This window comes from Duganella sp. 1224 (genome assembly GCF_013408245.1).
Classification (GTDB): domain Bacteria; phylum Pseudomonadota; class Gammaproteobacteria; order Burkholderiales; family Burkholderiaceae_D; genus Rugamonas.
On record NZ_JACBYS010000002.1, the window covers coordinates 682,376 to 738,311 of the forward strand.

Genomic DNA, 55,936 nt, shown 5'->3' on the forward strand with positions numbered 1-55,936 from the left:
TTTGCGTTTAGGAGTGCTCATTGCTGGCCTTCGCGGTTAAAGTAATTGGTTTCCACCCACTTGGCGTAGCTGCCCGACTGCACGTCCTGGACCCAATCCTGGTTGTCCAGATACCACTGCACGGTCTTGGCGATGCCGGTCTGGAAGGTTTCAGCCGGCTTCCAGCCCAGTTCGCGCTCCAGCTTGCGCGCGTCGATGGCGTAGCGGCGATCGTGGCCCGGACGGTCCTTGACGAAGGTAATCTGGTCGCGGTAGCTGCCCTCCGCTTTCGGCTTCAGCTGGTCCAGCATGTCGCACAGCGTGTGGACCACGTCCAGGTTGGCCATCTCGTTCCAGCCGCCGACGTTGTAGGTCTCGCCCAGCCGGCCCGCGGCCAGCACGCGGCGGATGGCGGCGCAGTGGTCGCTGACGAACAGCCAGTCGCGGATCTGCTGGCCGTCGCCGTAGATCGGCAGCGGCTTGCCGGCCTGGGCGTTGGCGATGATCAGCGGAATCAGCTTTTCCGGGAAGTGGTAAGGGCCGTAGTTGTTGGAGCAGTTGGTGGTCAGCACCGGCAGGCCGTAGGTGTGGAAGTAGGAGCGCACCAGGTGGTCGGACGCGGCCTTGGAGGCCGAGTACGGGCTGTTCGGCGCGAACGGCGTGGTTTCGCTGAACGGCGCGTCATCCGGGCCCAGCGTGCCGTACACCTCGTCGGTGGACACGTGCAGGAAGCGGAACGCCGCCTTCTCGTCCTCGGGCAGGCCGGACCAGTAGGCGCGCGCCGCTTCCAGCAGGCTGAAGGTGCCGTTGATGTTGGTGTTGATGAATTCGCCCGGACCGAGGATGGAGCGGTCGACGTGGCTTTCGGCGGCGAAGTGCACCACCGCGCGCGGCTTGTGCTGCTGGAACAGGGCCAGCACCTGGGCCTGGTCGCAGATGTCGCCGCGCACGAAGATATGGCGCGCGTCCTGTTTCAGCGACGCCAGGTTGTTCAGATTGCCGGCATAAGTCAGCTTGTCGTAGTTGATGACAGGCTCATCCGACTGAGCCAGCCAGTCCAGGACGAAATTCGAGCCTATAAAACCAGCACCACCCGTTACAAAAATCATTTAGTATCCCGCAGCAAGCATCAGTTAGTCGTATGCATGATTTTATGTGAAGTGCCCCGTGCCGGGGCAAAAATTCAGGGTATTTCAATCCCCAAAGCAACGAACCTATGAGCATCGATATGAAAACCTATGTAATCGGGGATTTACAGGGCTGCCATGAACAGGCGCTGGCCATCCTCGACCGCATACGCGCCCACGCGGCGGCCGCCGGCGTGGCCGAGCCCGCCATATTGTTCGCGGGCGACCTGATCAATCGCGGACCGGACTCGCTGGCCACGCTGCGGCTGGTGCGCCAGTTGTCGCTGTCCAGCGGCGGCCTGGTCGACAGCGTGCTGGGCAACCATGACCTGCATTTGCTGGCGGTGGCCTACGGCATCCGGCCGGAACACAAGTCGGACACGCTGGCCGAGATCCTGCACGCGCCCGATCGTGACGAGCTGATCGATTGGGTGCGGCGGCGGCCGCTGGCGATCCGCTCCGGCGAGCACATCCTGGTGCATGCGGGCCTGCTGCCGCAGTGGAGCGGCGAACAGGCGATGGCGCTGGCCGGCGAGGTGCAGGACATGCTGCGCGGCGACGGCATCGCCGAGTTTCTGGCCGAGATGTACGGCAACGAGCCGGCGCGGTGGTCGGATGATCTGCAAGGGGCGGACCGGCTGCGCTGCATCATCAACGCCATGACGCGCCTGCGTTTCTGCACGGCCGATGGGGAGATGGATTTCAAGATGAAGGAAAGCGGCACGGCCGATCCGTCGACCGGGCTGATGCCGTGGTTTGACGTGCCCGGCCGCCGCAGCGCGCGGCAGACGGTGGTGTTTGGGCACTGGTCGGCGCTGGGGCTGAAGCTCGAGGCCAACGTGGTGGGACTCGACAGTGGCTGCGTGTGGGGCGGGCAGTTGTCCGCGCTCTGCCTGGAGGATCGCAGCTTGTTGCAAGTGCAGTGCCCGCAGTTCAAGGCGCCCGGCAAAGCTTGACCCGCACCGCGGCCACCAGGGACTTCATGCCGTCAAGTTGGCGCTTGATTCGTCATTCCGGCGCAGGCCGGAATCCATCCACGGCATGCTAACGTTCTATAGGTTCCGGCCTCCGCCGGAACGACGGTGTGGGGACGGCGTCCCGGTTACGGGGTGGCGGGCTGCACGCCGAGCGATGCGGCAATGGCCTGGTGCGACGCCTCCGCCAGCTCGCGGCGGTGCGCGCCCTGGGTGTCCAGCGGCGGCAGAATCGCCAGCCGCGCCTTCACCGGTGGCCCGTTCAGAATCAGCACGATGCTCTCGGCAAAGCTGGTCTCGCCGATAAAATCCACCGACGGATGCGCACCGCCCCCGACATCCTCATACATCAGCGCAAACGGCTGCACCGGCACCCGCGCATCGATCGCCGCCTCGAACAGGTTGGCGTGGAACGGCAGCAAATTCCCTTGCGCCGCCGTGGTCCCCTCCGGGAAAAACGCCACCCGCTCGCCCTTCTCCAGGCTGCTCACCAGCCCCTTGAAAATATGCCGCAGATCACGCCGGTTGCCGCGGGCGATGAACACCGTGCCAGCCTTCTCCGCCAGCCATCCCGCCAGCGGCCACGAGCGGATCTCGGCCTTGGCCACGAAGTGGCTCGGGTACAGGCTGTGCACCACAAAAATATCCAGCCACGACACGTGGTTGGCCACCACCATGGAACACGGCAGCACCGCCGCGCTGCCCGGCGCCAGCGATACCGTCACATTGCACAGCGCCAGCAGCCGCGTGGACCAGCGGCGGATATGCGCGTTCCGCTGGTCCCAGCCGATCCACGGAAACACCGTGGCACAGATCGCCATGCCCTTGAACACGTGCAGCAGCACCCGCGCCAGGCGGAATATCGTCGACAGTTTCATGCGGGCAGATCAGCGTTGATAGGCAACGTGGCCGGCCACGATGGTTGTCTGTACCTGGCCCGCCAGGTTGTAGCCGAGGAACGGCGTGTGCTTGCCCTGGCTGGCCAGCGCCGACGCTTCCACCGTCCAGTGCGCGCCGGCGTCGAACAGCACCACGTCCGCCACCGCGCCCACCGACAGCGTGCCGGCGTCGATGCCGGCCACGCGCGCCGCTTCCGAGGTGATGCGCGCCAGCGCGCGCGACAGCGGACGCTGCTTGCCGGTGTCCTGCGTGGCGGCGTAATCGTCGGCCCACTTCAGCGTCAGCGACAGCAGCAGCTCCAGGCCGGTCGCGCCCGGCGAGGCTTCGCCGAACGGCAGCAGCTTCTCGTCGTCGTCGACCGGCGTGTGGTCCGAGCACAGCGCGTCGATGGTGCCGTCCAGCAGGCCGTGGCGGATGGCGTCGCGGTCGCGCTGGCTGCGGAACGGCGGCGTGACGCGCGCGTTGGAGTCGAAGAAGCCGATGTCGGCGTCGGTCAGGTGAATGTGGTGGGCGCCGACGTCGCAGGTGACCGGCAGGCCTTCGGCCTTGGCCTTGCGGATCAAATCCAGGCTGGCGGCGGCCGAGATGCGGCACAGGTGCACGCGCGCGCCGGTGGCGCGCATCAGCTCGAAGATGGTGTGCAGCGCGATGGTTTCCGACATCACCGGCACGCCGGACAGGCCGAGGCGCGAGGCCAGCGGGCCGGACGCGGCCACGCCGCCGCGGCCGATGTGCGCGTCCTGCGGACGCAGCCACACGGTGTAGCCGAAGGTCTTGGCGTACTGCATGGCGCGCAGCAGCACGTTGGTGTCCTTGATCGCCTCTTCGGCCTGCGCGAAGCCGATGCAGCCCGATTCGGTCAGCTCGGCCATCTCGGTCAGCTGCTCGCCCTTCAGGCCCATGGTCAGCGCGCCCAGCGGGTGCACGTGCGCCTGGTTCAGCTTGTGCGCGCGGTGCTTCAGCATTTCCACCAGGCCGGGTTCGTCCAGCACCGGATCGGTGTCCGGCGGGCACACCAGCGAGGTGACGCCGCCCTGCACCGCCGCCTGCATTTCCGATTCCAGCGTGGCCTTGTATTCAAAGCCCGGCTCGCGCAGGCGCGCCGACAGGTCGACGAAGCCGGGCGAGACGATCAGGCCGGTGGCGTCAATGGTCTGGTCGGCCGTGAAGCCGGCCGGCGCGGCGCCCACCGCCAGCACTTTGCCGTCGGCCAGGTAAAGGTCGTTGATGCCGTCGATGCCGTTGGCCGGATCGATCAGGTGGCCGTTTTTGATGTGGATGTTCTTCATGCTTGCGTTCCTGCTACGATACTCATCACCGCCATGCGCACGGCGATACCAAACGTCACCTGCGGCAGGATCACCGCCTGCGCGCCATCCGCCACGGCGGAATCGATTTCCACGCCGCGGTTCATCGGCCCCGGGTGCATGACGATGGCGTCCGGCTTGGCCAGCGCCAGGCGCTCCGGCGTCAGGCCGTAGCTCTTGAAGTATTCGCCGGCCGACGGCAGCAGCGCGCCGCTCATGCGCTCGTTCTGCAGGCGCAGCATGATGATCACGTCGACGTCCTTCAAGCCCTCGTCCATGTTGGTGAAGGTGCGCACGCCCATCTGCTCCAGGCCGCCCGGCAGCAGCGTGTGCGGGCCGATGGCGCGCACTTCCGGCACGCCCAGCGTGGTCAGCGCGTGGATGTCCGAGCGCGCCACGCGGCTGTGCAGGATGTCGCCGACGATGGCCACGCGCAGGTTGGTGAAGTCCTGCTTGTAGTGGCGGATGGTGTACATGTCCAGCAGGCCCTGGGTCGGGTGCGCATGGCGACCGTCGCCGGCGTTGACCACGTGCACATGGTTCTGCTTCGTCTCCATCAGGTGCTTGGCGATCAGGTAGGGCGCGCCCGACTGCGCGTGGCGCACCACGAACATGTCGGCGTGCATGGCCGCCAGGTTGTCGATGGTGTCCAGCAGCGATTCGCCCTTGCTGGTGGACGAGGCCTGGATGTTCAGGTTGATGACGTCGGCCGACAGGCGCTTGGCGGCGATCTCGAACGTCGTGCGCGTGCGGGTCGAGTTCTCGAAGAACAGGTTGAACACCGATTTGCCGCGCATCAGCGGCACTTTTTTGACGTCGCGGTCGGAGATGCCGACGAAGGACGAGGCGGTGTCCAAAATGTGATTGAGGATGCTCTTGGGCAGGCCCTCGATCGACAGCAAGTGCTGCAGCTCGCCGTGTTTGTTCAGTTGCGGATTAAGCATGGTCTTACTCGATGGTTAGCGTGAAAGTGTCGTCGTCTGCGCGCTTGAGCACCAGCGCCTGCCCGGCTGGCACGCTCACCTTGGCGGCGACGAAATCGGCGGCCACCGGCAGCTGGCGTTCGCCGCGGTCGACCAGCGCCGCCAGCATGATGCGCGCCGGGCGGCCGTAGTCGAACAGCTCGTTGATGGCGGCGCGCGTGGTGCGGCCGGTGTACAGCACGTCGTCCACCAGCAGGATGTTGGCGGCCGCCACGTCAAAGCCGATATTGGTTGGTTTCACTTCCGCCGGCAGGCCCTTCTTGGCGTAATCGTCGCGGTAGAAGGACACGTCCAGCACGCCGCAGCGCGCGGACAGGCCGAGGTCGGCGGCCAGGCGCTCGGCGATCCAGGCGCCGCCGGAGTGGATGCCGACGATGGCGACATCCGGCACGCCGGCCAGGCCGGCTTTCACATCGGCCAGCAGCGTCGCGTACAGCGCCTCGGCGTCGAGTTGGTGGGGATTCAGGTTCATAGGGAGTCGAAGTATTGTTGCAGAATGATGGCGGCGGCGCGGTCATCGATCACTTCGCCGCGCCTGGCGGAGATGACCGCCGAGGAATAGCGCTCGTCGACCAGCTCCACCGGCAGGTTGAAGCGGCCATTGAGCTGATTGGCAAAACGGCGCGCCCGCGCCGTCATCTCGTGCTCGTTGCCGTCCGGGTGCATGGGCAGCCCGACGATGAGCCGGGCCGGCTTCCACTCCTCCAGCAGCTTCTGGATGTCGGCGAAGCGGGTGGCGTTGTCTTCCGCCTTGATGACCTTGAGCGGCTCGGCCTGGCGCAGCATGGTGTTGCCCATTGCCACGCCGATTCTTTTCACGCCGAAATCAAAAGCAAGCAGGGTGTCGATACCGCTCATTTACGCGTGGCCCGCCTCGGAGGTCAGCATCAGCGGATCGATGCCCAGCAGGCGCATGGCGGCCGTGTAGCGGTCCTCGATCGGCATGTTGAACAGGATTTCCGGATCGGCGCCGACGGTCAGCCAGCCGTTGCGGCCGATTTCCTCTTCCAGCTGGCCCGGGCTCCAGCCCGAATAGCCGATCGACACCAGCATGCGCGGCGGGCCCTCGCCGGCCGCCACCGCCTCCAGCACGTCGATCGAAGTGGTGAAGGCCACGTCCTTGGTCACCGTCAGCGACGACGAATAGCGGTGGCCGGGCGTGTGCAGCACGAAGCCGCGGTCGTCCTGCACCGGGCCGCCAAACATGATGGGTTCGTCGTCATGGCCTTCCAGGCCGGCCTCGACCTTGAGGTCGATGCGCTCGAACAGCGTGTGCATGGTCATGTCGGTGGGCTTGTTGATGACCACGCCCAGCACGCCGTTCTCATTGTGTTCACACACATACACCACGGTGCCGCCGAACACCGGATCTTGCATGGACGGCATTGCAATAAGGAAATGATTGGCCAGGTTCAGCGTGCTGGCGGCAGCGCCGACGGGCTCCAGGGGATCGCCGGCCTCGTGGATCATGCCGGGTACAGGTAGAGTTTTGCCTATTTTGCTCTTCTTCATACAAGTTGCTCTCTCTGCTGGGGTGCGTGTTCTTTCTGTGCTGCTGACAATTACTGTAGTATTCGCGCGGCTAGCAACTCTGTTTACCCCGTAGTTTACACTGAATTACGGGGACGGCCATGATTGCGTCCATCACAAGATTGATACAGACCGAATGAAACTGACTTCTTCCCTCGTATGGCTGCGCCGCGATTTGCGGGTTTTTGACCACGTTGCCCTGCACCAGGCGCTGCAGGCCAGCAGCAAAGTGTATTGCGTTTTTGTCTACGATACGACCATCCTCGACCACCTGCCCCGGCGCGACCGCCGCGTCGACTTCATCCATGCCAGCATCGCCGAGGTGGCGGCCGAGCTCCAGCAGCTGGGCGGCCACCTGATCGTGCGCCACGGCGACCCGGTCGCGGAAATTCCGGCGCTTGCGGCCGAGCTTGGCGTGCAGGCGGTGTTCTGCAATCACGATTATGAACCGCAAGCGATGGAACGTGACGCCACGGTGGAGGCGGCGTTGCAAGCGGCCGGCCGCCAGTTCTACAGTTACAAGGACCAGGTGATCTTCGAGCGCAGCGAGGTGCTGTCGCAGACCGGCGGCGTGTTCTCGGTGTTCACGCCGTACAAGAATGCCTGGCTGAAAAAGCTGGCGGCCGATCCGTCGGTGCTGGCGCCGTACAACATCGAACCGCATGCGGCCCGGCTGGCGCCGCCGCCCTCGCCGGCGCCGGCGCTGCCGACCCTGGCCGAGCTGGGCTTCGAGCCGAGCAACCTGGCCGAGCTGAAGATTCCGACCGGCATGTCCGGCGCGGCCAGGCTGTTTGACGAGTTCCTGACCCGCATCGCCGACTACAACGTGGCGCGCGACTTCCCGGCAGTCAAAGGGCCGTCCTACCTGTCGATCCATTTCCGCTTCGGCACGCTGTCGGTGCGCCACCTGGTGCGCACGGTGCTGGACCTGCAGGAACGCGGCGCCGGCGGCGAAGGCGCGGCGGTATGGCTGTCGGAACTGATCTGGCGCGAGTTTTACGCGATGATCCTGTACCACCATCCGCACGTGGTGCACAGCGCCTTCAAGCCGGCCTACGACGCGATTGCATGGGAAACCGGCCCGGAAGCGGACGAACTATTCGCCGCCTGGTGCGAAGGCCGCACCGGCTATCCGCTGGTGGACGCCGCCATGCTGCAGCTGAACCAGACCGGCTACATGCACAACCGGCTGCGCATGGTGACGGCGTGCTTCCTGATCAAGGACCTGGGCATCGACTGGCGACGTGGCGAAGCCTATTTCGCGCTGCACCTGAACGATTTTGACCTGGCGTCGAATAATGGCGGGTGGCAGTGGGCGTCATCGTCCGGTTGCGATGCCCAGCCCTACTTCCGCATCTTCAATCCGGTGACGCAGTCGCAGAAGTTCGACGCGCAGGGGAAATTCATCCGCCGCTACCTGCCGCAGTTGAAGGGCTTGAGCGACAAGGAGATCCACGCGCCGTGGGACGCGCCGCGCATGCTGGCGCCGGACTACTGGCCGCCGGTGGTGATGCACGACGAAGCCAGGAAAAAAACGCTCGAACGCTACGAAATCGTCAAGAAACCCTGAAACGAAGGGGTCAGACCCCGGCCGCAGCGGTGTGCGGGTTTCCGGGGTGCCGTCCGCCGCTACCGCGCGATCAAGCCGCTGATCGCCTCCAGCAGCACGGCTTCTTGATAGGGTTTGCCGAAATAAGCGTTCACCCCAAGCTCCAGCGCCAGATTGCGATGCTTGTCCGCGCTGCGCGAAGTGATCATGATGATGGGTATGCCCCTGGTCCGCTCATCCCCGCGCACATTGCGCGTCAGGTCGAAACCATCCATGCGCGGCATCTCGATATCCACCAGCATCAAATCCGGCGGCGCCTCGCGCAACTGCTCCAGCGCATCCACGCCATCCTTGGCCAGCAGCACCCGATACCCCTCACGCTCCAGCAGCCGCTGGGTCACGCGCCGCACCGTCAGCGAATCATCCACCACCATGATGGTGCGGCCCGGCGCCGGCTGCGCCGCCGGGCTGTCCGCGGCCGCCTGCGCATACTGCGGCCGCGACTCCGGATGATGCGCCAGATGCTGCGCCAGCGCCACCGGATTCAATATCAGCACGATATCCCCGGTCCCCAGCACCGTCGCGCCGGCGATGCCCACCATGCGCGACAGCTGCGGACCAATATTCTTGATCACCACCTCGCGGTTGCCCAGCACCTCATCCACCTGCAAGGCCAGGCGCTCATTGCCGTTCTTGAGCATCATCACCGGCGAGGAACGCTGCGCCGGCGGCTGCGCGGGATCGCCCAGCAGCGTGGGCAGGTACTGCATGCCGTTGTCGCGCGCCTCGGCCAGCGCCGCGTCCTTCATCTGCAGCACCTGCTCGACCAGGATGGCCGGCAGCGCATAGGTCTTGCCGCCGGCGGCCAGCAACACCACCTGCGTCACCGCCAGCGTGAGCGGCAGGCGGATGGTGAAGCGCGTGCCCTTGCCCGGCTCGGAGAACAGGTCCACGCGGCCGCCCAGTGCCTGCGCCTCCGACTGCACCACGTCCATGCCGACGCCGCGTCCCGACAGTTCGGTCAGCGTGTCGGCGGTGGAGAAGCCGGGTTCGAAAATCAGGTCGGCGATCTGCGCATCCGAGGCGGCATCTTCCTCGGCCAGCAGGCCGATGGCGATGGCCTTGGCCTTGATGCGCGCCAGATCGAGGCCGCCGCCGTCGTCGCTGAAGGCGATGACAATTTCGTTGCCCTCCTGCGCCACCTGCACCAGCAGTTCGCCGGTCTCGTTCTTGCCGGCGGCGGCACGGCCTGCGCGCGATTCCACGCCGTGGGCGATGGCGTTGCGCAGCAGGTGTTCAAACGGCGCGGCCATGCGTTCCAGCACGCTGCGGTCCAGTTCCACGCCGCCGCCGCGAATGTCGAGGTTGACGCGCTTGTCGACGTCCTTGGCGCTCTGGCGGGCGACGCGGAACAGGCGCTCGGAGATGCTGGCGAAGGGCACCATGCGCACGCGCATCAGGTCGCGCTGCAGGTCGCGTGTCAGGCGGGCTTGTTGCGTCAGGTCGCCGTGGGCGTTGTCGACGCTGCGGGTCAGGCTTTCGTGGAAGCTGGCGACGTCGTTGACGCTTTCGGCCATCATGCGCGTGAGTTCCTGCAGGCGCGTGAAGCGGTCGAATTCGAGCGGGTCGAATTCGCGGTCGCTGGAAATGGCCATGCGCGAGGCGATTTGCGATTCGGCTTGCATTTCGACTTCGCGCAGCTGGCGGCGCAGGCGGGCCAGGTTGTCGGAGAAGTCGGCCAGCGAGGCGCGCAGGGTGTCGACTTCGTTTTCCAGCCGCGAGCGCGAGATCGAGACTTCGCCGGCCTGGTTGACCAGGCGGTCGAGGATGTCGGCGCGCACGCGGACCAGGGGCGATTTGACGCCGACTTGGGTCTCGTCCGGCAGCGGCGCGGCTGGCGTGTCGGCGGCGCCGGCCGGCTGTTCGACGGTGCGGTTGGCTGGCGCGTCGTCCGCCAGCTTGGCGACGTTGTCGGCCAGGCCGGCTTGCAGCGCTTGCGGGTGCTGGAGCTGTTCGAACAGCAGCAGCGCATGGTCGTAGTGGGCCAGCAGTTCGTCGAAGGCTTGCGGCGTGGCGGAGCCGGCGTGCACCATGTTTTCGATGTGCGTCTCGATGTCGTGGCAGTGCTGGCCGAGGCGCATGGCGCCGGCCATGCGCGCGCTGCCTTTGACGGTGTGCAGGAGGCGCAGCAGGCTTTGGGCTTGCGCGGTGTCGGCGGGATGGTGCTGCCAGGTGCGCAGCGCCTCGCCCACTTGCGGCAGCAGGTCAGCACCTTCTTCGAGGAAGACTGGCAGCAAATCGGCGTCCAGGTCGTCGTGGAAGATAGGCGGCGTGGCGGCCAGGATGCCTGGTTCGGCGGGCGGCAGCGCGATGATCTCCGCGTCAGGCGCGGGCAGCGCCGGCTCTTCGGCGACATCTGGCGCCAGCGTGGGCGCTCGCGCTGGCTCGGCCTCCGGCTCGGGCTCGGGAGGCGCCTCGGCGGCGGGAGGTGTGGCGTCTGACGCGGGCGGCGGTGGTGGTGGTACTGGCGCCACTGGCTCCGCGATCTTCAGCGGTGGCTCGGCGAAGGCGTCGTCGAAGGCGGCGTTGAACAGGTCGTCGATGCCGTCGTCGACATGCACCTCCGGTTTCTTTTTCTTCGGCGGCGCAACCGGCGCTTCCGACTCCGGCACGGTGCCGCTGATGGCGTTGTACGTCTCACGGAACAGCTTATCCAGCGCCGACTCCTGCGGCGCCGGCGGCGTGTTGATGCCGTCCATGGTCTCCGCCACCAGATCGTCCAGCCGCGCTTCGATCTCCTTGCTGGCCGCCGGCGGCGTCGCCGCCAACTGCTCGCGCAAGCCTTGCAGCGCGCCGATCAGCTCCGGTTGCGCCGCCGGCAGCTCGCCCGCCGCAAAACTCTGCAGCATCTGGCGTATCCGCTCCATCGTGAAGTCCAGCAGATCATGCTGTACCTGATCCAGATGCGGCGCCGGCGGCAGCAGCGTCTCCAGCGTGCCCTCCAGCGCCAGCGCCAACTCGCGCAAGGCCTTGAAGCCGACCGTGCCCGACGTGCCGGCCAACGTGTGCGCCGCCTGCAGCGCCTCCGGGCTCACCGGCCGGCGCGGCTCGTGGCGCCACTCGCCAAAGTCCTGCACCAGCTTGCGCACCAGGTCATCCGATTCGTGCAGATAGATGTTGTACAGCGGCAGAGGAATCGCCAGGTCGCCAATGTGCTTGACGTTGTCGTCGCGCGGTGCCGGCGGCGGGGTGATGGTCGGGAATTCGATGACATTGCCATGGCTGACAAGCGGCGGCGTCACCGGCGCGGCGATCTCCGGCTCGTCCGGCGCGCCGATGGGCTCGATGTCCTCCGGCGCTTCGTCAGCGGCCGGCAGCGCATCGGCGAGCAAAGGCTCGTCGGCGACGGGCGGCGCATCGGCGGCGGGCGGCTCGACAGCCGCCGCCTCTGCAAACGAGGCATCCGCCGACGGCTCCAGCGCAGCCTCCGCCCCCTGCTGCACGCGCGCGGCGGCGGCGATCAGCGTATCGGCGTTGCGCGCCGAAACGCCCTTGGCCGCCAGCTCCGCCACCCACGCCTCCAGTTCGCGTGCCGCCCCGTCCAGCAACTCGTACAGCGCATCGGTGGCCGGACGCTGCTCCGCCAGCCACACATTCATCACCTTTTCGATGGCATACGCCGCATCGGCAAACTGGTTCAGCCCCACCATGCGCCCGCTGCCCTTCAAGGTATGGAAGGACCGCCGCAGCATGGTCAGATGCTCCTCCGTGCGCGGCCGCGGCAAGGTCTCGCCGACAAACTCCAGCACCTCGCGCGCCTCGGAGATGAAGATCTCCAGCAGCTCCGCCTCCACCGCCGCATCGCTGGCGGCGGGCACCGGCGCCTCCGCCGGCATCGCCAGCGGCGCCGGTGCCGGCACCTGTTCATCCAGCACCGGGATCGGCGCCGTCGCCGCCATCTTCTTGAACGGCACCGAGCGGAAGCTGCCCTGCTCCGTGTCAAACGCAAAGCGCTCGCGCGCGCCAGCCGCGTTCTGCGCCAGCATGTCCACAAAGAAGCCCAACGCGCCGACGTTCTGCGCGATATCGTCCAGCACCTTCGGCTCGGCCGACGGTTCGGTGTCGCCATGCGCCAGCGCATGCACGACCGACTTCACCTGCAGCACCGCGCGCGTGGCATCCTCCTGATCCAGCACCGACAACGCCCCCTGCAACTGATGCAGCACCGGCTCCAGCGCCAGCAACGACGGCCGCTTCGACGGATCGGCGTAATACTCGTCCAGCACCTTCTCCACCTGGCGCAGGCCGGACTTCATCTCGGTCGCCAGCGCCACCACGGTGTCATCCTGCTGCATCTGGTGCGTCAGGCCCTGCTGCCACTGCGCCGGCTCCGGCGGCGTCTGGCCGGACACCAGCGCCAGCAGACGCGCGCCTATGGTATCGGCATGCGCGGCAAAATCATCCGGCAGATGACGGATATGCTGCAAGCCATGTTCGGCGAACAGCAACGCCGTCGCCATTTCCAGCGCCAGCTCCACGCTGCGGCCAGCCGATGCCGCGGTGCGGGCCACCTCCGCCAGCTGGCGCAACAAGGCGCCCAGCGCCGGCAGGTGAAGTGTTTCGCACTGCGCCGCCACATCGGCCAGCGCGGCCTCGAAGGCATCATCTAGCGCGGGATCGATCTCGGCGTCAGCCATACGGTCCCACTGCGCCTTGGCCTGCGCGATGCCGGCCTTGGCGCGCTCCAGCGCCCCGGCGTCGATCTGGCCATAGCGGCGCGTTTCATAATCCGCCGGCGCCAGGCCGTCCAGCGCATAGGCCGCGCGCAACTGGCGCACCAGCGCCGCCGGCGAGTGCTCCCCAGCGGTGGCGATGAAGAACAGCGCGTCCCGCAGCATCGTTTCCGGCTGCGCCGCCGTGCCCTGGCTCAGACGGCGGATCTGCAGATTGATCAGGCCAAACAGCTGCTTGACGTACAGGTTGGCCGTCAACTGGCCGCCAGCCACCAGCTCCGCGAAGCCCTGCATCGCCAGCCAGAAGGCGCGCGCCTGGCCGTCACGCTGCGCATCGGCCACCTGCCGGATCGCCTCCAGTAGCGCGGCAGCATGCTCCTGCTGCTGCGCCGGATCGCCGCTCTTCAGATACGGCAGCAGCGCGCGCTCGAAACGCTGGCGGCAGGCCGCGTAGTCCGGCGCATCGTCGGCATCCCCGGCGCCTTCGGCCAGCGGCAGGCTGACCGGCTGCGACAGATCAGGGAAGAACAGATCGGCCGGATGGATGCGCTCCACGCCGAGCATCTCCTGCACGGCGCGATAGTAAGGGAACAAGCGGGCTGGCTGCGACGGCGCGCCATCCAGCAGCGCCTCCAGATACTCCACCAGCGCCTGGTACAACTGCGCCACCGCCTGCGCGTGGTCGGCGCTGCATTTCAGCGTGCCCGCCTTGAAGCGGTCCAGCGCCGCCTCGGCCACCTCGGTCACCAGGCTGACGCCGTCCAGATCCACCATCTGCAACGCGCCATGCGCCTGGTGCAGGTGCGACTTGGCGTGCTGCAGCTGCGTGGCCTGATCTTCCGGCTCCCGGCCGCCCGCTTCAAACAGCGCGGTGCGCGAACGGGCCAGCGACTCGCGGATTTCCACCATTACCCATGACAGCGGGCCGGTGTCCAGTTGCGGTTGCTGCGAGGTCGAAAGATCAGTGTTGGTCATGCTTGCTCTCAGTCTTAAGCGATGCGGAAGCGCGCCACGGAGTTCTTCAGCTCCTGCGCCAGTACCGATAACTTGTGAATGGATTGTGCGGTCTGCTGGGTGCCGTCCTGGGTCTGCTCCGTCACCGCCAGAATGTGCTGGATGTTGTGCGCCACGCCGGAGGCCGACGTGGCCTGCTGGCCGGTGGCCTGCGAAATGCCGGAGATCAGCTCCGCCAGGCGGTTGGACACCTGCGAAATGTCATGCAGCGCCGCGCCGGCGGCGTCGGACAGGCGCGCGCCCTCCACCACGCCCTGCGTGGATTTTTCCATGGCCGCCACGGCGTCGTGGGTATCGGTCTGGATCGCGCGCACCAGCGCGCCGATCTGCTTGGCCGCTTCGGCCGAGCGTTCGGCCAGCCGCTGCACCTCCTCCGCCACCACCGAGAAGCCGCGCCCCGCCTCGCCGGCCGACGCGGCCTGGATGGCGGCGTTCAGCGCCAGCACGTTGGTCTGCTCGGTGATGTCGGAAATCAGCTCGGTGATCTCGCCGATCTCCTGCGACGATTCGCCCAGCCGCTTGATGCGCTTGGACGTATCCTGAATCTGCTCGCGGATCTCGTGCATGCCCTTGATGGCGTTTTCCACCGCCGTCGACCCCTGGCGCGCCGCCGCCACCGACTGCCGCGCGACGTCGGCCGACTCGCTGGCGGAACGCGACACGTCGGTGATTTCGTTGGCCATCTTGACCACCGTGGCCGAGGCGTCCTGGATCTCGCGCGACTGCTGCTGCGACGCCTGCAGCAGGTTGGCCGAGATGCTCTGCGCCTGGGTCGATGCCCGCGTCACCTGCTCGGCGGTCGCCGTCACCCGGCCCACCAGGCCACGCAGCTCTTCCACCGTGTAGTTGACCGAGTCGGCGATGGCGCCGGTGATGTCCTCGGATACCGTGGCCTGCACCGTCAGGTCGCCATCCGCCACTTCCTGCAGCTCGTTCATCAGGCGCAGGATGGCCGCCTGATTCTGGTCGTTCATGGCCTTGGCCTCTTCCTCCTTGCGTTGCGACTGCTGGCGCATGGCCTCCGCCTCCTGGCGGCGGCGCTCGGCGCCGCGTGTGCGGTTGTGCGAATCCATCAGCAGCACGCGGCCGATGGCGGCCGCGCAGATCAGCGTCAGCATGCCGCCGGCCACCATCAGCCAGAAGGTCAGGCCCAGCGAGTCCTGGCTTTCGCGGTACACCTGCTGCACCACGCTCAGGCGCTGGCGCAGCGCCTCGTTGTCGTTGAAGATCAGCTGTTCGGCGGCGCGCGCGGCGCTGAATTTATCCAGCTTGCCCAGCACCGCCGCCACCAGCTTCTGGTACTCCTCGAAGTCGGTCATCAGGCCGGTGAACTTGTCGCGCAGGTCCGGCTCGCGCACGGCGGCCAGTCCCAGCGGCGCGCTGCCCTTGAGGAAGCCGTCGATGGTGGTGCGGAACACCGTGGTGTCGCGCCCCAGCTGGAAGGCGGTTTCCGAACTGATGCCGCCGGCGGTGAGGAATTCGCTGGCGCTGCGGCTCATGCGCTGGGTCAGCATGGTCAGCTTGCCCAGCGCGGCGATCTCGCGCGCCGAGCCGCCGCGCTGCAGCTTGAGGGCGATGATGTCCTCGGTGCGCACCAGCAGGTCGGGCGACATGTCGTTGAGCTTTTGCAGCGTCTTGTCCATGCCGCTCAGGTCCGCCTTCAGCATCAGGATGGTGCCGGCGGCGAGGTCGGTGGCGGTCCACTGCTTGCGCGCGGCCGCCACCACCACGGCGATGTCGGCCGGCGGATCGCTGATGGTGCGGCCCTGGTATTTGCCGCCGCGCGTCATCAGGTTGATGTCGCGCGTCAGTTCCTGGCGGCTTTCCTCCAGCTGGCGGAAGCCTTCGGCGCTGCCCTGCACCGCGTTGGGCGCGGCCTTGCCGATGCGCTGCGAGTGCATCAGCGCGTCGCTGGCCACCTGCGTCTGCGCCGAGCGGTTGGCGTTGTGGATGGTGTTGAGCGCCACGAACACCGCGCTCATGGCCAGGCAGACCGCCAGCGCGGTCGACAGCAGACTGAGTTGGCGCTGCGCCGGCAGGTGGCCGATCAGCGGCAGCTTGCCGGGGCCGGCGTCCAGCGCCGGCGCGCCAACGCGGCGCCGGCCCAGCGCATCGCGCAGGCGCAGCGGCGCGTCGCCCTCCTCGGCGCCGGCCTGCGGCGCGGGTGGCGCGGATGGCGCGGGGGTGGCGGCCGTGTGCAGGAACTGCGAGTCGCCGAACGCTGAATTTGCTGCCGCATCCTGGGCGGCACTCCGGCTGCCGCGCGAGAAAAAGCCCAACTTGAAAGCCATACACCTCTCCGGATTCGTGTTTGCCTGCTAGATCAGTCCTACCTGCGAAAAACGGGGTTCCAGCACCAGCTGCGCCAGGTCGATGCGGGTCCACGGCTGGCCGTCGGCGTCGACGAACTCCAGCGGCGCGTCCTGCCGCGGCGTCATCTCCGCCAGCTTGCGCAGGCCCAGCACGCGCTCCACCAGCAGCGCGCAGTTGAAGCCCAGCGACGGCGCAAAAGTGATCAGGCGGCGCTCGGACGGCGCGCTGTCGCCGGCGGCTTGGCCGTGGTAGCGCGCCAGATCGATGACGCCGGTCAGGTGGCCGCGGATATTCACCAGCCCCAGATACCACTCCTGCGTCAGCGGCACCGGCGTGATGGGCTGCAGCGGCACGATCTCGCTGATCTGCGTCAGGTCCAGCAGGCACAGACGCCCGCCCAGCCGCACGCCCAGTTCGCGCCCGCCCTCGGCCGCGCCGCTCCTGGCGGCCTGCATGCGCTCCAGCAGCTGCACCTGGTACTGGCGCAGGCGGCTGCGGCGTTCGGTCGGGGCCTGGCGGTCCATCGTCAGTTGAGCGCCGCGATCTTGGTCAGCAGCTCGGCCGGATCGACCGGCTTGACCAGGTAATCGCGCGCGCCCTGGCGCATGGCCCAGATGCGGTCCGTCTCCTGGCTCTTGCTGGAGCAGATAATCACCGGCACATCCTTCAGTTCCGGATCGCGGTTGATCGAGCGCGTGACCTGGAAGCCGTTCGCGCCCGGCATCACCACGTCCATCAAGATCAGTTCCGGCTTGCTGGACTTGATCTTTTCCAACGCCTCCTCGCCGCTTTCGGCCACGGTGACGGTGTAGCCGTTCTTCGACAGCAGATCGCTCAGGTAGTAGCGCTCCGTGGGCGAGTCGTCGACGATCAGAATTCTTTGTATGGCCATATTTCCCCCTGCGGCGTTCTTATTCTGGTGTGGCGACAGCGCCGCCGGTGTGCTCGCGCACCGCCGCCAGCAGGCTGTCCTTGGTAAAAGGTTTGGTCAGGTAGGCCACCGCGCCGACCATGGCGCCGCGCGCGCGGTCGAACAGGCCGTCCTTGGAGGACAGCATCAGCACCGGCGTGGCGTGGAATTTTGCACTTTTTTTAATCAGCGCGCAGGTCTGGTAGCCGTCCAGGCGCGGCATCAGGATGTCGCAGAACACCAGCGCCGGGTGGTGGTCGTTGATCTTGGCCAGCGCGTCGAAGCCGTCTTCGGCCAGCACCACCTGGTAGCCGGCCTGGCTCAGGAAGATCTCGGCGGAGCGACGGATCGTGCTGCTATCGTCGATCACCATGATTTTCAGGGGCGTGGAGGTCATAATGGTTCCGCTAGATGAGACTACACCATAGCATAGGCGCGCCCCTCGCTGGCGCGGCGGTGATGGCGGCGGCGCCCCTGCTGGCCACCGTCAGATGGCTACCATCTCGAAATCGTCCTTGCGGGCGCCGCATTCCGGGCAGCTCCAGTTCATCGGCACGTCGGCCCAGCGGGTGCCGGGGGCGATGCCCTCGTCCGGCAGGCCGGCCGCCTCGTCGTAGATCCAGCCGCAGATCAGGCACATCCAGGTCTTGAATTCCTGCGTTGTTTCGTTGCTACTCACGTTTTGCCACCCTCAAGTAAAATGCTGAATTAGGTATCTTAATCTACCCGCCGTGCAAAACCAAACTTCTCCCCTCATTCTCAGCTTTGGCGCCGCCGACCCGGCCGGCGCCACCGGTGTCCAGGCCGACCTGGCAGCCTTTTCCGCCCTCTCCTGCACCGGACTGGCGGTGACCACCGCGTTGCTGATCGGCGACAGCGCCCGCGTCGAAGACCTGCAGGACATCGACCCGGACTGGGTGGCCGACCAGGCCCGCGTGGTGCTGGAGGACATGACCATGGCCGCCTTCAAGGTCGGCGGCATCACCAACGTTGAACAGGTGGCGGCGGTGGCCGAGATCCTGTCCGATTATCCCGACGCGCCGCTGATCCTCGACCCCTTCAGCTCGCGCCTGCCGTCGCTGTCCGACGATGACGCCGAGGAGCTGCTGACCGCGATCCGCCAGCTGCTGGTGCCGCAGGCCACGCTGCTGATGCTGTCGCAGGTGGAGCTGGGCCGGCTGGCCGAAACCTGGCGCGAGCCGGGCGACGGCGGCGAGAACGAGGACACGCTGGAATCGGACGTCGAGCACCTGCTGGCCCTGGGCTGCGAGTTCGTGCTGGTGACCGGCACCCCGGCCGGCAGCCCGCACGGCGAGAACGCCGCGCCCAACACGTTGGCCAACACCCTGTTCGGCGCCGATGGCGTCATCAGCCACGACGCCTGGCAGCACCTGGCCGGGCCGTTCATCGGCGCCGGCGGCACGCTGTCGGCGGCGCTGACGGCCTTCATGGCGCGCGGCGCCGACGTGCCGGAAGCGGTGGCGGCGGCGCAGGAGTACACTGTCGGCGCGCTGGCGCATGCGCAGCGCTACGGCATGGGCAAGTTCGTGCCCAACCGTTTTTTCCATTTACAGTCCGCAGCGGACATGCAGTAGCCTAGAAAGATGCCACTATGACCACGATTTCCAAGAACGACCAGCTGTTCGAACGCGCCCAGAAAACCACTCCCGGCGGCGTCAACTCGCCGGTGCGCGCCTTCCGTTCGGTGGGCGGCACGCCGCGCTTCATCACCCGCGCCGAGGGCCCGTACTTCTGGGACGCGGACGGCAAGCGCTATATCGACTACATCGGCTCGTGGGGCCCGGCGATTGTCGGCCACGCGCATCCGCAGGTGGTGAAGGCGGTGCAGGAGGCGGCCGCGCGCGGCCTGTCGTTCGGCGCGCCGACCGAGGGCGAGATCGAGATGGCCGAGGAAATCGTGCGCCTGGTACCATCGCTGGAGCAGGTGCGGCTGGTGTCGTCCGGCACCGAGGCCACCATGAGCGCGCTGCGCCTGGCGCGCGGCGCCACCGGCCGCGACAAGATCGTCAAGTTCGAGGGCTGCTACCACGGCCACGCCGACTCGCTGCTGGTGAAGGCGGGCAGCGGCCTGCTCACCTTTGGCAATCCGACGTCGGCCGGCGTGCCGGAGGACTTCGTCAAGCACACGCTGGTGCTGGACTATAACAATGTGCAGCAGATCGAGGAGGCGTTCGCCAACTTCGGCGACGAAATCGCCTGCGTGATCGTCGAGCCGGTGGCCGGCAATATGAACCTGATCAAGGCCACCGAGGCCTTCCTGCAAACGCTGCGCGCGCTGTGCAGCCAGCATGGCGCGCTGCTGATCTTCGATGAGGTGATGTGCGGCTTCCGCGTGGCGCTGGGCGGCGCGCAGGAGCTGTATGGCATCCAGCCGGACCTGACGGCGCTGGGCAAGGTAATTGGCGGCGGCCTGCCGGTGGCGGCGTTTGGCGGCAGCACCGAGTTGATGAGCAAGATGTCGCCGGTGGGCGCGGTGTACCAGGCCGGCACGCTGTCGGGCAATCCGGTGGCGGTGGCGGCGGGCATGACCACGCTCAAGCTGATCCAGCAGCCGGGCTTCTACGACAAATTGAGCGCCACCGCCAGGCGTCTGGCCGACGGTCTGACGGCGGCCGCCAAGGACGCCGGCATTCCGTTCTGCGCCGACGCGGTGGGCGGCATGTTCGGCCTGTATTTCAGCGAGACGCCACCGAACAACTACGCCGAGATGATGGCCGGTAACCGCGAGCGCTTCAACGTCTTCTTCCATCACATGCTGGATGAAGGCGTGTACTTCGCGCCGGCGGCGTTCGAGGCCGGCTTCGTGTCGGCGCAGCACAGCGACGCGGTGATCGACGACACCATCGCCGCCGCCCGCCGCGTGTTCGCCAAGCTGTAATCTGGCTTTTCCGCGCCTCCCGTCGCCGGCGGGAAGCGCATCCTCCGCGCCTTGCACTAGCTCAAAGGCGCGCTGGCAGCCTCGCCGTAGACTGCCGGAATGCCCTCCCCCGCCCGTTACGACCTGCCGTGGAAAGCCGCGCTGACGCATGCGTTCAGGGCGTTCATGGACTTTTTCTTTAGCGATCTCTGCAAGGAAATCGACTGGTCCCGGCGGCCACGCTACCGCGACAAGGAGCTGGCCGGGATCGCGCTGGCCGACGCGCCCAACGTCATGGTGGCGGACAAGCTGGTGGAAGTGGCGCTGCGCGATGGCCGTGTGCAGTGGGTGCTCATCCACATCGAAGTGCAGGCACAACGCGACAAGACGCTCGCGCGGCGCGTGCTCGATTACAACTACCGCATTTTTCAGCAATATCAACAGCCGGTTGCCAGCCTGGTGCTGCTGGCGGACGAGGATGCCAACTGGCGGCCGTCCGCCTTCCACAACACACTGCTCGGGACCCAAATGGGTATCTCGTTCGCGACGGCCAAGCTGCTGGACTACGCAACACGGAGCGATCTGGAAACCTCGCCCAATCCGTTTGCGCTGGTAACCCTGGCCCATCTGCGTACACAGCAAGCACGACACGATCCGGATGCGCTGTACGCCGCCAAGTGGCACCTGACCAAGCTACTGTACCAACACCGCTGGAGCAAAGCGCGCATAATCACCATGTTCAAAGTAATCAACTGGATGATGGCGCTGCCCGAAGCTCAGCAGGAGCGCTACAGGCAAACCGTTTTCCAACTGAAAAAGGAGAACAACATGACGAATCCGATGAAATGGATCACGCCACTGGAAGAAATGATTCTGGATGAGGGCATGCAAAAGGGGGCCGCGATCATACTGGAACGACAGCTCACGCGGCGCTTCGGCCCCTTGTCGAAAACCAACCAGCGCAAGCTGGCGAAGGCCAGTGTGGAGCAGTTGACGGCGTGGAGCGATGCCGTGCTGGACGCGGCATCGCTGAAGCAGGTGTTTGAGACTCAGTCGCCCGCTGACTGATCCTCTTCCGAACGCTGGATCACGCCGGTGTTGAAGTTGTACTCGAACAGGTCGCCATAGCGGCCCCACTCGATCGCCACGCGCAGCGCGCGCTCGGCCTCCTCTTCGCTCAGCGTAAAGCGCAGCAGCTTGAGGAACAGGTCCTCCGGCAAATCGCCCGACTTGTCCTGCTGCAGCCCGTGGCAGATATAGGCGATCAGCGGCACATGCTCCAGCAGCTGCTTGCCGAACATCTCCTGGCGCTCGGTGTTGTTCGCCTTCACATAGCGCCCGCCCAGCTCCGTCATCAGAATGTCGCCATTGGTCAGATAGGCGAAGCCCAGCAGGATCAGCGCGTTCAGCACCTCCAGCAGCTCGGCGTCCGTCAGCTCCGTCTCCTCGGCGATCTTCGGCAAATCAGCGCGGCCGTGGAACGGCTCCTCCGCCAGCAGCTCCAGTATCCCTTCCATGTGCGCGATGCCCGCCTGCGGCAGCCGATCGCCCAGTTGCAGCTTGACGTCACGCTCGCTGATCAGGCCACTGCCGCTGCCGCGACGGCCGGAGCTGGCCGTCATCAGCTCATACACCTTGTCGATCAGATGGCGCACCTCGGCGCTTTCCGCCTTGCGCGGCTGCGGCAGCGAGATCGGCAGCTCGGCGCGCACGCGTCCCGGATCGCTGGCAAAGATCAGCACCCGGTCGGCCATCATCACCGCTTCCTCGATGTTGTGCGACACCACCAGAATCGCCTTGGTCGGAATCTGGCCGGACTGCCACAACTCCAGAATCTCCTCGCGCAACCGCTCGCCGGTCAGCACGTCCAGCGCCGAAAACGCCTCGTCCATCAGCAGCACTTCCGGCTCCATCACCAGCGCGCGGGCGATGCCGACCCGCTGGCGCATGCCGCCCGACAGCTCGCGCGGCAGCGCGCCCTCAAAGCCGGACAGGCCAATCAGGTCGATCACCTTCTCGGCGCGGCGCGCGCGCTCGTCCGGCGCCATGCCCTGCGCCTCCAGGCCCAGCTCCACATTCTTCTGCACCGTCAGCCACGGGAACAGCGCGAACGACTGGAACACCATGCGGATGCCACGCGCCGTGCCATACAAGGGCATGCCGCGATACAGCACCTGGCCCTCGTCGGCCTGGATCAGGCCCGCCATGATGCGCAACATGGTCGACTTGCCCGAGCCGGACTGGCCCAGCAGCGCCACGATCTCGCCTTCGCGCAGCGTAAAGTCCACGCCTTCCAGCACCGAACGCGCGGAGCCATCGGCTGCGCGGAAGTGTTTGCCGACGGCTTTCAGTTCAACGATAGGAGTGCTCATGATTCTGTTCCTAGAAATGCAGCCGGCTTTCGGCCAGGGTATACAAACGGCGCCAGACGAAGTGGTTGAAGCCCATCACGAAAATACACATGATGCCGATGCCCAGCGCGATGCGCGGGAAGTCGCCGGTGGCGGTCATCTCGGCGATGTAGCTGCCGATGCCGTGCGCCTTCAGCGTGGTCGGTCCCCAGCTCACCAGCTCGGACACGATGGCCGCGTTCCACGAACCGCCGGACGCGGTGATGGCCCCGGTCACAAAACTCGGGAAGATGGCCGGCAGCAGGTAGCGGCGCCATTTCAGCCAGCCGGTCAGGCCGAAGTTCTTGGCCGCGTGCCGCAGCTCGGTCGGAATGGTCGAGGCGCCGGCGATCACGTTAAACAGCAGATACCACTGGGTGCCAAGGATCATCAGCGGCGACAGCCAGATGTCCGGATTCAGGTGATAGCGCACGATGATGATCACCGCCACCGGGAACACCAGGTTGGCCGGGAACGCCGCCAGGAACTGCGCCACCGCCTGCGTGCGCGAGGCCCAGCGCGGATTCATGCCGATCCAGATCCCCACCGGCACCCAGACGATGGCCGCCAGTGCCAGCAGCACCACCACGCGCAGCATGGTGTACACGCCCAGCATCAGCACATGGCCCACCTCGCCCCAGCCGACTTCGGTGCGGATGAAGTGCACGAGGCTCCACAGCGCGTAGAACACCACGGCGGCGATTACCGCGTCCCACACCCGCTGCGGCACCAGCGACGGTTTGTCGCGCCGGGCGCGGATCGAGGTGCCGTCGTGCGACAGGCGGAACACGGCGATGGAGCGCGACAGCTGGTGGGCGAACCATTCGACGATCTGCTGCGTGCGTTCGGTGCGGCGCAGCCAGGTGAGCAGCCACGAAGACTGCGCGGTGTCGCTGCCGGTTTCCTCGAAGCGGAACTTGTCGGCCCACGCCAGCAGCGGGCGGAAGAACAACTGATCGTACAGCAGCACCGCGATCAGCATGGCGAAGATGGCCCAGCCGATGGCGCCCAGATTACTCTGCTCGATGGCCAGCGCGATGTAGGAGCCCATGCCCGGCAGCTTGATGGTCTGGTTGGACACCACGATGGCCTCCGACGCCACCACGAAGAACCAGCCGCCGGACATCGACATCATCATGTTCCACAGCAGGCCGGGCATCGCGTACGGCAGCTCCAGGCGCCAGAAGCGCTGCCAGCCCGACAGCTGGAACACCCGCGCCGCCTCGGACAATTCGGCCGGCACCGAGCGGAAGCCCTGGTAGGCGGAAAACGCCATGTTCCACGCCTGCGAGGTGAAGATGGCGAAAACCGCCGCGCATTCCACGCCCAGCAGGTTGCCGGGGAAAAGCGCGATGAAAGCCGTCACGGTGATCGACAGGAAGCCCAGGATGGGGATCGACTGCAGGATGTCCAGCAGCGGCACCAGCACTTTTTCGGCCAGCCGGTACTTGGTGGTCAGCGCGGCGAACACGCAACTGAAGATGACCGAGGCGCCCAGCGCGATGAACATGCGCAGCGTGGTGCGCAGCACGTAGTACGGCAGATAGCTCGGGTCGAGCGACATCGGCAAGGTCTGGCCGAGTTCATAGGGGCGCGCCATCTGCTGGCTGCCATAGGCCATCAGCACGAAGATCGCCAGCACGATGGGCAGCAAGGCCCAGTCCCAGCGGTTACCGCCGGCTTCCACCACCTGGCGGGGGAAAAATTGCCGTTTCTTGTTCATATTATTACTTTCTCAGGGCGGCGGGAGGGGCCGCGAGGAGCAAAGGTAGGAGGGAGCGCATTACGCCGCCCGCCATTCTAATAGATTAATCCGGCAACTATATTACGATCTTGAAAGTATCTTACTTCAGCCAGCCCCGGTGGCGGAAGTACAGGAACGGCGCGATGGCGCTGGCCAGCATCAGCACGATGGCGAACGGGTAGCCCAGCTCCCATTCCAGCTCCGGCAGCCACTTGAAGTTCATGCCGTAGATGGACGCGATCAGCGTTGGCGGCAGGAAGGCCACGCTGGCCACCGAGAAGATCTTGATGATCTTGTTCTGGTTGATGTTGATGAAACCGACCGTGGCGTCCATCAGGAAGTTGATCTTGTCGAACAGGAAGGAGGTGTGGCCGTCCAGCGATTCGATGTCGCGCAGGATCTGGCGCGCCTCCTCGAACTGGTCGGAATTGAGCAAGCGGCCGCGCATCAGGAAGCTGACGGCGCGGCGCGTGTCCATCATGTTGCGGCGGATGCGGCCGTTCAAGTCTTCCTCGTGGGCGATGGCGTTCAGCGCGGCGGCCGCGTCCTGGTCGGTGAATTCTTTTTGCAGCACGCGGCCGCTGACTTCTTCCAGCTGCTGGTAGATGCCTTCCAGCGCGTCCGCAGAATATTCGGCGTCGGTGGCGTACAGGTCCAGCAGCACGTCCATGTAGTCGGCGATGGAGCCGGGGCGCGAACGGGCGCGCATGCGCACCAGGCGGAACACCGGCAGGTCGTCGGTGTGGACCGAGAACAGGATTTTGCGCGCCAGGATGAACGCCACCGTCACGATGCGCGACGGGCCATCCTCTTCTTCCAGCAGGAAGTCGGTGCGCAGGTGCAGGTCGCCGTTTTCCGCCTCGTAGTAGCGGGCCGAGGCCTCGATGTCCTTGACCTCGTCCTCGCCCGGCAGGATCACGCCGTAGATGGTGCGTACCCAGGCGCGCTCCGCATCCGTCGGGTCGGTCAGGTCGACCCAGACCGGCTCGACCTTTTCCAGGTCTTCGCGACTGTCGATGGGGACCTGGTTGAGCCGGCCATTCTGGAGAACGAAAACATTAATCATGGATAAACGCGCCTTTGGAAACAGCGCAAGTGTACCCGCAAAGCCCCTGCTAAGCCAGCCCAGTGCCCAGTTAGCGCTTGATCTGTCATTCCGGCGCAAGCCGGAATCCATACACTGCGTGCGTTATTCATGCCGGCGTTCTATGGGTTCCGGCTTTCGCCGGAACGACGCGCTGAACTTGACAGCATTGGGAGCTATGGCAGGTCGGCGGACCCCATGCGACGCAAGATCACCGCCGTGCGGCGCGCCAGGTAGTTGGAGTCGCGGTGCTTGTCGAAATAGCGCGGATTGGGCAGCAGCACCGCCAGCCTGGCCGCCTGCGGCGCGCTCAGGTTGGCGGCGCTGACGCCGTAGTAGTGGCGCGCGGCCGCCTCGGCGCCAAAGGTGCCGGTGCCGAATTCCACCACGTTCAGGTAGATCTCGAAGATGCGCTCCTTGTCCATCAGCGTTTCCAGCATGAAGGTGATGATCAGCTCCTGCCCTTTGCGCACGTAGCTGCGCGAACCGGACAGGAACAGGTTCTTGGCCAGCTGCTGGGTGATGGTGGAGCCGCCGGACACCACCTTGTGCTTCTTGTTGTTCTTCTCGTAGGCCTTTTGCAGCGCTTCCCAGTCGACACCGTCGTGGTCGGAGAAGTTGGCGTCCTCGGAGGCGATGATGGCGCGCTTGAGATTGTTCGAGATGCGGTTGTACGGCACCCACTGCTGCTGGATGTTGGCCTTGGGATTCTTCTCGCGCAAGGCCGCCTGCTGCTCGCGCATGAAGCTGGTCATGCCGGGATTGTGGTCGACCCACCACCAGATCTGCAGGAAGAAGTACAGCTGCACCGCCAGGAACAGCAGGATCGGGACGATGAAGAGCCACTTCACCCAGCGCCATTGACCGGACGATTTGCTCATAGCTGGTCGCGCAGTTGTTTCAATACATCGGCGGTGGCCGGCTGCACGCCGCGCCACAACTGGAACGCCTCGGCAGCCTGTTCCACCAGCATGCCCAGGCCATCGCGCAACTGCGCGCCATGGCGGGCGGCGAACTGCAAGAATACCGTGGGGGAAGCACCGTACATCATGTCCAGCGCTAAACAGCCGGGCGCGAAAATCGATGGCGAGACCGGCGGCACTTCCGCGCTCAGGCTGGCCGCGGTGCCGTTAATGACGATGTCGTACTGGCCGTCGATGTCGGCAAAGCTGCAGGCCGACACCACGCCCTCGCCGCCCAGCGCGGCAAACTGTTCGACCAGTTCTTCCGCCTTGGCCACGGTGCGGTTGGCGATCACCAGCCTGGCCGGCCGATGCTCCAGGATCGGCAGCACCACGCCGCGCACGGCGCCGCCCGCGCCCAGCAGCAGCACGCGCTTGCCGCTGATCGGCACAGCGGCGTTGTTGACGATGTCCGCCACCAGGCCGGCGCCGTCGGTGTTGTCGCCGATGATGCCGTCGTCGCTGAACACCAGGGTGTTGACCGCACCGGCCGCGCGCGCGCGGATCGTCAGCGCCTGCGCCAGCCTGGCCGCTTCCAGCTTGAACGGCACCGTCACGTTGGCGCCCTTGCCGCCCTCGGCGATGAAGGCGCGCACGGCCTCGGCGAAGCCGTCCACTGGCGCCAGGCGGCGTTCGTATTGCATGTCCTGGCCGGTCTGCGCCGCGTAGGCGGCATGGATTTCCGGTGATTTGCTATGGGCAATCGGGTTGCCAAACACGCAGTAGCGGTCCATGTTGTTATCGTCCTCCGCCGCTCATATCGGCTTGTAATTTGTCTTCGCGGGTGAATTTGAAGGTGGTGATGATGACCCACAAATCATCGCGGTCGCTCGACAGCATGTTCGGCGGGAATTTGCCGAACGGCGCCGAGCGGCGCACGATGCGCATCGCCGCCTCGTCCAGCGCCGGATTGCCGGAGCTGCGCTCGACCTTGATGCCGCCTTCCTTTTCATAGATGGTGCCGTCCTGGAACACCGGGATCGACAGCATCAGCTGGCCATACAGCTTGCGCCCGTTCACGTTGGGGAAGTTCAGCGTGCCGATGTCCTCGATCCGCTTCTGCATGGTTTTGTAGTAGATCGCGTAGCCGGCTTCGCGCGTGCTCGGCGTGATCATGGTTTTCTTGGGCCGCTTGTTCTGGTCCTCGATGGTTTCGCTGATTTCCGCCACGCGGCGGGCGATGGCCTTGCTCGATTCGATCAGGTCGGCGCCGGTGGGTGTCGGGTCCGGTTTGGCGTTTTCGGTCAGCGGCGGCGCGCTCACGGGCGACGGCGAGTGCACTTGCGTCATCAGCTGCTTCTGGCGTTCTTCCAGCTCGGCGATGCGGCGCTTGCTGGCCTTGACGCTGTCGCCCATTTCGGTCTTGCGCATGTCCGGCATCGGCGACCGGGAGCGGCCCTGGTCGACCGTGCCGCCGCCGTCGAGGTTGGCCTGGGCAACGGCGTCGGCCTTCAGCGGCGCCTTGTTGTGCTTGGCGTTGACGAGGATCACTTCCAGCCCGGGATCGGCAGCCTGCACCGGCGCTGGCGCCGGGGCCACAAAGCGCACCGCCAGCAAGGCGGCATGCGCCACCAGCGAGAAGCCGATGGCAAGGTACAGCAAGCGATTTTCTTTAAAAGACTTCACTCGGGCAGGCTTCATTAGACGTCGGAACAAGGCGGCGCGCTGGTGTTACCCGCTGATTTTACTCGATTTGCCGGGCCGGTCCGAACGGGCGGGGCTTTCATGCAACGGCAGCGTTGCGGCGCAGGTTGAAGAAGGCGTTGACCGTCAGCCGGCCGCTCTGCACATCGTCGACCAGCAGCTCGGGGTGATGGATGTCGGCGCTGTGCAACACCGTGCCCGGATAGAAGATGGCCCGGTTCCACGCCGGCTGCGCCGTGTAGACCTTCTCGAAATAACGGTCGCTGGCCACGGCATAGCCGGGCCCGGCGCCGGTCAGCGCGGTGAAGGCGTCGCGCTCCATGGCGCGCGCGCGCAGCACCATGTCGGTGAAGGCGGCGTCGGAACAGGTCTGCCGGAAAAAGCCGGTGCCGCCCAGCCGGGTGTCATGGAACAGGTACAGCACCATGGCGCCGGTGCCTTCCATGCCGGGTCGCGGCACGGTGTCGCGGTGACACACCCGCTGCAGGTTCTGCAGTTGCGGCGGCTGCAGCGTGGCCAGCGCCAGCCGCGCGGCCAGCATGCTGGTGCGGCGCGCGCCCAGCGGCTTGCGCACATGGGTGACGATGAATTGATCGAAAGCCTGCGTCAGCGCCGGCGGCAGGTTCAGCTCCGGACCGGGGAAATAATTATGGTCGGCGTCGGAAAAGTCCGCGCGCGATTGCCTGGCCAGTTCGACCATCTTGTGCGGTTCCAGCAGCAAGTCGTCGACGATGACCAGGTGTTCCTTGTCGGGCAGCGGCACGACGCGGATCGTGGGGCGCGGATTGAACATTTAGGGCGCTGGCGTGTCCGCCGCTGGTGCCGCGGTGACCTCGGCGGTGTTTTCCTCGGCGGCGGTCTGGTCCGCCACTTCGGCGTCGCCGGCTGGCGCATCGCCCGCCTCGTCCACCTCGTCGTCCTCGAAGTCGACGTCGGTGGCGGTGGCGTCGGTCGGGATTTCCAGCAGACGCGCCTCGATAGTCAGGTCCACCTCGTCCCAGCGCAGGATGTCCAGCTTGACCGCCGCGCCGCGCGCCACCGACGGCATGCCCGGCAGACGGATGATCAGCGGTATATCGGTCAGGCGCAGCACTTCGTCCTTCAGCACCACCGCCTCCACCTGGCGCGCGTTCTCCTGGCCCAGCCAGCGCAGGCACCAGTAGCGTTCCATATTGGCCTGGTGATCCGCGTATGCGCCATAGGCCGCGTCAAATTGCGACACGATCGCGAACAGCTCCGCGTCCTTGTGCTTGAAGTGCGCCACCAGCGGCGCCATCACGCCCTTCTCGGCGCAGGCCAGGATCTGCCACTGGTTGACCAGGTCGGTGTAACGGCGCAGCGGCGAGGTGCTCCACGCGTACTGGTCCACACCCAAGCCCTCGTGCGGCGCGGCGTGCGTCAGCATGCGCACCTGCATCTTGGCGTTCCAGCCGCCCACGCCGCGGCCCTGGCTGCGGTAGATGCCGGGCACGCCGCTGTCGTGCATCAGCTTGCCCCAGGTGCTATTGGCGAAGATCATCAGCTCGGCGACGATCTTGTCCAACGGCGCGCCGCGCTTGCGGCGGGTGACGGTGACGACATCGTCTTCCACGTAGAAGTTGTAGTCGACGCGGTTGTTCTGCTCCGGCTTCAGGCCAAAGCCTTCGCGCTTGACCATGCGCGCGGCCTCCAGCACCTGCGCCCATTGCCAGATCAGGCCCAGCGATTCCTTGTGCGGATAGTCGCCCGCGCCGCTGGCCAGGGTTTCCTCGTTGACCAGGTCGTCCAGGTCGTTGTGGCGCAGGTTGTTGGCGATGGGCACCATCTCGGCGCGCGTTTCGGTGGCCAGCACCGACCAGTCGGCCGGATTCAGCGTGGCGTACAGCGACAGCGCCGGGCAGGTCTTGCCCTCGGCCAGCGTGAAGGCGTCGACGATGCTGTCCGGCAGCATGGTGATCTTATCGCCCGGCATGTAGACGGTGGACATGCGGCCGCGCGCGATCTTGTCGACCGCGTCGTCCGGCTTGATGCCCAGGCCTGGCGCGGCGATGTGGATGCCGATCCTGACGTTGCCGTCGGCCAGCCTGGTGACCGAGAAGGCATCGTCGATCTCGGTGGTGGTGACGTCGTCGATCGAGAACGCCTGGACGTCGGCCACCGGCAGGTTGGCCGGCGCGGCCGGCACCGGCACGTCCGGGAAGCCGGCGCCCTTGGGGAAGTTCTCGAACAGGAACTTGGCCATGTGCAGCGCCTTGGCCGACTGCACGCCGCCCACCGCCAGCATCAGCCGCTGCGGATTGGTGTGCAGTTCCGCGCAGGCCGCGTCCAGCGCCTTGTATTCGATCGAGTTCTTGTCCGGCTTGAACAGCAGTTGCAGCACGATGTTCTGCATCGATTCCGGCAGCTTGTTGGCCTTCAGTTCTTCCACGTAGGCGGCTTGTACCAGCGCCTGCTGTTTCTTCTTCTCGATGCCGGCCAGCGCGGCGCGCAGCGATTGCTCGGGCGCGGCCTTGTAGCGGCCGCGGCCCTTTTTATAGAAGTAGATCGGCGACGAATGCAGGCTCAGGATCAGGCCGGCCGCTTCGGCCGGCTGCGGCGCGTGGCCGAAGTATTCGGCGCCCAGCTCGGCAAAACCGAACTCTTCCTCGCCGGCGACTTCCCACAGGAATTCCAGGTCGACGTCGGCAGCGATGGCCTTGGCCTGCTCCATCAGGTCGGCCGGAGACGGCTTCTCGAACTGCAGCAGCACGTCCTTGGCCTTGACCTTGGTGCGCTTGCCGCTGGCCATCTCGACTTGATAGGCCTCGCCGGCCTGGGTCATCACGCTGCCGACTTTGAAATCGCCGGATTCTTCAAAAAATACATTCATCGTTTATTGTCGTTCGTTTTAATCAGTTCCAGCACAGTCGGCAGGAATACTTCCGTTACCAGCAGCGTACCTTGGCGGCGCTGATACAGGCAGCGCCGTGCATATAATATGTGGTCCGGTGGCACCACCGCGCCATTGACGGCCAGTGCCGCCCGCGCGCGCCGCGCCAAAGGATGCCCTTCTCGCAATCTTGCAAATTCCAACACACCGCGCCGCACCAGCGGATCGCCGAACAGCGTGGTGCCCAGCGAGCGTTCGCCCAGCGTGCTGAACAGCGGCCAGTCGCTGGCGTTGGCCGACATCGGCACCACCGTGTGGCCGAACACCGCAGGCGTATTATCACATCTCAGCAGCACTTCCCTTTCCCACACGCGGCCGCGATGATGCATGCCGATCACGCCGGCCTCGTCGCTGAGGCAGATCGCGCTGCGCTGATGCAGGCACTGTACGCGGAAATTGTGACTGTGTGCTTTCAGGCGCGCGGTCAGCGAGCCGCCCTCGGTCAGCCACGGCACGTAGGCCGGCGGCGCGTTCAGGGCCAGCACGTGCGGCTGCCACTGCGCCTGCCGCAGCGAGGCGCTTCTCGGCGGCGCGCTCAAGAGCGGGCCTCGATGCCGCAGAAGGCCAGTACCTGGTCCACATAACGCGGAAACTCGGAAATCGCGTGGTCGCTGCCGTCGATCACATGCTGGCGCGCGCCCTGGTAGTGGGCCAGCATGTCGCGGTAGTCCAGCACCTCGTCGCCGGTGGCGGCGATCAGGAAATAGCGTTCCGGCCTGGTGATCTGCGGCACCGCCAGCGCGCGCAGCTCGGCGATGTATGCGCGCTTGAATTCAAACGGCTCGTCGGAGTGGTATTGGGTGCTGACGCCGACGTGCTGGTCCAGGTCCAGTTGCGGCACTACGGCCGGATTCAGCAGCACGGCGCGGCAGCCGATGCGCTCGGCCAGCCAGGTGGCATAGTAGCCGCCCAGCGACGAGCCGATGATGCTCAGCTCGCCGGCAGGCACGTCCTTGACGGCCGCCTCGGCCAGTTCCATCGCCAGCCGGGGCGAGGCTGGCAGCTGCGGCGACAGCAGTTGATCGGCCAGCCCCAGCGCCGCCATGCGCTCGCCGACCACGCGCGCCTTCATCGACTTGGGCGAGGAGCGGAAGCCGTGCAGATACAGGATCATGGCGCCAGCGCTTTCAGGATTTTGTCGTGCACGCCGCCGAAGCCGCCGTTGCTCATCACAATAATCTGGTCGCCCGGTTGCGCGGCCCTGGCCACGGCGGCCACCAGCGCGTTCAGGTCTTCGTAGGCACTGGCGGTGGCGCCGAGCGGCGACAACGCCTGGCCCAGGTTCCAGCCCAGCGCCTGCTCGCTGCCGAAGCCGAACACCAGGTCGGCGTCGCCCAGGCTGCCCGGCAGCGCGTCTTTCATCGTGCCCAGCTTCATGGTGTTGGAGCGCGGCTCCAGCACCGCCAGGATGCGCGTGTCCTGGCCAATTTTCTGGCGCAGGCCGCCGACGGTGGTGGCGATGGCGGTCGGATGGTGGGCGAAGTCGTCGTAGACGGTGATGTTGTTGACCACGCCGCGCACTTCCATGCGGCGCTTGACGTTCTCGAAGGTGGCCAGCGATTTGGCGGCCTGCGCGATCGGCACGCCGACGTGGCGGGCGGCGGCGATGGCGGCCAGCGCGTTGGCCCGGTTGTGCTTGCCGGTGAGCGACCACGCGACGCGACCCTGCACTTCGCCCTTGAAAATGACGTCGAACGTGCCGTCATCGTATTCGTTCAGCGCCCAATCCGTGCCTTCGCTACGGCCGAAGCTTTCCTTCTCGCTCCAGCAGCCGCGCTGGAGCACGCGTTGCAGCGCTTCCTCGTCGCCGTTGTAGATGACGCGGCCGATGCCCGGCACGGTGCGCACCAGGTGGTGGAACTGGGTTTCGATCGCGTGCAGATCGGGGAAGATGTCGGCGTGATCGTATTCCAGGTTGTTCAGGATCGCGGTCTTGGCGTGGTAGTGCACGAACTTGCTGCGCTTGTCGAAGAAGGCGGTGTCGTATTCGTCCGCCTCGATGACGAAGAAGATCGAATCCTTGTCGCCCTGCAGGCGGGCCGAGACGCCGAAGTTCTTCGGCACGCCGCCGACCAGGAAGCCGGGCGCGTAGCCGGCGTCTTCCAGGATCCAGGTCAGCATGGCGGTGGTGGTGGTCTTGCCGTGCGTGCCGGCCACGGCCAGCACCCATTTGTCTCTTAATATATGGTCGCCGATCCACTGCGGGCCGGACACGTACGGCAGGCCGCGGTTCATGATTTCCTCGATCAGCGGATTGCCGCGCGTGACCACGTTGCCGATCACGTACAGGTCCGGGTTCAGCGCGATCTGTTCCGGGCCGTAGCCGGTGATCAGTTCGATGCCCTGCGCTTCCAGCTGCGTGCTCATCGGGGGATAGACGTTGGCGTCGCAACCGGTGACGCGGTGGCCCGCTTCTTTCGCCAGAACCGCCAGGCCGCCCATGAAGGTGCCGCAAATACCGAGGATGTGAATGTGCATAGTAAGTAAGACGACGTGTGAATCTCCGTCGCTCCGGCGCAAGCCGGAATGACGCGCTAACTGAAGACGCGATTTTACCTGAGCCGACGCGCTTTTCCCGGTTCAGAGTATTATCTCGTCCATGACTGCCAATGTGAACGAAGAACTCCAGCTCCTGCGTGCCGAAATCGCGGCGGCCGCCGCTCGTCTCATCGCGCAGGACGGCGCCGACTACAACACGGCCAAGCGCAAGGCCGCGCGGCAGATCCTGGGCGACACCCAGCCGCCGCTGAACCTGCTGCCGGACAATGCGCAGATCGAGGCCGAAGTCCGCATCTACCAGCAGCTGTTCCACGCCGACACCCAGCCGGCCCGGCTGTTCCGGCTGCGCACGCTGGCGGTGGACATCATGGAAGGCCTGGAAAAGTTCCAGCCCTACCTGACCGGCGCCGTCCTGAACGGCACCGCCGGCCCGCACGACGACATCCATCTGCAGCTGTTCGCCGACAGCGCCAAGGAAGTGGAAATCTTCCTGCTGAACCGGAATGTACAAATCGACATCTCCGAAACGCCGCACTTCAAAGGGCCGCGCTACGGCATGGTCGAAACCGTCAGCTTCATGTGGCACAAGGAAGGCGTGCACGCCGCCCTGTATGAACTGGACGATCTGCGCGGCGCCGTCAAGAACAAGGACGGCAAGCTGGCCCGCGCCGACCTCGCGGCCGTGCGCGCCCTATTAGTTAACAGTACCCACCCACCTACACCATGAGCAAAAAAAATCTGCCCGCCTATATTGCCGTCGCCGTGCTATTCGCCGCCGCCGGCGCCTACCTCGGCATGCATAAAGAAGCAGCGCCGCTGACCGCCACCGCGCCGGCCGGCGTCACCGCCCCGGTTGCCGCCCTGTATCAGCAGACGCTGCCGGACGCCAAGGGCGTCGCCACGCCGCTGGCCCAGTACAAGGGCAAGGCCATGCTGGTCAATTTCTGGGCGCCGTGGTGCGGTCCGTGCGTGCAGGAGATGCCGGAGCTGTCCGCGCTGGCCGCCGGAGAAGAAGGCAAGAAGCTGCAAGTTATTGGCATCGGTATCGATTCGCCATCCAATATCGCGGAATTTAGCGACAAATATAAGATTACCTACCCGGTGCTGGTGGCCGGCATGAGCGGCACCGAGCTGTCGCGCCAGTTTGGCAACAGCGGCGGCGGCCTGCCTTACACGGTGCTGATCGGCGCCGACGGCCAGGTCAAGAAGACTTACCTGGGCAAATTGAAATTTGACGAGCTGCGCAAAGATTTGGCAACTCTATAAGTAGTTTCACAGGTTTTTTTCTCTTGCCAAATGTCCGCAGTTGGCGTCAAAATGCGGATCTTTCGCGGAGAAGGCTCACGAATCATGGCAAAAAACCTCCTACTGCTCAACGGCCCCAACCTGAATTTGCTGGGGACGCGCGAGCCCGAGGTCTACGGCGCTAGCACCCTGGCCGACATCGAACACGCCGCCCAGGTCCAGGCCCAGGCGGCGGGTGCGAGCTTGTCTTGCTTCCAGAGCAACCACGAAGGCGCATTGATCGACCGCATCCATGCCGCCAAAACGGAAGGCGTGGACGCCATTGTCATCAATCCGGGCGGCCTGACCCACACCAGCGTGGCCTTGCGCGACGCCCTGGCGGGGGTGGCCATCCCGTTTGTGGAAGTGCATATTTCGAATATTTACCAGCGCGAGTCGTTTCGCCACCACTCGTTTCTGAGCGCGATCGCATTGGGAACGATCTGCGGACTGGGTATCGAAGGATATCGGTTTGCCATCGACTTCGTTCTTAAAAAGCGATAACCTACGCGATCTGCGCGCAATTTAGCGCGGCAACGTCCACAAGACGGCGCCGCTCACTCACATTAAAAGACATTCCTCTGGGGGTTACATGGATCTACGCAAGCTGAAGACCTTGATTGATTTGGTCGCAGAATCGGACATCGCCGAACTCGAAGTGACCGAAGGCGAAAGCAAAGTTCGCATCGTCAAATCGTCGGCCCTGCCGCAAAATCAGATGGTCATGATGCAGCCGCAAGCCATCCCGCAATACACCGCGCCGGCCGCCGCCCCCGTGGCCGCGCCCGCCGCCGCCCCAGCCCCAGCGGCCGCCGCCGAGCCAACCGGCCACATCGTGAAGTCGCCGATGGTCGGCACCTTCTACCGCTCGTCCGCGCCAGGCGCCGCGGCGTTTGTTGAAGTCGGCCAGTCGGTCAAGGAAGGCGACACCCTGTGCATCATCGAGGCGATGAAGCTGCTGAACGAAATCGATGCCGACAAGACCGGCACCATCACCCAGATCCTGGTCGAGAACGGCCAGCCGGTCGAGTTCGGCCAACCGCTGTTTGTGATCGGCTAAGACAGGCCAGCGCCCGCCCCTTCCGGCGTCGGGCGCGCCTGCCTGGTCCGCAATCCCTCCTCACCTGACGCAGCCAATCGGCGCTCACAGACATAGCGAACCTATCATGTTTGAAAAAATCCTCATTGCCAACCGCGGCGAAATCGCCCTCCGTATCCAGCGCGCCTGCCGCGAACTGGGCATCAAGACGGTCGTGGTCCACTCGGAAGCAGACAAAGACGCCAAATACGTGAAGTTGGCAGACGAATCGGTGTGTATCGGTCCGGCGCCTTCTTCGCTCAGCTACCTGAACATGCCGGCCATCATCAGCGCCGCCGAAGTCACCGACGCCGAGGCGATCCACCCCGGCTACGGCTTCCTGTCGGAAAACGCCGACTTTGCCGAGCGCGTGGAAAAATCCGGCTTCGTCTTCATCGGCCCGCGCTCCGACTCGATCCGCCTGATGGGCGACAAGGTGACCGCCAAGCAGGCCATGATCAAGGCCGGCGTGCCGTGCGTGCCGGGCTCGGAAGGCGCGCTGCCGGACGATCCGAAAGTGATCGTGCAGACCGCCCGCAAGATCGGCTATCCGGTCATCATCAAGGCGGCCGGTGGCGGTGGCGGCCGCGGCATGCGCGTGGTGCACACCGAAGCCGCGCTGATCAACGCCGTGCAGATGACCAAGGCGGAAGCCGGTTCGGCCTTCGGCAATCCGGAAGTCTACATGGAGAAGTACCTGGAAAATCCGCGCCACGTGGAAATCCAGGTGCTGGCCGATGAACACAAGAACGCCGTCTGGCTGGGCGAACGCGACTGCTCGATGCAGCGCCGCCACCAGAAGGTCATCGAGGAAGCGCCGGCGCCGGGCATTCCACGCAAGCTGATCGAAAAAGTCGGCGAGCGCTGCGCCGAGGCCTGCCGCAAGATCGGCTACCGTGGCGCCGGCACGTTTGAATTCCTGTACGAGAACGGCGAGTTCTACTTCATCGAGATGAACACCCGCGTGCAGGTCGAACACCCGGTCACCGAAATGATCACCGGCATCGACATCGTGCAGGAACAGATCCGCATCGCCTGCGGCGAGAAGCTGCGCTTCCGCCAGCGCGACGTCATGCTGTCCGGCCACGCCATCGAGTGCCGCATCAACGCCGAAGATCCATTTAAATTCACGCCGTCGCCGGGCCGCATCACCTCCTGGCACGTGCCGGGCGGTCCGGGCGTGCGCGTCGACTCGCACTCGTATGCGGGTTATTATGTGCCACCGCACTACGATTCGATGATCGGCAAGGTCATTTCCTACGGCGCCACCCGCGAGCAGGCGATCCGCCGCATGCAGATCGCGCTGTCGGAAATGGTGGTCGAAGGCATCTCGACCAACATCCCGCTGCACCGCGAGCTGATGGTCGACGCCCGTTTCATCGAAGGCGGCACCAATATTCACTATCTGGAACAGAAGCTGGCGGACATGCCCGACCTGCATAAACTGAGCCTGAGCAACAAGGGTTAAACATGAGCTGGACTGAAATCGTCATTGAAATCGCGCGCGACCACGCCGAGGCCCTCTCCGAGGCGCTGATGGACGTGGGCGCCCTGTCGGTTTCCGTGGAAGACGCGGACGAAGGCACCGACGCGGAAAAACCGCTGTTCGGCGAGCCGGGCATGGAACCGGCCGAGGCGGCCTGGGACCACAGCCGCGTGGTCGCGCTGACCGACGAAGATGACGACCAGGCCGTGATCGTCGCGGCCGCGGCCGGCCAGATCGGTCTGACCACCCTGCCCAAGTTCACCACCCGCAAGGTGGAGGAGCAGGACTGGGTGCGCCTGACCCAGTCGCAGTTCGCGCCGATTCACATCGGCAAGAACATCTGGGTGGTGCCGTCGTGGCACGAGGCGCCGAATCCGGACGCGCTGATCCTGGAACTGGACCCCGGCCTGGCCTTCGGCACCGGCAGCCACCCGACTACCCGGCTGTGCATGGAATGGCTGGAAGCCCATCCGGCGCCCGGCAAGACCGTGCTCGACTACGGCTGCGGTTCCGGCATCCTGGCCATGGTGGCCAAGAAGACCGGCGCCGGCGAAGTGGTGGGCGTGGACATCGATCCGCAGGCGATCGAGTCGGCGGCCGACAATGCCAGCCGCAACAACTGCGCGATCGACTACTTCCTGCCGGATAACTTCGCCGAGTCGAAGCATGCGGCGCAGCGTTTCGATATCGTGGTCGCCAACATCCTGTCCAGCCCGCTGAAGCTGATGGCGCCGATGCTGTCCGGCCGCGTGGCCGAGGGCGGCTCGCTGATCCTGTCGGGCGTGCTGGCGCGCCAGGCCGAGGAAGTGGCGGCGGCGTACGCGCCGTTCATCAAGCTGGGCGTGTGGGCCGAGCAGGACGGCTGGGTGGCGCTGCATGGCCGCCTGGGCAGCGACACCGTTCCAGCCGCGCGTTAATCCGCATACATGGCGCTCGCCACTAAATGCCCCCACTGCAACACGGTATTTCGGGTCGCGCATGACCAGCTGAAATTACGTGGGGGCATAGTGCGCTGTGGCTCCTGCAATGAAGTCTTCGACGGCAACGCGGCGCTGCTTGAGCCGCCGCCGCCGCTCCCTGTTTCGTCCCTTCCGCCAGCCGTGTCCTTCGACCAGAAAATGGCCGCGCTCGACACCCGCGCCGCCGCAGTGCTGGCCGTGGAGGACGCCGAACCGGCGCTCGCGTTCGACGCGCTGGCGCACGACGACGCCGACATCGCGCCGCCGCCCGCCGCCACGGAGCCCTACTCCGCCGCCGAATTGCCGATCGCGCCGGCCGCGCCAGCTGCTGCTGAATTGCCGATCGCGCCTGGCGCGCCAGCCGCCGCTGAGCCGCCGCTCCCCGCCGAGCCGGAGCCGGCCGCGCCCGCCGACACCGACGCCGCGCCTCCGGCTGAACCCATCGCCATCGCCCTCGCCGATGACGTCCCGGCCGAGCCGGCCGACGACAGCCCCGCCGTCGCGCCAGCCCCGTTCCCGCTGCCCGCCGCGCCGGCCACGCTGCCGGCCGACCACGACGCGCTGTTCGACCTCGATCTCGACATGGAATCCGAGCCGGACCTGGAAGCCAGCATCGATCCCGAACTGGCGCCCCAACCGGTGCCGGACGACGTCATCAGCGTCGACACGCTGAGCGACGAAGAACTGGAAGCCGCGCTGGAAGCCGAACTCGCCGTCATGGAACAATCCCTCGGCGACATCCAGCACGACGACAACGGCCAGCCGATCTCCGCCGACTACGACCACCTGCCAGGCGGCCGCCGCGAACCCACCTGGGATGAACCGCCACTGGACGAACTGCAGGCCGGCGCCGGTCCCGGCGTCAGCGCCGCTGTCGCCGCTGCGGCAGACGCCGTCTTCGCCGCCGAAACCGAAGCCACCACGCCAGCGGCCGCCATCCACAGCATCGACGACGACCTGGCCAGCTTCAGCGCCGCCGACGACGACGCGCCACCCGTATCCGCCGCGCCGCCCGCCGCCACCCGCTCCGTCCGCGACGACGAACTGGACGAAGTCGACGAAGAAGCCCTGGTCCAGCTATCCAGCGCCGGCATGTCGCAAGCGCAAAGCGCCAGCGCCCACGCCTACCTGCGCGCCAGCAGCGCCGAGGAATCGCCGGCCCACGAAGACCACGCCGAACCGGAAGAACCCGGCTTCGTCAAACGCGACCGCCAGCGCCAGAAGTACGGCAAGGCCGCCACCATCGCCATGGGCCTCGGCTCGGTGCTGCTGGTGGCCGCCCTGTTCGGCCAGGCCATCACCACCTTCCGCAACACGCTGGCCGCCGCCATGCCGCCGCTGAAACCGGCGCTGAGCGCCGCCTGCAACGCGCTCGGCTGCAAGATCGAACTGCCGACCCAAATCGACGACCTCACCATCGAACAGGGCGAACTGCAAACGCTGAGCGACACCGCGTTCTCCTTCACCACGCTGCTGCGCAACCAGAGCAAAACCGCGCAAGCCTGGCCGTCGATCGAACTGACGCTGGACGACGCCAACGACAAACGCATCCTGCGCCGCGTGTTCACGCCGCGCGACTACCTGGGCGCCGACGTCGCGCAGGACAAGGGATTTGCCCCGCACACCGAACAAGCCGTTAAACTCTACTTTGAACTGCACGATCTGAAAGCATCCGGCTATCACATCGCCGTCTTCTATCCATAAAGACCTATCATGACCCAGACCTCCCTGATTTGCGGCTCGATCGCCATCGACACCATCCTCAGCTTCCCCAACCGCTTCGACAGCATCCTGCTGCCGGACCAGCTGCACAAGGTGAACGTGTCCTTCCTGGCGCCGACCATGCGCACCGAATTCGGCGGCTGCGCGCCCAACATCGCCTACAACCTGAAGATGCTGGGCGGCGAGCCACGCATCGTTGGCGTCATGGGCCAGGACAACGCCGCCTACATGGCGCGCTTCCAGAAGCTGGGCCTCGCCACCGACAACATCCTGATCAAGCACGACGCCTACAACGCCCAGTGCTTCGTCACCGCCGACCAGGACAACAACCAGATCAACGCCTTCCATCCGGGCGCCATGTCGTACGCGCATGAGAACGAGATCGCCAAGGCCGGTCCGGCGCGCCTCGCCATCATCTCGCCGGACGGCCACCTGGGCATGAAGAAGCACGCCGCCGACCTGGCCGACCTGCAGATCCCGTTCATCTTCGACCCGGGCCAGCAGCTGCCGATGTTCAATGGCGAAGAGCTGATTGAGTTCATCGACAAAGCCACCTACGTCACCACCAACGATTACGAGATCGAACTGCTGATCGAGCGCACCGGCCTGGCGCTGGACGACATCGCCGGCCGCGTGGAGGCGCTGATCGTCACCCGCGGCGAGCAGGGTTCGGAGATTTACACCAAGGGCCAGCGCATCGACATCCCGGCGGTGCCGGTGGCCGAAGCGCTGGACCCGACCGGCTGCGGCGACGCCTACCGCGCCGGTCTGCTGTTCGGCATCACCCAGGGCTGGAGCTGGGAGACCACCGGCCGCCTGGCCAGCCTGCTGGGCGCGATCAAGATCGCCCACCGCGGCGCGCAGAACCACAGCTTCACGCCGGCAGACATCGCCGACCAGTTTGAAGCCGCCTTCGGCTACCGCTTCTAACCCGCACGGCGGCCGGTTTTGGGGTCTGACCCCGTCCGGGGTCAGACCCCGCCGTACCGGGGTAAAAAAAAGCAGGCCACCGGCCTGCTTTTTTGCTTTTGACGTTGGGGTGAAGAGGCCTCAACGCCCCGCAAACGCCACCCCCAACAACAGCTGCGCAATCTGCAGCAGAATGATCGCCACCAGCAGCGACAGATCCAGATTCCCGACCAGCGGCACCACCCGGCGGATCGGCCGCAGCAGCGGCTCGTTCAGCGCGCGCACGAACGGCGCCAGCGGGGCATGCGGATTGACCCAGCTGAAGATCGCCTCGATCACCAGCAACGCCATGAAGCCATAAATAATCCACTCCAGGAAGCGCTGCACGGACGCCAGCAGCACCACCGGCGCCGGCCAGCCGACCAGGAACATCACCGAGGTCGCCGCCAGCACGATCAGGAAGGCGCCAATCAGGCTGGCCCAGTCATAGCCGCCCACGCCCGGCACGATGCGGCGCAGCGGCCGCACCAGCCAGTCCGACAATTGGAAAGTGAACTGCGCCACCGACGACGGCGGACGCACGCGGATCGCCTGCATCCAGAAACGCAGCAGCAAGGCCCCGCCCAGCAGCACGGCGATGGCGTCGACAATCAACTTGAGAATACTAATCAGCACGGAACCCCTCCAATAAAAAAGCCGCTGTGTGATTGTCTCACACAGCGGCCATTTGCCTCAGCAGGCGTCTAAGCGGTCAGCTCAGGATGGGCGCGTGCTGGTTGGGAAAGGCCATGCGGCGGCCGGTGCCAGAACGGTTTTCGCAGCTGGCGCGGCAGCGGCCGGCGCGGCGGCTGGTGCTGGAGCGGCGGCTGGCTTGGCGGCTTCCTTCTTTGGAGCGGCTTTCTTTGGCGCGGCTTTCTTCACTGCTGGCTTGGCGGCTGGAGCAGCTGCTGCTGGCGTAGCTGCTGGCGCTGCGGCCGGAGCGGCTGCTGGCTTGGCGGCGGCTTTCTTGGTCGCTGGCTTCTTGGCAGCAGCTGGCTTGGCAGCTGCTTTAACCGGCTTTTTTGCTGCTGGCTTAGCCGCAACCTTTGCAGCCGGTTTGGCTGCCGCTTTTACTGCTGGTTTTTTGGCAGCGACTTTTTTAGCGGCTGGCTTGGCGGCTGCTTTCTTGGCAGCTGGCTTGGCGGCGGTGGTTTTAGCAGCGACTTTTTTAGCGGCTGGCTTGGCGGCGGCTTTCTTCGCTGCTGGCTTGGCGGCTACTTTTTTCGCTGCCGGCTTGGCGGCTGCCTTGGCGACGGTCTTCTTCGCTGCTGGCTTGGCGGCGGCTTTTTTCGCGACTGGTTTAGCGGCGACTTTTTTCGCTGCTGGCTTGGCTGCTGCCTTGGCGGTGGTTTTCTTCGCTGCTGGTTTAGCGGCGGCTTTCTTCACTGCTGGCTTGGCGGCTGCCTTGGCGACGGTCTTCTTCGCTGCTGGCTTGGCGGCGGCTTTCTTCACAGCTGGTTTCGCTGCTGGCTTGGCGGCGGCCTTCTTCACTGCCGGCTTGGCTGCTGGTTTGGCGGCAGCTTTTTTCACTGCTGGCTTGGCCGCAGCTTTGGCGGCTGGCTTGGCGGCGGCTTTGGCGGCAGCTGGCTTTTTAGCTGGAGCGGCGGCTTTGGCGGTGGTGGTTTTCTTTGCTGGTGCGGCAGCTTTCTTAGCTGCTGGTTTCTTAGCGGCGGTAGCCATGTTTAGTTCTCCTTCATCGGGGATGGGAAAAATTCGTTTACAAGATTTAAACCCGTCCAACCCGGGATTGGGCCAGGCGAATTATTCATCGGCACAAACCAAACGCGGTTTGCGCTAATGAATTCGGCACTAGCTGAACTGCTGCATCTCCTCACAAGTGCAGCGCTTCAGCCATCGATCCACCCGCTGCCCATAGCTGGAACAGCGTGCGGATACAAATCTTGTGGCGACGCTTTGCGGCGGTCCGGGCGTGTGCTCAGCTCCTGGATCCTGCGTCGCTGCCGCGTCGCGCGTTTCGTTTTCAAACAAAAAACCGCCCGGCCTGAACTCGATCAGGCAAGACGGCTGATTAAAAACGACGACGTGGTCTTGTGCATATGTGTGTGAATCTGTATCCCGTATCTCGGTCTTCACTACGTGGTGTGCGCTTCGTATTTTTCAACGCACTTTAAAACACGTATTTTCAAGTTCGTAAAGTACACGAAAACCTTGTCGGTGCGCAACCAGCACGAGAGATATTCGCGCGCTTTTTTTTCGACTTACGCTCGCCAGCTCACATACCCATGCCGCTACGCGTCGTCGTTTGCGTCGCCGCGCAGGCGTCACGCGCGCTCAATCGGGTTCGGGAAGTGCCGCGCGCATCGCGCCGGAACAATCGCACTTCAAAGTAAGCCTTATTCCGCCTGGGTTTCTTTGATGTCGCCGGTTTTGGCTGGTCCATCGCGTCACCCGCTTCCGAATCCGAGAGCGCTTGCGCATCGCTTGCGCGCCACCACCACTCGCTGTTTTTAATTCGTCGCGATTATGAGACAGAGTAAGGCGAATAGCAAGCGGAATACAGCGGTGCGCCGCACCGCGCCGGCGTTTTAGAGCGCGTGATCGAACGCGCAAACGCGCGAAGGCGACGGTGACAATCGGCGTGAAGGCCTGCGGCGACAGGCGGCGTTTGAAGCGCGACGATTTTTACGCGGTCTTTACTCGACTTTACTCGGCGTCTTCCGACTTACGGCGGACCATCCATTCGTTCATGTCGGAAGCCATCCGTTTGAGCAGGCGCGCGAGGTCGCGGCGCTCGGCGTTGGTCCAGTCGGCCATCAACTCGCCGACCAGTTCCTCGCGCATGCGGTCGATGGCGTCGGCCATCTCGCGGCCGGCCTGCGTCACCTCGGCTTCGCGCACGCGCTTGTCGCGCGTGCCGGGACGGCGCACCACCAGTCCCAGTTCGTCGAGGCGGGCAACCTGGCGGCTGACGGTGGTGTAGTCGCGCCCCACCACATCGGCCAGCTCCACCACGCCAATCGGACCGCGACGGTCGATGCGCACCAGCAGCGGCAGCAACGCGCGTTCGAGCGGCATGGCCATCTCGGACATCAGGGCGACGTCCGGCTCGGGACGGCTCATGAAGCCGATGATGTCGAGCAGCGCGTCATGCATTTCGCGGATATCTTTATTCATATGTGCATTATACACATAGTTATTGACACGATTTTCAGGCCGGAATAATATGTGCAAAATACACATATCTAGGAAAGTCCCATGGATACTGACATTCTGATTTGCGGCGCCGGCGCCGCCGGGCTGACACTGGCGGTCGACCTCGCGCGCCGCCACATCCCCTTCGTGCTGATCGACCAGGCGGCGACGCCGTTCGCCGGTTCGCGCGGCAAAGGCATCCAGCCACGCACGCTGGAAATCTTCGAGGCGCTGGACGTGGCCGACCGCATGATCGCCGCCGGTGGGCGCTATCCGGCCCAGCGCCACTACGCCGCCGATGGCGGCTACCGCGACGAGGCGACCGTGGCCGCCACTGCCGCCACGCCCACCGAGCCCTATGGCGAACCGCTGATGCTGCCCCAGCATCTGACCGAAAGCATGCTGCGCACGCGACTGGCGGAGCTGGGCCATGTGCCACGCTATGGCCACACACTGAGCGGCTTTGAGCAGGATGATGGCGGCGTCACCGCGCGCGTGACCACCGCCGACGGCGAGGTCGACGTGCGCGCGCGCTACCTGGTCGGCGCCGACGGCGGCCGCAGCTTCGTGCGCAAGGCGCTGGACATCGGCTTCCCCGGCGAGTCGCTGAACGCGCGCGCGGTGGTGGCCGACCTGGCGCTCACTGGTCTCACGCGCGAGGTGTGGCACCGCTGGGGAAGCGGCGCGAAGCAGATCAGCCTCTGTCCTTTGCAGGGCACGGACCTGTTCCAATTGCAGATGCCGGTGCCGCTCAACGGACAGGTGGACCTGTCGGACGCCGGCCTGGCCGCCGTCATCGCCGAGCGTAGCGGCCGCACAGACATCGTGGTGCAGGCGGTGCACTGGTGCTCCGACTATGCGATGAGCGCTCGGCTAGCAGACCGCTATCGAGTGGGCCGCGTGTTCATCGCCGGCGACGCGGCGCACGTGCACCCGCCCACCGGCGGCCAGGGTCTGAACACCAGCGTGCAGGATGCGTGGAATCTCGGATGGAAGCTGGCGGCGGTGCTGCGCGGCGCCGACGACGCGCTGCTCGACACCTATGAAGAAGAGCGCCGCGAGATCGCCGCCGACATGCTCGGCATGTCCACCCGCCTGCTCGATGCGGCCCGCCAGCGCGGCGACCTGCGGCGCGGCCGCGAACAGCAGCAGCTGGACCTGGGCTATCCGGCATCCTCCCTGTCGCTCGACGAACGCGGTGACGATGCGCCACTGCGCGCCGGCTACCGCGCACCGGACGCGCCCTGCGTCGGCGCCGGTGGCCAGGCGGTGCGCATGTTTTCGCTATTAAGATCAGGCGATTGGATAATGCTGCGCTATGAGCCAGCCACCGCGCCGGTGATCGCGCCGCGCGCTGGCCTGCGCATCGTCACCGTGGGCGAGCACGCCGAACTGCGCGACCACCATGGCCACCTGCGCGACGCCTACGGTTTTGCCGCCGGCGACATTGCCCTCGTCCGCCCGGACGGCTACCTCGCCGTCCTCACCCACGACGAGCAAAGCCCGGCGCTAACAGCTTGCGTGGAAAAGCTAATATAATTGCTTTTAACTTTGTTTTTTGATTTTAAAAGGCAATATGTTTGACTTTACACTATCGACATCACAGGAAATCTGCGCCGAGCTGGGGCGGAGATTGCGGGCGCGGCGGCTGATGCAGGAGTGGTCGCAGATGGAGTTGGCGCAGCGCGCGGGATTGTCGGTGGGCACGATCAAGAATATGGAGGGCAAGGGGCAGGCGTCGCTGGAGTCGTTCGTGCAGGTGGTCGCGGCGCTCGGGTTGGCGGATGATCTGGGTGAGCTGTTCCGCATCCGCATGGTGTCCATCGCCGCCATGGAGCAGGCGGAGAAGGCCAACCGTCAGCGCGCCCCGCGCCGCTCGGCCACATGAAACTGCTGTCGGTCATGTACAACGGCTGGGGCGAGCATTGGCCGCTCGGCACGCTGGCCGACAATGGTCACGATATCCTGTTCGAGTACTCGCCCGAGGCGCTGCGGCGCGGGATCGAGCTGTCGCCGCGTCATCTGCCGCTGCGGGTGATCGCCTTCGGCGGCGCACCGCGCCACCAGCATGGTCTGCCAGGGCTGATCGCCGACTCGCTGCCGGATGGCTGGGGACAGCTGCTGATGGACCGGCTGCGCGGCCAGGCCAGCGTCTCGCCGCTCGACCGGCTGGCATTCATCGGCGAGCATGGCATGGGCGCGCTGAGCTACTGGCCCGCCTCCGCCCGCGAGCCGGAGCCGGCGCGGGTCGCCTCGCCGGCGTGGCTTGCAGAGCTGGCCAACGCCGCCCAGGACGTCGGCCGGGGCGAAGCCAGTCCGCTCCTCGGCCAACTGGCCCTGCTCGGCGCGGCGCCGCATGGCACGCGTCCCAAGCTGCTGCTATCCCTGCCGGACCAGGCCGACGCCCACGGCCAGAGCCACGACCATGGCGGCGCCGAGGCGGATGCCCATGCCGGCAGCGCCGCGCCCTGGCTCATCAAATTTGCCGGCCACGGCCAGCACAAGGAAGTCTGCGCCATCGAATACGTCTACGCCGAGCTGGCCCGCGCCTGCGGGCTGGAGGTGCCGGATACCCGCTACTTTGACCTCGACCGCAACCAGGCCGCCTTCGCCAGCCGCCGCTTCGACCGCGAGGACGGCCAGCGCGTGCCGGTGCAGACGCTGGCCAGCCTGCTGCACGCCAATTTCCGCCTGCCGTCGGTCGACTACGGCACCTTCCTGCGCGCCACCCGCCTGCTGACCCGCGACCAGCGCCAGGTCGAGGCGGCATTTCAGCGCTGCGTCTTCAACGTCCTGTTTAATCACCGGGGCGACCACGCCCGCAGCATCGCCTACCGCATGAACCGCAAGGGCGACTGGCAACTGGCGCCCTGCCACGGCCTGGAATTCAGCCACGGCCCGCTGGGCCAGCACCAGATGCCGGTGATGGGCGCATGCGCGGCGCCGGCGCGGGCCGACCTGCTGCGGCTGGCCGCCGACACCGCCGTGCCGGAGCGCCGCGCGCGCGACCTCATCGCCGCCACGCTCGCCCAGGCCGGACTGTTTGCCCGGCTGGCCCGCGACGCGCCGATCCGCGCCGGCACAGTCAAAACCATCGCCCAGGCCATCGCCGCCAACCGCGACCGCCTGAAATGACAAAAGCCCCGCAAGCGGGGCTTTTGAACTCGGGGCGACCGGGCATTAATCCCAGTTCAGCGCGCCGCCGGTCTGGTATTCGATGACGCGGGTCTCGAAGAAGTTGCGCTCTTTCTTCAGGTCGATCATCTCGCTCATCCATGGGAAAGGATTTTCTTCCTGGTCGAACAGCGCCTCCAGGCCAATCTGGGTGGCACGGCGGTTGGCGATGAAGCGCAGGTAGCCCTTGAACATGGTGGCGTTCAGGCCCAGCACGCCGCGCGGCATGGTGTCTTCAGCGTAGGCGTACTCCAGTTCCACCGCTTTCAGGAACAGCTGCTTGATCTCTTCCTTGAAGGCCGGGGTCCACAGCAGCGGATTTTCCATCTTGATGGTGTTGATCAGGTCGATGCCGAAGTTGCAGTGCATCGATTCGTCGCGCAGGATGTACTGGTACTGCTCGGCGGCGCCCATCATCTTGTTCTGGCGGCCCAGCGCCAGGATCTGGGTGAAGCCGACGTAGAAGAACAGGCCTTCCATCAGGCAGGCGAACACGATCAGCGATTTCAGCAGTTTCTGGTCCTGCTCGACGGTGCCGGTGGTGAAGGCCGGGTCGGTCAGCGTGTTGATGAACGGAATCAGGAACTCGTCCTTGTCACGGATCGACTTAATCTCGTTGTAGGCGTTGAAGATTTCCTGCTCGTCCAGGCCCAGCGACTCGACGATGTACTGGTAGGCGTGGGTGTGGATCGCCTCTTCGAAGGCCTGGCGCAGCAGGTACTGGCGGCACTCCGGCGCGGTGATGTGGCGGTAGGTGCCCAGCACGATGTTGTTGGCGGCCAGCGAGTCGGCGGTGACGAAGAAGCCGAGGTTGCGCTTGACCAGGCGGCGCTCGTCCTCGGTCAGGCCGTTCGGGTTCTTCCACAGCTCGATGTCGCGCTGCATGTTGACTTCCTGCGGCATCCAGTGGTTGGCGCAGCCGGCCAGGTATTTGTCCCAGGCCCATTTGTACTTGAACGGCACCAGCTGGTTGACGTCGGTTTTGCCGTTGATGATGCGCTTGTCGTCGGCGTTAACGCGCAGCGCGACCTGCTCGGCCGTGCCTTCGCTTTCCAGCGCGGCTTGGTTGATTTGCGGGGCCGCTGGCGCGGCGTCTTCGTCCCAGGACAACGACATGATGAGTTCCTCTTAAATTCTAGCTATATATATTAGTACCGCTGTCGCCCCGGCGAAAGCCGGGACCCATGCATACTCAGCATGGATTCCGGCGTGCGCCGGAATGACGGTGGCGGTGACGGTGGCTTATTGGCAGGCTTCGCATTCCTCGAAACCGTCGTCGCCCGGACGCAGGTAGCAGGCGGCGCCCTCTTCCACGGCCGGCGCCGAGGCCACCGGGGCTGGCGCCGCCGGCGCGGCGTTGGCCGCTGCCAGGCCGCCGTCCACCGGCACCGCGTTCAGCGCGCCGGTCTTGGTGGTCGACTTCTCCATGTGGGTGGCGGCGATGGTGCGCAGGTAGTAGGTGGTCTTCAGACCGCGCAGCCAGGCCAGCTTGTAGGTCTCGTCCAGCTTCTTGCCGGAAGCACCAGCCATGTAGATGTTCAGCGACTGCGCCTGGTCGATCCACTTCTGGCGACGCGAGGCGGCTTCCACCAGCCAGCTTGGCGATACTTCAAACGCGGTGGCGTAGATGTCGCGCAGGTCTTGCGGAATGCGGTCGATCTTGGCCAGCGAGCCGTCGAAGTACTTCAGGTCGGCGATCATCACCTCGTCCCACAGGTCGCGCGCCTTCAGGTCGCGCACCAGGTAGGCATTGATCTCGGTGAACTCGCCCGACAGGTTGGACTTCACGTACAGGTTCTGGAAGGTCGGTTCGATGCACGCCGACACGCCGATGATGTTCGAAATGGTCGCGGTCGGCGCGATCGCCACGCAGTTCGAGTTACGCATGCCGAACTTGGCGATGCGCTCGCGCACCGGGGTCCAGTCCATGGCCGACGACAGGTCCTGCTCCAGGTAGCCGCCGCGCTCTTCGGCCAGCAGCTTGATCGAGTCCTGCGGCAGGATGCCGCGGTCCCACAGCGACCCCTTGTACGAGGCGTAGTGGCCACGTTCCTCCGCCAGTTCGGTCGAAGCCAGGTAGGCGTAGTAGCACACCGCTTCCATCGAGGTGTCGGCGAACTGCACCGATTCCATCGACGAGAACGGCACGCGCATCATGTGCAGGCAGTCCTGGAAGCCCATCACGCCCAGGCCGACCGGACGGTGGCGCATGTTGGCGTTGCGGGCCTTGTCGACCGCGTAGTAGTTGATGTCGATCACGTTGTCCAGCATGCGCATCGCGGTGCGGATGGTTTTCTGCAGCTTGACGTGGTCCAGCTTGCCCTCTTTCATGTGGGCCGGCAGGTTGACCGAGCCCAGGTTGCAGACGGCGATTTCGTCCGGGCCGGTGTTCAGCGTGATCTCGGTGCACAGGTTGGAGCTGTGGACCATGCCCACGTGCTGCTGCGGCGAACGGATGTTGCACGGATCCTTGAAGGTGATCCATGGGTGGCCGGTTTCAAACAGCATCGACAGCATCTTGCGCCACAGGTCCAGCGCCTGGATTTTCTTGAACACGCGGATCTCGCCGGCGGCGGCCTTGGCTTCGTAGCCCAGGTAGGCTTGCTCGAAGGCCTTGCCGACCAGGTCGTGCAGGTCCGGGGTGTCGGATGGCGAGAACAGCGTCCACTCGCCTTTTTCCATCACGCGCTTCATGAACAGGTCTGGAATCCAGTTGGCGGTGTTCATGTCGTGGGTGCGGCGGCGGTCGTCGCCGGTGTTCTTGCGCAGGTCGAGGAATTCCTCGATGTCCATGTGCCAGGTTTCCAGGTAGGCGCACACCGCGCCCTTGCGCTTGCCGCCCTGGTTGACCGCCACGGCGGTGTCGTTGACCACTTTCAGGAACGGCACCACGCCTTGCGATTTGCCGTTGGTGCCCTTGATGTGGGCGCCCAGTGCGCGCACCGGGGTCCAGTCGTTGCCCAGGCCGCCGGCGAACTTGGCCAGCAGCGCGTTTTCCTTGATGGCGTCGTAGATGCCTTCCAGGTCGTCCGACACGGTGGTCAGGTAGCACGACGACAGCTGCGAGCGCAGCGTGCCCGAGTTGAACAGGGTCGGCGTCGACGACATGAAGTCGAAGGTCGACAGCAGGTTGTAGAACTCGATGGCGCGCGCTTCGCGGTCGGTTTCGTTCAGGGCCAGGCCCATGGCGACACGCATGTAGAAGGCCTGCGGCATTTCGATGCGGACATCGCGCACGTGCAGGAAGTAGCGGTCGTACAGGGTCTGCAGGCCGATGTAGCCGAACTGCAGGTCGCGGTCGGCGACGAGGGCCTTGGCCAGGCGGGCCAGGTCGAATTCGCCCAGCTTGGTGTCCAGCAGCTCGGCGGCGATGCCCTTGGCGATGTACTGCGGGAAATAGGTCACGTATTCGGCAGCGGCGGCGGCTTGCGCCACTTCCTTGCCGAACACTTCCTTGCGGATGGTGTGCAGCAGGATGCGGGCGGTCACCTGCGAGTAGGCCGGATCCTTTTCCATCAGCGCGCGGGCAGCCAGGATGGCGGACTTGTGCAGCTCTTCGACCGGCACGCCGTCGTACAGGTTTTTCAGGGTTTCAGCGACGATGGCGTCGGCGTCCACGTGTTTTTCCAGGCCGATGCAGGCGGCGCCGATCAGGCTGGTCACGCGCGACAGTTCCAGCGGCTTGCGCTCGCCGTTTTCCAGCACGCTGATTTGCGGGGCGTTGACAGCGGCGGCGCCGGCGGCTTCCTTGGCGGCGCGGCGCTCTTCCATGTGCTTGGCGCGGTACAGCACGTAGGCGCGGGCAACGTCATGTTCGCCCGAGCGCATCAGCGCCAGTTCCACCTGGTCCTGCACGTCTTCGATATGGAAGGTGCCGCCGGATGGCTGGCGGCGCACCAAGGCGGCCACCACGCCATTGGTCAGCTCTTCCACCAGTTCGCGGATACGGGCCGATGCGGCGCCCTGGCCGCCGTTGACGGCCAGGAAGGCCTTGGTCATGGCAACTGCAATTTTCGACGGTTCAAACGCGACGACCGCGCCGTTACGGCGGATGATGCGGTAGTCACCAAGCGCGCTGGCAGCCACGGCTGGCGTGCTGGCGGTGCTCGCAGCGGCTGCTGGTACCAGCGCTGGATTGATGGTGATGTCTTGAGTAGATTGCATTTAAGCTCCCCGGTTACAACGTGCAGTCATTGCTGCGCCGCGTATATGTTTGTTAAGAATTAGTGTCAGTGCAACCACTATATCTAGTGTCAGGCCTAACCCGATCCACTGATTGTAGTAGCCGCTCCCTACCCGTGCAAGGGGAAATTTTGTCGTTTACGGCAATTTTTCTATTGACTTTGCGGAACGCCTTTTACCACGCGCAATCCTGCGATAGCGGCCACTAACGCGGGCTCATCCGATGCCTTTTTATTCAGCAGCTTCCGGAAAAAATCCCAGTCGAAACACGGCCCGGGATCGGTTTTCCGGCCCGGCGCGATGTGTTGGTGACCTTGCACATCCGTCAACGGATAGTGCCCGAGGAGCGCGACGGCGAGGTCGGCCAGCGCCGCGTATTGCGCCACCTCGAACGGCACGAAATCGCTGCCTTCCAGCTCGACGCCGATTGAAAAGTCGTTGCATTTTTCCCGTCCCTGGAAGCAGGAACGGCCGGCGTGCCAGGCGCGCTCGTTGGCGGAAACATACTGGATCACGCGGCCATCGCGGCGGATGAAAAAGTGGCTGGAGACCTTCAATCCGCGCAGGTCGGCGAACGAGGGGTCAGCATTATAGTCGATCCGGCCGGTGAACAGGTCGGACACATGCGGGCCGCCAAACCAGCCCAGTGGCAGGGAGATGTTGTGCACCACCAGCAGCGTGACGTCGGCCGGCAGCGGGCCGGGGCGGGCGTCGTAGTGGGGCGTGTCGTAGCGCGTGGCCTGTGGCAGCCAGCCGTCGAAGCGGCTCACGCGTCCGGCTCCTGGATGTTCAGTTTCTGCATCTGGTAGCGCAGCTGGCGGAAGCTGATGCCCAGCAGCTGGGCGGCCTGGGTGCGGTTGAACTGCGTTTGCGCCAGCGCGCGCAGGATGATGTCGCGCTCGACCTGGATCAGGTAGTCGGGCAGGCTGGACGGCAACGCCTGCGGCAGCGGCGGCACGGCGGCGGCCGGCGCGGCCGGCACAGCGGCGGCGACAGCGGACGGCGGCGGCGCTGTCGGCTCGGCCATGCGCGCGCCCTTCAGCGACAGGTCGCCGACACCGATCACGCCGTCGTCGGCAAACGCCAGCGCCCGTTCGAGGATATTTTCCAGCTCGCGCACATTGCCGGGGAAGGAATAGCCGCGCAGCGCCTCCAGCACGCCGGGCCCGAGCGCCACCTTGTGCTCGAAGGTGCCCAGCCGTTCCAGGATGGCGCCGGTCAGCACCTCCAGGTCGTCCAGCCGTTCGCGCAGCGGCGGCAGGCTCAGTTCGATGACGTTGAGGCGATAGAACAAATCCTGGCGGAAGCTGCCCTGCTCCACGCACTGCGCCAGATTCTTGTGCGTCGCACTGATAATCCGCACGTCGACCGGCTCCTCGGCGGTGGCGCCGATCTTGCGCACGCGCCGCTCCTGGATGGCGCGCAGCAGCTTGACCTGCATCGCCAGCGGCAAATCGGCCACCTCGTCCAGCATCAGCGTGCCGCCGTTGGCAGCCTGGAAAAAGCCGTCGCGCTCGTCGGCGGCGCCGGTGAACGCGCCCTTGCGGTAGCCGAAGAACTCGGCCTCCATCAGCGCTTCCGGGATGGCGCCGCAGTTGACGGCGATGAAGGGCTTGCCGGCGCGCGAACTTTGCGCGTGGATCTCGCGCGCGGCCAGTTCCTTGCCGCTGCCCGATTCGCCGTTGATGGCGATCGGCGCCATCGAACGCGCCAGCCGGGCGATCTGCGCGCGCAGCGCCTGGATCACGGCCGACTCGCCGCGCAGGCGGCTGGCCGGCGGCGGCGCGGCCGGCGGCTGTCCCGGCGCCGGCTCGGCGTTCAGGCGCAGGGCCGACTGCACCATCACCCGCAACTGGTCCAGCGCCACCGGCTTGGAGATGTAGTCGAAGGCGCCGGCCTTCAGCGCCACCACCGCGTTGTCGGCGCTGCCGAAGGCGGTGACCACCGCCACCGGCGTGTTCTTGCAGGTGGCCGCGATCTCGCGCACCAGCTCCAGGCCCAGGCCATCGGGCAGGCGCATGTCGGTCAGCACCAGCTGGTATTCGGCCCCCGCCAGCAGCGCGCGCGCCTCGGCCAGCGTGGCGGCGCTGTCGACGTCCAGCCCCATTTTCAGCAGCGTCAGTTCCAGCAGTTCGCGCAGGTCGGCCTCGTCGTCGACAACCAACACGCGCGGTGAGCGAGCACTCATCAGACAGTCTTTCCTTGCTGGGCAAAGGTGATTACAAAGCGCCCGCTCAACAACGGGCTGCCATCGGCACCGGCCTGGTTATCGAAACGATATTCATAGTCCAGCCGCGCCTCGTTATTCAAGCACAATTCCCGCGCCAGATACAGCCCCAGCCCGGTTCCCTTGCTGGAGGTGGTGTAAAACGGCTCGAACAGGTGGGCGCGCACCTCCGGCGAAATGCCGGGACCGTCGTCCTGCACGTGCAGCTCCAGCCGCCGCGCCTGGTCGCGCACCACGTTCAGGCGGATCGAGTCCGGCCCGCCGCTGGCGTAGCGCACCGCGTTGTTGAGCAGGTTGAGCACCACCTCGCGCAGGTGCAGCGCGTCGAAGCGCACCAGCGTGTCCGGCGCCGCCGTCAGGCCGAGGATGTCCGGCGCCAGGCCGTGCGTCTCGATGAATTCGGCGCGCAGCTCGGCCAGGAAGCCGTCCAGCGCCAGCGGCTCGCTGTGCGGCTGCACCTTGCGCGACAGTTGCAGGATGTCCTCGACCATGCGGTTGACGCGCGCCACGTTGTCGCCGACGATCTTCAGCAGCCGCTGCTGCACCGGGTCGTTCAAGTCCTCGCCCAGCAGCGCGGTGGCGTGGCCGATGGCCGACAGCGGATTGCGCACCTCGTGGGCGATGCTGGCGGTCAGCCGTCCCATCGACGCCAGCTTCAGCTGCTGCGCCTGGTTTTCGATGCCGGTCACGTCCTGCAGGAAGATCACGCTGCGCTCGGCGCCCAGGCCGTGCGTGTCAGCGGCGGCGAAGCGCACCTTGAGGTGCGCGGCCAGGTCGCGGCGCGCGCTCCAGGCGGCGGTCAGCCCCTCCAGCGCGGCGTCGTTGAAAGGCTTGATGGTGACGAAGGCGGTGGAGCGGGCGGCGTCGGCGCGCCAGTCCTCGTACGCCTGCGTCAGCGGCGACAGCGAGGCGGCGGCCGATAGCCGGAACTTCAGCTCCGGCCCCACCAGTCCCAGCATCTGCTGCGCGGCCGGATTGCCGGCAAACACCTGCCCGTCGGCGTCGACCACCAGGATGCCGTCGCCGATATTGGCCATCACCAGCCGGTTGACCGCCTGCTGCACATTGATCTCGACGCCGCGCCGGCTGGCCAGCTCCTCCTGCCCGATCAGCTTGGCCGCCATGCGGTTGATCACCAGCACCGCCGACAAGAACGCCGCGCCGTACAGGCCGGACTGCATGACGTCGCGGTCGCTATCGGTGAGGAAGATTTGCCAGGTGCTGTCGCCCAGCAGGAACAGCGTCACCAGCGAGGCGCTGAACAGCGCAATCACCAGCGGCGCCAGGATGGCCAGCCCGGCCAGCGGGAACAGGTACAGGATCGCCAGCCCGCTGCGCATGCCGCCGCCGGCCAGGTACAGCACCGAGATGATGGCCAGGTCGCAGGCGATCTGCGACAGCAGCTGCAGCGCGAAGCGGCGCCGCACGTACACCGCCGACAGCGCGAAGCCGATCGACAGCGCCAGGTACACCAGGCAGATCTGCAGGTAGAAATACTGCCCGGCCACATGCAGGCCGCGGCTGTCGAAGCTCAGGTAGACCAGCAGCACCAGCGCGATCACCACGCGGGTGGCGTTGAGCGTCTGCAGCGACCGCCAGAAAGTGGCGCGCGATTCGGCCGTCAGGGCTGGCAGGCGCGCGAACATGACGCGCGGTCGGCGTTACGCGGACGGCAGTGCGGCGTGCGCCGCGCTGCAATAGTCACGGCCGTTGGCCTGCACCGTCTCGGAGGCGGGATAGAACACGCCGCAGTGGGCGCATTGCAGCATCACTTCGGCGTCATTGGCCGCCTGGGTGGCGGCGCGTGCCTTGTAGCCTGGCGCCGGCGTCGGCGCCGGCGGCTGCTGCGACTGGCGGAACTGCTGCTGGTGCCGCTTCTGCGCCTCGCGGATCTTGGAACGGATCGCGAAAATCACCAGGAAAACCAGCGCCAGCCAGAAAATGATACGGCTCATGCCCAACCCTTATGCAAAACCACTTCAAACACAAAACGGCTGCCGACATAGGCCAGCAGCAGCGTCGCAAAGCCGGCCAGCGTGAAGCTCAACGCGGTCTTGCCGCGCCAGCCACGGAAGCGGCGGCCGGCCAGCAGCGCGGCAAACAGCACCCACGACAGCAGCGTGAACACCGACTTGTGATCCCACTTCAGCGCCTGGCCGAACAGCTGCTCCGAGAACACGATGCCCGACAACACGGTCAGGCTCAGCAGGCTGAAGCCGAAGCCTATCATGCGGAACAGCAGCTTTTCCATGGTCAGCAGCGCCGGCAGCTGGTCCAGCGCGCCGGACAGGAAGG

General features: G+C 65.6%; 51 protein-coding genes and 1 pseudogene (2 of these 52 cut by a window edge). 17 read left to right on the plus strand and 35 right to left on the minus strand.

The features are described 5' to 3' along the window. Nucleotides 1–21: the start of a glucose-1-phosphate thymidylyltransferase RfbA gene (gene rfbA, locus FHW58_RS15080; protein ID WP_179673944.1), read on the minus strand. The gene continues 876 nt to the left of window position 1, outside the view; the window shows 21 of its 897 coding nt (coding positions 1–21); it begins with the start codon at nt 19–21; its stop codon lies off the left edge, out of view. Beyond that, the gene (gene rfbB / locus FHW58_RS15085) at nt 18–1,088 is read right to left on the minus strand and encodes a dTDP-glucose 4,6-dehydratase (protein ID WP_179673945.1); all 1,071 of its coding nucleotides are present in this window, start codon (nt 1,086–1,088) and stop codon (nt 18–20) included. Before rfbB ends, rfbA begins: the two co-directional genes overlap by 4 nt. Before the next feature lie 119 nt (nt 1,089–1,207). Between rfbB and FHW58_RS15090 the strand changes: the two genes are divergently transcribed. Beyond that, on the plus strand, nt 1,208–2,062 hold the full coding sequence (locus FHW58_RS15090) for a symmetrical bis(5'-nucleosyl)-tetraphosphatase (protein WP_179673946.1): 855 nt from the start codon (nt 1,208–1,210) through the stop codon (nt 2,060–2,062). Nucleotides 2,063–2,208: 146 nt separating this feature from the next. On the opposite strand, the gene FHW58_RS15095 is transcribed toward FHW58_RS15090, so the two are convergent. From FHW58_RS15095 to FHW58_RS15120, 6 genes are read right to left on the minus strand one after another with little or no spacing between them, the layout of a single operon-like run. Next, nucleotides 2,209–2,958, minus strand: coding sequence for a 1-acyl-sn-glycerol-3-phosphate acyltransferase (locus FHW58_RS15095; RefSeq protein WP_179673947.1), 750 nt, complete (start codon nt 2,956–2,958; stop codon nt 2,209–2,211). 9 nt (nt 2,959–2,967) lie between these two features. Continuing rightward, a complete protein-coding gene (locus FHW58_RS15100; RefSeq protein WP_179673948.1) occupies nt 2,968–4,269 on the minus strand; it encodes a dihydroorotase in 1,302 nt (433 codons plus the stop codon). Next, nucleotides 4,266–5,231 (minus strand): aspartate carbamoyltransferase catalytic subunit, encoded by a 966-nt coding sequence (locus FHW58_RS15105; RefSeq protein ID WP_179673949.1) that lies wholly within the window; start codon nt 5,229–5,231, stop codon nt 4,266–4,268. The genes FHW58_RS15100 and FHW58_RS15105 overlap by 4 nt, the downstream gene beginning before the upstream one ends. A gap of 4 nt (nt 5,232–5,235) precedes the next feature. Continuing rightward, nucleotides 5,236–5,742, minus strand: coding sequence for a bifunctional pyr operon transcriptional regulator/uracil phosphoribosyltransferase PyrR (pyrR, locus tag FHW58_RS15110; RefSeq protein ID WP_179673950.1), 507 nt, complete (start codon nt 5,740–5,742; stop codon nt 5,236–5,238). Beyond that, entirely contained in the window at nt 5,739–6,128 is a 390-nt protein-coding gene (ruvX, locus tag FHW58_RS15115) for a Holliday junction resolvase RuvX (protein WP_179673951.1), read from the minus strand. Before ruvX ends, pyrR begins: the two co-directional genes overlap by 4 nt. After that, complete coding sequence (locus FHW58_RS15120; protein WP_179673952.1) at nt 6,129–6,782, minus strand: YqgE/AlgH family protein; 654 nt, start codon at nt 6,780–6,782, stop codon at nt 6,129–6,131. It abuts the gene before it with no gap. Between the two features lie 154 nt (nt 6,783–6,936). Here FHW58_RS15120 and FHW58_RS15125 point away from each other — a divergent pair, with 154 nt between their 5' ends. Further along, complete coding sequence (locus FHW58_RS15125; protein ID WP_179673953.1) at nt 6,937–8,370, plus strand: deoxyribodipyrimidine photo-lyase; 1,434 nt, start codon at nt 6,937–6,939, stop codon at nt 8,368–8,370. Between the two features lie 59 nt (nt 8,371–8,429). Here FHW58_RS15125 and FHW58_RS15130 read toward each other — a convergent pair whose 3' ends face one another. The 6 genes from FHW58_RS15130 to FHW58_RS15155 form a co-directional block, all read right to left on the minus strand. Further along, the gene (locus FHW58_RS15130) at nt 8,430–14,057 is read right to left on the minus strand and encodes an Hpt domain-containing protein (RefSeq protein WP_229265330.1); all 5,628 of its coding nucleotides are present in this window, start codon (nt 14,055–14,057) and stop codon (nt 8,430–8,432) included. 14 nt (nt 14,058–14,071) lie between these two features. Continuing rightward, complete coding sequence (locus FHW58_RS15135) at nt 14,072–16,387, minus strand: methyl-accepting chemotaxis protein (protein WP_179673954.1); 2,316 nt, start codon at nt 16,385–16,387, stop codon at nt 14,072–14,074. A gap of 27 nt (nt 16,388–16,414) precedes the next feature. Beyond that, nucleotides 16,415–16,933, minus strand: a complete 519-nt coding sequence (locus FHW58_RS15140; RefSeq protein WP_179673955.1) for a chemotaxis protein CheW — start codon at nt 16,931–16,933, stop codon at nt 16,415–16,417. 2 nt (nt 16,934–16,935) lie between these two features. Next, complete coding sequence (locus FHW58_RS15145; RefSeq protein ID WP_179673956.1) at nt 16,936–17,301, minus strand: PleD family two-component system response regulator; 366 nt, start codon at nt 17,299–17,301, stop codon at nt 16,936–16,938. A gap of 19 nt (nt 17,302–17,320) precedes the next feature. Next, a complete protein-coding gene (locus FHW58_RS15150) occupies nt 17,321–17,716 on the minus strand; it encodes a PleD family two-component system response regulator (RefSeq protein WP_179673957.1) in 396 nt (131 codons plus the stop codon). Between the two features lie 90 nt (nt 17,717–17,806). Then, nucleotides 17,807–17,959, minus strand: coding sequence for a rubredoxin (locus tag FHW58_RS15155; protein WP_110845658.1), 153 nt, complete (start codon nt 17,957–17,959; stop codon nt 17,807–17,809). A gap of 91 nt (nt 17,960–18,050) precedes the next feature. Here FHW58_RS15155 and FHW58_RS15160 point away from each other — a divergent pair, with 91 nt between their 5' ends. The 3 genes from FHW58_RS15160 (at nt 18,051) to FHW58_RS15170 (ending at nt 21,265) form a co-directional block, all read left to right on the plus strand. Further along, on the plus strand, nt 18,051–18,914 hold the full coding sequence (locus tag FHW58_RS15160) for a bifunctional hydroxymethylpyrimidine kinase/phosphomethylpyrimidine kinase (protein WP_179673958.1): 864 nt from the start codon (nt 18,051–18,053) through the stop codon (nt 18,912–18,914). Between the two features lie 17 nt (nt 18,915–18,931). Next, nucleotides 18,932–20,218: a glutamate-1-semialdehyde 2,1-aminomutase gene (hemL, locus tag FHW58_RS15165; protein ID WP_179673959.1), complete on the plus strand. Its 1,287-nt coding sequence runs from the start codon at nt 18,932–18,934 to the stop codon at nt 20,216–20,218. Between the two features lie 99 nt (nt 20,219–20,317). Further along, a complete protein-coding gene (locus FHW58_RS15170) occupies nt 20,318–21,265 on the plus strand; it encodes a DUF4351 domain-containing protein (RefSeq protein ID WP_179673960.1) in 948 nt (315 codons plus the stop codon). On the opposite strand, the gene FHW58_RS15175 is transcribed toward FHW58_RS15170, so the two are convergent. The 11 genes from FHW58_RS15175 to mpl all read right to left on the minus strand — a co-directional run bounded on the left by FHW58_RS15175 (nt 21,247) and on the right by mpl (nt 33,407). Then, nucleotides 21,247–22,569, minus strand: coding sequence for a nitrate/sulfonate/bicarbonate ABC transporter ATP-binding protein (locus tag FHW58_RS15175; RefSeq protein ID WP_179673961.1), 1,323 nt, complete (start codon nt 22,567–22,569; stop codon nt 21,247–21,249). The genes FHW58_RS15170 and FHW58_RS15175 overlap by 19 nt on opposite strands. A gap of 10 nt (nt 22,570–22,579) precedes the next feature. Then, nucleotides 22,580–24,310: an ABC transporter permease subunit gene (locus tag FHW58_RS15180; RefSeq protein ID WP_179673962.1), complete on the minus strand. Its 1,731-nt coding sequence runs from the start codon at nt 24,308–24,310 to the stop codon at nt 22,580–22,582. Nucleotides 24,311–24,431: 121 nt separating this feature from the next. Next, entirely contained in the window at nt 24,432–25,397 is a 966-nt protein-coding gene (corA, locus tag FHW58_RS15185; protein ID WP_179673963.1) for a magnesium/cobalt transporter CorA, read from the minus strand. A gap of 194 nt (nt 25,398–25,591) precedes the next feature. Next, nucleotides 25,592–26,296 carry a monofunctional biosynthetic peptidoglycan transglycosylase gene (gene mtgA / locus FHW58_RS15190; RefSeq protein WP_179673964.1) on the minus strand — a complete coding sequence of 235 codons (705 nt, stop codon included), beginning with the start codon at nt 26,294–26,296 and terminating at the stop codon, nt 25,592–25,594. After that, entirely contained in the window at nt 26,293–27,111 is an 819-nt protein-coding gene (aroE, locus tag FHW58_RS15195; RefSeq protein WP_179673965.1) for a shikimate dehydrogenase, read from the minus strand. The genes mtgA and aroE overlap by 4 nt, the downstream gene beginning before the upstream one ends. 4 nt (nt 27,112–27,115) lie before the next feature. After that, the gene (locus FHW58_RS15200) at nt 27,116–28,018 is read right to left on the minus strand and encodes a TonB family protein (RefSeq protein ID WP_179673966.1); all 903 of its coding nucleotides are present in this window, start codon (nt 28,016–28,018) and stop codon (nt 27,116–27,118) included. A gap of 82 nt (nt 28,019–28,100) precedes the next feature. Next, nucleotides 28,101–28,814 (minus strand): DUF6445 family protein, encoded by a 714-nt coding sequence (locus tag FHW58_RS15205; protein ID WP_179673967.1) that lies wholly within the window; start codon nt 28,812–28,814, stop codon nt 28,101–28,103. Beyond that, the gene (locus tag FHW58_RS15210; RefSeq protein WP_179673968.1) at nt 28,815–30,869 is read right to left on the minus strand and encodes a ribonuclease catalytic domain-containing protein; all 2,055 of its coding nucleotides are present in this window, start codon (nt 30,867–30,869) and stop codon (nt 28,815–28,817) included. It abuts the gene before it with no gap. Further along, nucleotides 30,866–31,468 (minus strand): chorismate lyase, encoded by a 603-nt coding sequence (locus FHW58_RS15215; protein ID WP_179673969.1) that lies wholly within the window; start codon nt 31,466–31,468, stop codon nt 30,866–30,868. The genes FHW58_RS15210 and FHW58_RS15215 overlap by 4 nt, the downstream gene beginning before the upstream one ends. Continuing rightward, nucleotides 31,465–32,043: a YqiA/YcfP family alpha/beta fold hydrolase gene (locus FHW58_RS15220; RefSeq protein ID WP_179673970.1), complete on the minus strand. Its 579-nt coding sequence runs from the start codon at nt 32,041–32,043 to the stop codon at nt 31,465–31,467. The genes FHW58_RS15215 and FHW58_RS15220 overlap by 4 nt, the downstream gene beginning before the upstream one ends. Continuing rightward, a complete protein-coding gene (mpl, locus tag FHW58_RS15225) occupies nt 32,040–33,407 on the minus strand; it encodes a UDP-N-acetylmuramate:L-alanyl-gamma-D-glutamyl-meso-diaminopimelate ligase (RefSeq protein ID WP_179673971.1) in 1,368 nt (455 codons plus the stop codon). The genes FHW58_RS15220 and mpl overlap by 4 nt, the downstream gene beginning before the upstream one ends. 121 nt (nt 33,408–33,528) lie before the next feature. On the opposite strand from mpl, the gene FHW58_RS15230 reads away from it, so the two are divergent. From FHW58_RS15230 to FHW58_RS15270, 9 genes and pseudogenes are all read left to right on the plus strand, one after another. Next, entirely contained in the window at nt 33,529–34,155 is a 627-nt protein-coding gene (locus tag FHW58_RS15230; RefSeq protein WP_179673972.1) for a hypothetical protein, read from the plus strand. Then, on the plus strand, nt 34,152–34,694 hold the full coding sequence (locus FHW58_RS15235; protein WP_179673973.1) for a TlpA disulfide reductase family protein: 543 nt from the start codon (nt 34,152–34,154) through the stop codon (nt 34,692–34,694). The genes FHW58_RS15230 and FHW58_RS15235 overlap by 4 nt, the downstream gene beginning before the upstream one ends. 84 nt (nt 34,695–34,778) lie before the next feature. Continuing rightward, nucleotides 34,779–35,216 carry a type II 3-dehydroquinate dehydratase gene (aroQ, locus tag FHW58_RS15240; protein WP_179673974.1) on the plus strand — a complete coding sequence of 146 codons (438 nt, stop codon included), beginning with the start codon at nt 34,779–34,781 and terminating at the stop codon, nt 35,214–35,216. Between the two features lie 88 nt (nt 35,217–35,304). Further along, the gene (gene accB, locus FHW58_RS15245) at nt 35,305–35,772 is read left to right on the plus strand and encodes an acetyl-CoA carboxylase biotin carboxyl carrier protein (RefSeq protein WP_179673975.1); all 468 of its coding nucleotides are present in this window, start codon (nt 35,305–35,307) and stop codon (nt 35,770–35,772) included. Between the two features lie 106 nt (nt 35,773–35,878). Next, on the plus strand, nt 35,879–37,258 hold the full coding sequence (gene accC / locus FHW58_RS15250; RefSeq protein WP_179673976.1) for an acetyl-CoA carboxylase biotin carboxylase subunit: 1,380 nt from the start codon (nt 35,879–35,881) through the stop codon (nt 37,256–37,258). 2 nt (nt 37,259–37,260) lie between these two features. After that, complete coding sequence (gene prmA, locus FHW58_RS15255) at nt 37,261–38,193, plus strand: 50S ribosomal protein L11 methyltransferase (protein WP_179673977.1); 933 nt, start codon at nt 37,261–37,263, stop codon at nt 38,191–38,193. Between the two features lie 9 nt (nt 38,194–38,202). Further along, nucleotides 38,203–38,304: pseudogene (locus tag FHW58_RS27720) on the plus strand (MJ0042-type zinc finger domain-containing protein); the annotation flags it as partial. A 90-nt stretch (nt 38,305–38,394) separates the two neighbouring features. Beyond that, nucleotides 38,395–39,939, plus strand: a complete 1,545-nt coding sequence (locus FHW58_RS27810) for a DUF3426 domain-containing protein (RefSeq protein WP_179674238.1) — start codon at nt 38,395–38,397, stop codon at nt 39,937–39,939. Between the two features lie 9 nt (nt 39,940–39,948). Next, nucleotides 39,949–40,887, plus strand: coding sequence for a carbohydrate kinase family protein (locus tag FHW58_RS15270; protein WP_179673978.1), 939 nt, complete (start codon nt 39,949–39,951; stop codon nt 40,885–40,887). A 120-nt stretch (nt 40,888–41,007) separates the two neighbouring features. Here the strand turns inward: FHW58_RS15270 and FHW58_RS15275 are convergent, their stop codons facing one another. From FHW58_RS15275 to FHW58_RS15285, 3 genes are all read right to left on the minus strand, one after another. After that, entirely contained in the window at nt 41,008–41,541 is a 534-nt protein-coding gene (locus FHW58_RS15275; RefSeq protein ID WP_373996681.1) for a YggT family protein, read from the minus strand. Between the two features lie 81 nt (nt 41,542–41,622). Further along, nucleotides 41,623–42,585 (minus strand): hypothetical protein, encoded by a 963-nt coding sequence (locus FHW58_RS15280; protein WP_179673979.1) that lies wholly within the window; start codon nt 42,583–42,585, stop codon nt 41,623–41,625. A gap of 984 nt (nt 42,586–43,569) precedes the next feature. Then, nucleotides 43,570–44,040, minus strand: a complete 471-nt coding sequence (locus tag FHW58_RS15285) for a MarR family winged helix-turn-helix transcriptional regulator (RefSeq protein WP_229265331.1) — start codon at nt 44,038–44,040, stop codon at nt 43,570–43,572. 81 nt (nt 44,041–44,121) lie between these two features. Between FHW58_RS15285 and FHW58_RS15290 the strand changes: the two genes are divergently transcribed. From FHW58_RS15290 to FHW58_RS15300, 3 genes are read left to right on the plus strand one after another with little or no spacing between them, the layout of a single operon-like run. Continuing rightward, complete coding sequence (locus tag FHW58_RS15290; RefSeq protein ID WP_179673980.1) at nt 44,122–45,597, plus strand: FAD-dependent oxidoreductase; 1,476 nt, start codon at nt 44,122–44,124, stop codon at nt 45,595–45,597. A gap of 37 nt (nt 45,598–45,634) precedes the next feature. After that, nucleotides 45,635–45,946: a helix-turn-helix domain-containing protein gene (locus FHW58_RS15295; RefSeq protein WP_179673981.1), complete on the plus strand. Its 312-nt coding sequence runs from the start codon at nt 45,635–45,637 to the stop codon at nt 45,944–45,946. After that, nucleotides 45,943–47,193: a type II toxin-antitoxin system HipA family toxin gene (locus FHW58_RS15300; RefSeq protein WP_179673982.1), complete on the plus strand. Its 1,251-nt coding sequence runs from the start codon at nt 45,943–45,945 to the stop codon at nt 47,191–47,193. Before FHW58_RS15295 ends, FHW58_RS15300 begins: the two co-directional genes overlap by 4 nt. Before the next feature lie 45 nt (nt 47,194–47,238). Here FHW58_RS15300 and FHW58_RS15305 read toward each other — a convergent pair whose 3' ends face one another. The 7 genes from FHW58_RS15305 to FHW58_RS15335 all read right to left on the minus strand — a co-directional run. Beyond that, complete coding sequence (locus tag FHW58_RS15305; protein WP_179673983.1) at nt 47,239–48,348, minus strand: ribonucleotide-diphosphate reductase subunit beta; 1,110 nt, start codon at nt 48,346–48,348, stop codon at nt 47,239–47,241. A 126-nt stretch (nt 48,349–48,474) separates the two neighbouring features. After that, nucleotides 48,475–51,396 carry a ribonucleoside-diphosphate reductase subunit alpha gene (locus FHW58_RS15310; protein ID WP_179673984.1) on the minus strand — a complete coding sequence of 974 codons (2,922 nt, stop codon included), beginning with the start codon at nt 51,394–51,396 and terminating at the stop codon, nt 48,475–48,477. A gap of 170 nt (nt 51,397–51,566) precedes the next feature. Further along, nucleotides 51,567–52,184, minus strand: a complete 618-nt coding sequence (gene ampD, locus FHW58_RS15315; RefSeq protein ID WP_179673985.1) for a 1,6-anhydro-N-acetylmuramyl-L-alanine amidase AmpD — start codon at nt 52,182–52,184, stop codon at nt 51,567–51,569. Continuing rightward, nucleotides 52,181–53,602: a sigma-54 dependent transcriptional regulator gene (locus FHW58_RS15320; RefSeq protein ID WP_179673986.1), complete on the minus strand. Its 1,422-nt coding sequence runs from the start codon at nt 53,600–53,602 to the stop codon at nt 52,181–52,183. The genes ampD and FHW58_RS15320 overlap by 4 nt, the downstream gene beginning before the upstream one ends. Continuing rightward, nucleotides 53,602–55,287 (minus strand): PAS domain-containing sensor histidine kinase, encoded by a 1,686-nt coding sequence (locus FHW58_RS15325; RefSeq protein ID WP_179673987.1) that lies wholly within the window; start codon nt 55,285–55,287, stop codon nt 53,602–53,604. The genes FHW58_RS15320 and FHW58_RS15325 overlap by 1 nt, the downstream gene beginning before the upstream one ends. A gap of 15 nt (nt 55,288–55,302) precedes the next feature. Continuing rightward, the gene (locus FHW58_RS15330) at nt 55,303–55,596 is read right to left on the minus strand and encodes a PP0621 family protein (protein WP_179673988.1); all 294 of its coding nucleotides are present in this window, start codon (nt 55,594–55,596) and stop codon (nt 55,303–55,305) included. Further along, nucleotides 55,593–55,936, minus strand: partial view of an inner membrane protein YpjD gene (locus FHW58_RS15335; protein WP_179673989.1) — the final stretch only. Its footprint extends 460 nt past the window's final position; only the last 344 of its 804 coding nucleotides appear in the window; its start codon lies off the right edge, out of view; the stop codon is at nt 55,593–55,595. Before FHW58_RS15335 ends, FHW58_RS15330 begins: the two co-directional genes overlap by 4 nt.

What these genes read in the sequence shown, in the direction of transcription:
- FHW58_RS15285 (WP_229265331.1), bottom strand. Translation starts at nt 44,040, where the DNA reads ATGAATAAAGATATCCGCGAAATGCATGACGCGCTGCTCGACATCATC.
- FHW58_RS15135 (WP_179673954.1), bottom strand. Translation starts at nt 16,387, where the DNA reads ATGGCTTTCAAGTTGGGCTTTTTCTCGCGCGGCAGCCGGAGTGCCGCC.
- FHW58_RS15280 (WP_179673979.1), bottom strand. Translation starts at nt 42,585, where the DNA reads ATGGCTACCGCCGCTAAGAAACCAGCAGCTAAGAAAGCTGCCGCACCA.
- FHW58_RS15235 (WP_179673973.1), top strand. Translation starts at nt 34,152, where the DNA reads ATGAGCAAAAAAAATCTGCCCGCCTATATTGCCGTCGCCGTGCTATTC.
- FHW58_RS15330 (WP_179673988.1), bottom strand. Translation starts at nt 55,596, where the DNA reads ATGAGCCGTATCATTTTCTGGCTGGCGCTGGTTTTCCTGGTGATTTTC.
- aroE (WP_179673965.1), bottom strand. Translation starts at nt 27,111, where the DNA reads ATGGACCGCTACTGCGTGTTTGGCAACCCGATTGCCCATAGCAAATCA.
- FHW58_RS15175 (WP_179673961.1), bottom strand. Translation starts at nt 22,569, where the DNA reads ATGAGCACTCCTATCGTTGAACTGAAAGCCGTCGGCAAACACTTCCGC.
- FHW58_RS15325 (WP_179673987.1), bottom strand. Translation starts at nt 55,287, where the DNA reads ATGTTCGCGCGCCTGCCAGCCCTGACGGCCGAATCGCGCGCCACTTTC.
- FHW58_RS15230 (WP_179673972.1), top strand. Translation starts at nt 33,529, where the DNA reads ATGACTGCCAATGTGAACGAAGAACTCCAGCTCCTGCGTGCCGAAATC.
- rfbB (WP_179673945.1), bottom strand. Translation starts at nt 1,088, where the DNA reads ATGATTTTTGTAACGGGTGGTGCTGGTTTTATAGGCTCGAATTTCGTC.
- FHW58_RS15305 (WP_179673983.1), bottom strand. Translation starts at nt 48,348, where the DNA reads ATGTCGTTGTCCTGGGACGAAGACGCCGCGCCAGCGGCCCCGCAAATC.
- prmA (WP_179673977.1), top strand. Translation starts at nt 37,261, where the DNA reads ATGAGCTGGACTGAAATCGTCATTGAAATCGCGCGCGACCACGCCGAG.
- FHW58_RS15120 (WP_179673952.1), bottom strand. Translation starts at nt 6,782, where the DNA reads ATGAAGAAGAGCAAAATAGGCAAAACTCTACCTGTACCCGGCATGATC.
- FHW58_RS15270 (WP_179673978.1), top strand. Translation starts at nt 39,949, where the DNA reads ATGACCCAGACCTCCCTGATTTGCGGCTCGATCGCCATCGACACCATC.
- mpl (WP_179673971.1), bottom strand. Translation starts at nt 33,407, where the DNA reads ATGCACATTCACATCCTCGGTATTTGCGGCACCTTCATGGGCGGCCTG.
- FHW58_RS15095 (WP_179673947.1), bottom strand. Translation starts at nt 2,958, where the DNA reads ATGAAACTGTCGACGATATTCCGCCTGGCGCGGGTGCTGCTGCACGTG.
- FHW58_RS15200 (WP_179673966.1), bottom strand. Translation starts at nt 28,018, where the DNA reads ATGAAGCCTGCCCGAGTGAAGTCTTTTAAAGAAAATCGCTTGCTGTAC.
- FHW58_RS15205 (WP_179673967.1), bottom strand. Translation starts at nt 28,814, where the DNA reads ATGTTCAATCCGCGCCCCACGATCCGCGTCGTGCCGCTGCCCGACAAG.
- FHW58_RS15170 (WP_179673960.1), top strand. Translation starts at nt 20,318, where the DNA reads ATGCCCTCCCCCGCCCGTTACGACCTGCCGTGGAAAGCCGCGCTGACG.
- FHW58_RS15300 (WP_179673982.1), top strand. Translation starts at nt 45,943, where the DNA reads ATGAAACTGCTGTCGGTCATGTACAACGGCTGGGGCGAGCATTGGCCG.
- aroQ (WP_179673974.1), top strand. Translation starts at nt 34,779, where the DNA reads ATGGCAAAAAACCTCCTACTGCTCAACGGCCCCAACCTGAATTTGCTG.
- FHW58_RS15295 (WP_179673981.1), top strand. Translation starts at nt 45,635, where the DNA reads ATGTTTGACTTTACACTATCGACATCACAGGAAATCTGCGCCGAGCTG.
- pyrR (WP_179673950.1), bottom strand. Translation starts at nt 5,742, where the DNA reads ATGAACCTGAATCCCCACCAACTCGACGCCGAGGCGCTGTACGCGACG.
- FHW58_RS15310 (WP_179673984.1), bottom strand. Translation starts at nt 51,396, where the DNA reads ATGCAATCTACTCAAGACATCACCATCAATCCAGCGCTGGTACCAGCA.
- FHW58_RS15140 (WP_179673955.1), bottom strand. Translation starts at nt 16,933, where the DNA reads ATGGACCGCCAGGCCCCGACCGAACGCCGCAGCCGCCTGCGCCAGTAC.
- accC (WP_179673976.1), top strand. Translation starts at nt 35,879, where the DNA reads ATGTTTGAAAAAATCCTCATTGCCAACCGCGGCGAAATCGCCCTCCGT.
- ruvX (WP_179673951.1), bottom strand. Translation starts at nt 6,128, where the DNA reads ATGAGCGGTATCGACACCCTGCTTGCTTTTGATTTCGGCGTGAAAAGA.
- FHW58_RS15180 (WP_179673962.1), bottom strand. Translation starts at nt 24,310, where the DNA reads ATGAACAAGAAACGGCAATTTTTCCCCCGCCAGGTGGTGGAAGCCGGC.
- FHW58_RS15090 (WP_179673946.1), top strand. Translation starts at nt 1,208, where the DNA reads ATGAAAACCTATGTAATCGGGGATTTACAGGGCTGCCATGAACAGGCG.
- FHW58_RS15105 (WP_179673949.1), bottom strand. Translation starts at nt 5,231, where the DNA reads ATGCTTAATCCGCAACTGAACAAACACGGCGAGCTGCAGCACTTGCTG.
- FHW58_RS15125 (WP_179673953.1), top strand. Translation starts at nt 6,937, where the DNA reads ATGAAACTGACTTCTTCCCTCGTATGGCTGCGCCGCGATTTGCGGGTT.
- FHW58_RS27810 (WP_179674238.1), top strand. Translation starts at nt 38,395, where the DNA reads ATGGCCGCGCTCGACACCCGCGCCGCCGCAGTGCTGGCCGTGGAGGAC.
- FHW58_RS15130 (WP_229265330.1), bottom strand. Translation starts at nt 14,057, where the DNA reads ATGACCAACACTGATCTTTCGACCTCGCAGCAACCGCAACTGGACACC.
- FHW58_RS15155 (WP_110845658.1), bottom strand. Translation starts at nt 17,959, where the DNA reads ATGTGCCTGATCTGCGGCTGGATCTACGACGAGGCGGCCGGCCTGCCG.
- hemL (WP_179673959.1), top strand. Translation starts at nt 18,932, where the DNA reads ATGACCACGATTTCCAAGAACGACCAGCTGTTCGAACGCGCCCAGAAA.
- FHW58_RS15320 (WP_179673986.1), bottom strand. Translation starts at nt 53,602, where the DNA reads ATGAGTGCTCGCTCACCGCGCGTGTTGGTTGTCGACGACGAGGCCGAC.
- corA (WP_179673963.1), bottom strand. Translation starts at nt 25,397, where the DNA reads ATGATTAATGTTTTCGTTCTCCAGAATGGCCGGCTCAACCAGGTCCCC.
- FHW58_RS15145 (WP_179673956.1), bottom strand. Translation starts at nt 17,301, where the DNA reads ATGGCCATACAAAGAATTCTGATCGTCGACGACTCGCCCACGGAGCGC.
- FHW58_RS15220 (WP_179673970.1), bottom strand. Translation starts at nt 32,043, where the DNA reads ATGATCCTGTATCTGCACGGCTTCCGCTCCTCGCCCAAGTCGATGAAG.
- FHW58_RS15100 (WP_179673948.1), bottom strand. Translation starts at nt 4,269, where the DNA reads ATGAAGAACATCCACATCAAAAACGGCCACCTGATCGATCCGGCCAAC.
- FHW58_RS15210 (WP_179673968.1), bottom strand. Translation starts at nt 30,869, where the DNA reads ATGAATGTATTTTTTGAAGAATCCGGCGATTTCAAAGTCGGCAGCGTG.
- accB (WP_179673975.1), top strand. Translation starts at nt 35,305, where the DNA reads ATGGATCTACGCAAGCTGAAGACCTTGATTGATTTGGTCGCAGAATCG.
- mtgA (WP_179673964.1), bottom strand. Translation starts at nt 26,296, where the DNA reads ATGAGCAAATCGTCCGGTCAATGGCGCTGGGTGAAGTGGCTCTTCATC.
- FHW58_RS15290 (WP_179673980.1), top strand. Translation starts at nt 44,122, where the DNA reads ATGGATACTGACATTCTGATTTGCGGCGCCGGCGCCGCCGGGCTGACA.
- FHW58_RS15150 (WP_179673957.1), bottom strand. Translation starts at nt 17,716, where the DNA reads ATGACCTCCACGCCCCTGAAAATCATGGTGATCGACGATAGCAGCACG.